Raw genomic sequence first — 57,671 nt, forward strand, 5'->3', positions numbered from 1 at the left:
ACGAAGGAATTCCACACGGTCTTCACGATACGTTACAGCCAAAATGGACCGCTAGTGATGTAAGACGCTATGGATACTGGTCCGTTTTTGCAGGCGGAGCAGGTTACACTTACGGACACAATGCCGTAATGCAAATGTTCAGAAAAGGCGACAATCCAGCCTACGGCAACAAAGAATTATGGAATGATGCTATTAATGCGCCGGGAGCCGGACAGATGGTACACATTAAAAATTTGATGTTAAAGCATGATTATTTAGATCGTATTCCGGATCAAACCTTAATTGCAAATCAAGGTAAAAAATATGATTATTTGGTTGGAACAAGAGGGGTTAGTTATGCGTTGATTTATACATACAATGGTAGAAAAATGGCTATTAATATGGGGAAAATTTTAGGAGATAATGTTATCGCAAGCTGGTATAATCCAAGAAATGGTGAAGAGAAATATATTGGGAAATTCAAAAACAAAGGTGTTCAGGAATTTCAACCAACAGGTAAAAAAGAAGATGGCAATGATTGGGTACTTATTTTAGAATCTGAGGAATAAAAAAATCTGCTAAATCCGCAAAATCTGCGTGCTAAAAAATATCAATATGAAAATCAAAAACATCATAATAATACTCTTCTTCATAACCGGATTCAACACCGCTTTCGCAAATGACGGCTGGTTAAACATCCTTAACGAAGGCGGAAACAACAAAGGGATAAAATGCACTGAAGCCATTCAAGGCGCCATCGAAAAAGCATCTAAAAACGGAGGCGGAACCATCTTTTTCCCAGCCGGAGAATATTTAACCGGAGCTTTAAAACTAAAAAGCAACATCACCATCCATTTAGATTCAGGTGCGCTTTTAAAATTTTCAGAGAATTTCGATGATTACCTTCCGTATGTAGAAATGCGTTACGAAGGAATCGTGATGCAGTCATTCTCCCCATTATTTTATGCCAAAGACGTCGAAAACATCACCATCAAAGGAAGAGGCGTAATCGACGGACAAGGCAAAGCGTGGTGGAATGAAGTGTACCGAATCGAAACCGCCAAAGGTCCAATTCCCGAAACCAAATACCAAAAAATGTGGACCGAACAAAACAAAGGAATCGTCTATGAGCCTTACTATAAAAGAACGATAGACAAACACTTTTTCAGGCCATCTTTTTTTCAGGCCTACAATTGCAAGAATATTTTAATCGAAGGCGTAACCTTCAAAAATTCCCCTTTTTGGACTATAAATCCTGAATTCTGCGACAATGTAACCATAACGGGAATTACAATTAATAACCCACATTCCCCAAACACAGACGGAATCAACCCTTCGTCCTGCACCAACGTTCACATTTCTAACTGCCACATCAGCGTGGGCGACGACTGTATTACCATCAAATCGGGTCGCGATGCAGACGGCCGTAAATACGGAAAAGCAACCGAAAATGTGACGATCACCAACTGTACCATGTTAAGCGGTCACGGTGGTGTCGTAATCGGAAGCGAAATGTCAGGCGGAATCAAAAAAATCACGATATCCAACTGTGTTTTTGACGGAACCGATCGCGGAATCCGTATCAAAGCCGCTCGTGGTCGTGGCGGAGTTGTAGAAGACATTCGCGTCGACAATATCGTGATGAAAAACATCAAGGAAGAAGCCATTATTCTGGACCTTTTCTACGACAAAGACAATCCCGTTGAGCCCGTTAGCGAACGCACGCCGATTTTCAGAAACATCCACATAAGCAATGTGACGGGCGGAAACGTAAATAAAGCCGGATTCGTTCGCGGAATCGTTGAAATGCCAATTCAGAACATCACCTTCTCTAACATCAATATGGATGGCAAGGAAGGCTTCACCATAAACACGGCGACCGATGTAGAATTTCACGATGTAAAAGTCAATGCAACCGTAGGTTCTTCTTTCAAAATCAGCGATTCCAAAAACCTGATTATGGACAACGTAGGTTCATCGACACCGATAAAAGGAGTTCCGGTTATCAAAATCGACAACGCCTCGAACATAATGATCAACAACAATTTTCCATTCAACGCCACCGATATTTTCATCGAAGCAAACGGAAAAGATACCAAAAATATCTTCCTTAAAAACAATGTGTTCAACAATGTGACTACAGTTGTGAAAAAAGGAAAAGACCTGAATAAAAAAGCAATTACAGAATAACGTAATTATTTTCAGGAGCAGAAACATTGGGCATTTTAGGAAACATCGTCCCGCTTTCCGTTACAAACGAAGTTCACTGAACTCCGATGAAAATAAAAGTATAGTGAAGTAATCTTTTGCGCAGAACCCCGGCACAAAAGGATTTTCACTTCGATCGGGGCTAAAGAGAAACATTTTGCTTTTTAGAAATCATCCAAAAAGGAAAATATAATAAAGATTCGTGTTTAAACATCTTTGTCAAAGTTCAAAACTTTGACAAAGATTAAACCAATAACAATGAAAAAAATATTCATCATACTAACGCTTTCACTTTTCGCTGTCAGCTATTCCCAAAAGAAGAAAGAAATTTTCCTTTTCACTTCTTTTAGGGAACCCGCTACCGAAGGTTTGTATCTGGCCTACAGCGAAGACGGCTACAACTGGAAAGGTTTGGAAGGATCATTCCTGAAACCCGAAATCGGTGCGAGCAAAATCATGCGTGACCCATCAATTACTAGAGGCGCAGACGGAACCTATCATATGGTCTGGACAACCGACTGGAAAGGCGGAAATGGTTTCGGATACGCCAGTTCCAAAGATTTAATTCATTGGTCAAAACAGGAATACATTCCCGTAATGAAACACGAACCTGAAGTCGTAAACGTGTGGGCGCCCGAGATTTTTTATGATGATGTCAAAAAAGAATACATCATTATCTGGGCTTCGACAATTCCATTCCGATTCGAAAAAGGAGTAGAAAACGAGAAAAACAACCACCGTATGTATTACGTAACGACAAAAGATTTCAAAATCTTTTCCGATACCAAATTATATTACGACCCAGGTTTCAGCGTGATTGATTGTGTAATTGTAAAAAAAGGCAAAAAGGATTATGTGTTAGTTCTAAAAGACAACACCAGACCAATGCGAAACATAGAAGTAGCTTTCGGAAAATCACCATTAGGGCCATTCGAAAAAAGATCAAAACCCTTGACAGAATACTTATCAGAAGGACCAACGGTGGTGAAAGTCGGCAAAAACTGGTTGCTGTATTATGACAACTATGGATCCAAAAATTACAAAGCCTTAAGAACTTCCGATTTTGTAAAATTCGAAGATGTTTCCTCAAAAATAAAATTACCAGAAGGACACAAACACGGAACAATAACAACAATTTCCGAAGCCGTTCTAAAAGGATTGATTGAAAAGAAATAAAAAATAATCTGCTAAATCTGTTAAATCTGCGAGAGTAAATTTTTTCACGCAGATTTAGCAGATCAAGCAGATAAAAAGTTGAAAATAATGATTGCATTTCAAAACATAAAAACCAATATCGTATCAGCAACAGCCATTTTGTTAAGCTGTGTCGCAGTCAATTCGGCGCAGGCACAACAAGACACAATACGATATACAGGCAAAACACTTTCTAATATCGATTACCATCACGGGCAATTGAGTCCAGCGGTTGGTGTCCACGCAACGCAGATTATGCGTGCCAGCCGTGAACATCCGGAAAAAGCAGACGGATTTGGCTGGACGTACAACCACCAGTCGATGATGGCGTATTGGAACAATACATTTTACCTACATTATTTAAGCGACCCATCCGGAGAACACATTCCGCCGAGCCAGACTTTTATGATGACCTCAAAAGACGGTGTAAACTGGACAAAGCCAGCCGTGCTTTTTCCTATTTATCACGTTCCCGACGGCTTCAAAAAAGAAGGAGTTGAAGGCTTTGCCAAAAACATCGATGCCATTATGCACCAGCGAATGGGATTCTATGTTTCCTCCGACAACAGATTACTGGCAACCGGTTATTACGGAGTTGCCTTGGACAAAAAAGATGACCCGAATGACGGAAAAGGAATTGGTCGTGTAATTAGAGAAATTTATAAAGACGGAACGTATGGTCCAATTTATTTTATCCGATACAATAAAACCGGAAACCCGTTGCCAACCACATTTCCATTTTATACCAAAAGCAAAGACAAAAAATTCATCAAAGCCTGTGATGAGTTAATGTCAAAACCTTTACTGATGCAACAATGGGTCGAAGAAGCCGACAGAGATGACGCTTTGATTCCATTAAAAAAACAATATAAAGCCTTCAATTATTACCATTTGCCAAACGGAAACGTAGTCGGTTTATGGAAATTTGCTTTGACATCTCTAAGTAAAGACGAAGGCAAAACTTGGGAATACACGCCGTTAAGAGCACCGGGATTTGTAAACAGCAATGCGAAAATCTGGGGACAAAAAACCTCCGATAATCGTTATGCAACCGTTTACAATCCATCAGAATACCGTTGGCCATTGGCAATATCCACCAGCGATGACGGACTGAATTACAAGGATTTATTATTGGTGCATGGCGAGGTAAGTCCGATGCGATACGGCGGAAACTACAAATCGGCCGGACCGCAATACGTTCGCGGAATTCTCGAAGGCAACGGAACTCCACCTGACGGAAAACTTTGGGTAAGTTACAGCGTCAACAAAGAAGATATTTGGGTGGCTTCTGTTCCGGTTCCCGTGACTAGCGAAGTGAAAGAAAACGCCAATGATGTTTTCAATGATATGCCAAACGGAGAAGAATTAAAATTATGGAACACCTACGATTTATCCTGGGCATCCACAAAAATCGAAAAGAAAACAGACGGTAAAAAATGGCTAGCTTTAAGAGATCAGGATTATTTTGACTACTCCCGTGCCGAACGTGTGATTCCGTTTGCACAAAAAATGGAAGCCACTTTCACCGTAAAACCGGAACAAAATAATCACGGATTATTGCAAGTTGAATTCCAAAACAAACAAGGACTTCCTGCAATCCGTATCGTTTTCGATTCGGATGGGGAAATAAAAGTGAAGCATGGCGCCCGTCACGGTGGAATTGGCAAATATGAGGCCGGAAAAGAATATACTGTTGCCGTAAAACTGGATGTCACTTCCCGTTCTTATACTATAAAAGTGAATGACAGTAAGGAAACTTTCAAGATATTTTATGCTCCAGTTGATGGTATTTCAAGAATAATGTTTCGCACAGGCGATCAGCGTTACACACCAAATGCCGACACAGAACCAGACACACCGGATTTTGTTGATTTACCGGATACAGGAAAATTGATCCCGGAGGCGGTTTTTAATATAAAATCATTGGTTACGACGAAATTGTAGAAAAAATATCGCCACGAATTCACGAATATAAAAAAGAATAATTTGTGAATTCGTGGCTAAAAAAAATATATAACGTGAAGCTTTGTAAAAATATATTATTCTCGATTTGTCTTTTAGTAACTTTCATTTCCAACGGACAAATTTCTGCCGAGCAATTAAAGTGCGAAATGGGTATAAATCCATTGGCGGTAAACACCAATCAACCAAGATTGAGCTGGCAATTGGTTTCAAAAGAATCAAATGTATCCCAATCTGCTTATCAGATTTTAGTAGCTTCTTCCGAAGAGAAACTAAAAAAAGACCAAGGCAATATTTGGAACAGCGGAAAAGTAGTTTCCAATAAAAATCTTCAAATTACCTACAGCGGAACTCCATTAAAAAACGAAACCAAATATTTCTGGAAAGTAAAAGTTTGGAATCAAAAAGACAAAGCTTCTGCTTGGAGTAAAACAGCTTCTTTCCGAATCGCACCTTCCACATCAGCATTAAATCCTATTTGGATTGGAGCGATTACCAAAGCTGACAGTCATTTGCCGGAAGGCCGAAATTACCACACCGCCACTTTTAACAGAGAAAAAAAGAATGCTTTAATCAATGCTTCGGATTCGTTGTCCCGCAGAAGCATTATGCTTCGCAAACCGTTTTCGGTAACTAAAGAAATCAAAGAAGCCATAGTTTATATTTCCGGTTTGGGACATTATGAATTAACCATCAACGGAAAGAAAATTGGCATCAGCGAGTTTGCGCCTTTGTGGACGGACTACGACAAAACCGTCAATTACAACACCTATGAATTATCGGCGAATCAATTGCAGAAAGGCGAAAATGTAATTGGTGTTTTGTTAGGAAACGGAATGTACAATACACTTTCCGAGCGCTATTCTAAATTCTATGTGAGTTTTGGGCCACCGACTTTATTTTTCAAAATGAAAGTGATTTATAAAGACGGCTCGGAGTCAATCATAAAATCGGATGAAAGTTGGAAATACACCAAAAGTCCGATTACTTATAACAGTATTTTCGGGGGCGAGGATTACAATGCCAATTTGGAACAAAAAGGTTGGAACGCAAAAGGATTTAATGATTCGACCTGGAAAAAAGTAGTTGTTCAGGAAGCGCCGAAAGGAACTTTGAGGCCACAGACCACAACACCAATTACAATCCAAAAACAATACGAGGTTAAGGAAGCAAAAGAGCTGAAACCTAATTTCTACGTTTTCAATATGGGGCAGAATCTTTCGGGATTCACGACCATAAAAGTCAAAGGAAAAAAAGGACAAACCGTTCGTGTTTGGGTAGGCGAAAGTTTAAATGAAGACGGAACGGTTGGACAGGGAAAAACAGGAAAACCGTATTATTATGACTATACGTTGAAAGGAGAAGGCGTTGAAGAATGGACGCCAAAATTCAGTTATTATGGTTTTCAATATGTACAGATTGAGAACATCAATTATAAAGAAGATAAGAACAAAAATCTGCCGACATTGGTGGATTTAAAATCGAATTTCATTTATAATTCGGCTGGCGAAGCGGGAACTTTTGAATGTTCCAATGATATTTTCAATAAAGCCCATGTACTGATTAATAATGCTATAAAAAGTAATTTCCAAAGCGTTTTCACCGATTGTCCGCAACGTGAAAAATTGGGCTGGATTGAGGAAATTCATTTGAATGGGCCGGGATTAATGTTCAATTACAATCTGGAAAGTTTTATTCCGGCGACGATGCAAAACATTTCGGATTCACAACGTGACAGTGGATTAATTCCGACCATCGTTCCCGAATATGTGGTTTTCGGTGGTGATTTTACCGATTCACCGGAATGGGGTGTGACTGGCGTGATTCTGCCTTGGATGTATTACGAATATTACGGCGATGCTTCGTTAATCGAAAAATATTATCCCGTAATGAAAAAATATGTGGATTATTTAGGAACCAAAGCCACTGATCATATCGTTTCTCACGGATTGGGTGATTGGTACGATTATGGAACGCATCCGGCAGGTTATTCCAAGAACAGTCCGATTGCACTTTCGGCCACTTCGCATTATTTTTATGGAGCGAGTTTATTGGCAAAAGCCTCCAAATTATTAAACAAAACGGATGATATTGCTAAATACGAAACTTTGGCTTCGGACATTAAAAAGGCTTTTAATGACAAATTTTTTAATGCAGAAACCAAACAATACGGAACCAACAGCCAGTTCAGCAATGCGGTTCCCGTTTTTATGGATATCGTAGAACCGCAATACAAACAGGCGGTGATGCAAAATTTATTGGCTGACATCAAAGCCAAAGGCGACCGATTGACAACGGGCGATGTTGGAAACCGTTATTTGTTCCAAGCTTTGGCTCAAAACGGCGAAAATGAAACGATGTACAAAATGAACAATCATTACGATGCGCCGGGTTATGGTTTTCAGATAAAATTTGGTTTGACGACTTTGACCGAGCAATGGGATCCGCGCAAAGGAAATTCGTGGAATCACTTTATGATGGGACAAATTGAGGAATGGTTTTACCAAAGTTTAGCCGGAATTCGTCCTGACGAAAATAATCCGGGTTTCAAACATTTCTTTATCCAACCCGAAATTGTGGGCGATATGACTTTTGCGAAAGCGACATACCAATCGATTTACGGAAAAATAGCTTCGGCTTGGGAGAAAAAAGAGGGGAAATTAATTCTGAAAGTGGAGATTCCTGCCAATACATCGGCGACCATAAAATTTCCTGTTTCAAAAGATACAGCGATTACGGTAAACGCGAAATCGGCAGAGAAATCCAATCTGGGTTTTGATGAAAATCAAAAGAAATCCACTTTGAAATTGGGTTCAGGAATTTATACAATAGAATGTAAATTATAAAAAAGTATTAAGTTTTAAGAATTAAGTATTAAGCTGATTTTGATTATTTTTTTAGTCAGTTTGTCATTACGTAGGAATCTCAGCAACGTGAACAACTAACGTGAGATACCTCTGGAATGACAAGACAGACTAAGCAAGGCAAAATACTTGTCGAACTCTTCCGAACACTTATGTTTTTAAAAATATTAGGTCAGAAAAGAAATTACAATAATTAACAAATGAAAAATTTAAAAAACCTACCACTTACTTTACTAGTCACAATCTTTAGTTTGGCGTTTTCGAACGCGCAAAGCACATCGGATACTAATTTTAGAAAACCGGTGACCGAAACTATGAAAAAAATTGAAACCATTTTTCATATAACCGTTATCGATGACAGAGGTTTGTTGAAAGGAAAAGAATTGGACTATGCCGATTGGCGAATTGAGCAAGGCAATCTGGAAGTTTCTTTGGCCAATATTTTAGTGCCATTTGAGCTGACTTATTTCAAACAGCCGGATGGAAAATACCAAATCCGAAAATATGAAAACCACAAAGTTTCAGTCGATAAAGGCAAAGAGCGTTTGGATTATTTGACCACTTTATATTCGAATGTTTCCGATTGGGAAGCCCGAAAAAAAGAAATCAAAGCCTGTATGATTGCGTCTTTTGGTTTGGACAAAGCACCTGCGATGCCAAAGTCAAAACCTATTTTGAACCCTAAAAGAATTTACAAAGATTATAGCGTGGAGAATATCGCGTTGGAAATTCTTCCGGGCGTTTATACAACAGGGTCTATCTACAAACCGTATCCTTTAAACAAAAAATCAGCGGTTATCTTAACTCCCGACGGGCATTTTGGTGATGGTAGATACCGAAAAGACGAACAATACCGTTGTGCGATAATGGCCAAAATGGGCGCCATCGTGGTGAGTTACGATTTGTTCGCTTGGGGCGAATCCTTATTGCAATTTCCAACCGAAACACATCGAAACAGCATTGCCTCGACCGTTCAGGTGTTGAGCGGAATGCGATTGTTGGACTATTTAGCGACCCAAAAAAATGTTGATATGTCACGTGTTGGCGTTACAGGCGGTTCGGGCGGAGGTTCGCATACGATGTTTTTGGGCGCTTTAGACGACAGGATTACGGTTACGGCTCCGGTGGTAATGGTTTCCTGCCATTTTTCCGGTGGTTGTCCGTGCGAGAGCGGTCGTGGACTTCACCTCTGCGGAAACGGAACTAATAATGCGGAGATTTCGGCCATGATGGCACCAAAACGACAATTGATTGTTTCTGACGGAAAAGATTGGACATTGGCCGTTCCTGAATTGGAATTCCCTTTTATCCAAAGAACTTACGGATTGTACGGAAAAAAAGAGTTGGTGGAGAATGTTCATCTAGCCAGCGAAGGACATGATTTCGGAGTTTCAAAACGTATGGCTTTGTATCCGTTCATGGCTAAGTATTTAGGTTTGGATTTGAATAAAGTGAAAAATGCCAAAGGCGAAATCGACGAGTCAACTTGTGTGATTGAACCTTATGAAAAGTTATATGTTTTTGGCAACAAAGCCGAAAATTTGCCTAAAAATGCATTGAAAGACATCAACAAATTATATGAAATGTTCGGAGAAAAAAATCTGAAGGTTTATGAGGTTAAGAAGTAAAAAAGAATAGCCAGGAATTCACGAATTGATTTTTTACACAATCTTGTCATTCCGGAGGAATCTCAGCAAGGTGAGTAACTAACGTGAGATTCCTACGGAATGACAAACAGAGCGATAGAAATTTGAACGGATTAGGAACAGGTCGCTCCTACGGAGCTAATTTTTCGAATCTATTGTTGCTACAGTCCCGGAGGGACGCACTGTTTGTAGAAAAAAAGTAAATACATACAAAAGTTCCGTAGGAACGACCTAAATAATTTGAAAAAACATGAAGTTAAAAAGTAAAATTACAGCAATCTGTTTCGGTCTTGTTTCTTTTGCCGTAACGGCGCAAAACAACAGCGAACTAAAACTTAGGTATAACAAACCCGCTGCCATTTGGAACGAAGCTTTGCCTTTGGGTAATGGCCGATTGGGGGCAATGGTTTTTGGTGATCCGTCAATCGAGCGTTTACAATTGAACGAAGAAACCATTTGGGCAGGTTCGCCAAACAGCAACGCCCACACCAAATCAATTGAGGCTTTGCCAAAAGTAAGACAACTTGTTTTTGAAGGGAAATTCAAAGAAGCACAGGATTTGGCAACCCGTGATATCATGTCGCAAACCAATGACGGAATGCCGTATCAGACGTTTGGAAGCGTGTACATTTCGTTCAACGGACACAACGATTATAAAAATTATTACCGTGACTTGGATATTGCCAATGCTACGGCTTCGGTGCAATATGAAGTGGATGGCGTAATCTATAAAAGAGAAGTTTTGACTGCCTTTTCCGATCAGGTTATTGCTGTGAAATTATCGGCCAGCAAGGCCGGAAAAATCACTTGTAATGTGATGATGAACAGTCCGATTGATAAAACAACTTCTTTTTCGGAAAACAGCGAAATTGTAATGACCGGAACCGGAACCAATTTTGAAGGGGTTAAGGGGAAAGTGAAATTTGAAGGCCGTTTAGCCGTTCAAACCCAAGGCGGGAAAGTCACTTCCAAAAATGGTGTTTTGAGCATCAATGGCGCCGATGAAGCGACTTTATACATTTCGATTGCGACCAATTTTGTGGATTATAAAACTTTGGACGAAAACCAAACGCCAAAATGCAAATCGTATTTGGAGAAAGCTTTGCCAAAATCCTTCGAAACGATAAAAAAGGATCATGTTGCTTTTTACCAAAAATATTTTAACCGTGTAAGTTTGGATTTAGGGTCAAATGATAATATCAAAAAACCAACAGACGAGCGTATTCGTGATTTCAAAAAAGAATTCGACCCACAATTGGCAGCGATGTATTTTCAGTTTGGACGTTATTTGTTGATTTCAAGTTCACAACCGGGAGGTCAGCCAGCCAATTTGCAAGGAATTTGGAACGATATGGTTTCGCCTCCTTGGGACAGTAAATACACGACCAACATCAATGCCGAGATGAATTATTGGCCAGCTGAGGTAACCAATTTATCCGAAATGCACGAGCCTTTTATTCAGATGGCAAAAGAGTTGAGTGTTACCGGTGCTGAAACTGCGAAGATGATGTACAATGCCAGCGGTTGGGTGTTGCACCACAACACTGATATTTGGCGCGTGACTGCTCCGGTTGATTCGGCTGCTTCGGGAATGTGGCCTACGGGTGGCGCCTGGGTTTGTCAGGATTTGTGGGAGCGTTATTTGTATTCTGGCGATAAAAAATATTTGACAGAAATTTATCCGATAATGAAAGGAGCAGCCGACTTCTTCCTAGATTTTATGATTATGGATCCGAATACGGGTTATTTGGTGGTGGTTCCATCGAGTTCGCCTGAAAATACTCATGCAGGAGAAGATGGAAAATCGACTATTGCTTCTGGAACCACGATGGACAATCAGTTGGTTTTTGATTTGTTTTCGAATGTGATTAAAGCATCAAAACTGGTTGCTCCGGATGAAAATTACACTAAAAAATTAAGTGAAGCATTGGCCAAAATGCCTCCGATGAAAGTGGGTAAACACAGTCAGTTGCAGGAATGGCAGGACGATTGGGACAACCCGAAAGACAATCACCGTCATGTTTCGCATTTGTACGGATTGTTTCCAAGCAACCAGATTTCGCCCATCAAAACACCTGAATTATTCGAGGCGGCCAAACAATCTCTGATTTACAGAACCGACGAATCTACGGGCTGGTCAATGGGCTGGAAAGTAAATTTATGGGCACGATTATTGGATGGAAATCACGCCTACAAATTGATTCAGGATCAATTGCATTTGGTAACTGCTGACCAAAGAAAAGGCGGAGGGACTTACCCAAATATGCTCGATGCACACCAGCCGTTTCAGATTGACGGAAACTTTGGCTGTACCGCCGGAATCGCCGAAATGCTGATGCAGAGTCAGGAAGATGCCATTCATTTATTGCCGGCTTTGCCAACGGTTTGGAAAGACGGAAGCATCAAAGGTTTGGTAACCCGAGGTGGTTTTGTGATCAATATGATTTGGAAAAACAATAAAGTTTATATGGTGCAAATCCATTCAAAAATAGGAGGGAATTGTAGATTGCGTTTAGAAAACACACTTACTACCGAACATTTTACATATGTTTCAAATGATGGAAGGCAGGCTTCAAGTCCTCAATTGTTGGGAGTACTACCTTATCATGTATATAAGTCTAGACCTGAAAAAGGTATAAATATTAAAAAAGCAAAAGGGAAAAACCCGAATCCGTTGTTTTATGATGTGAAAGTGAAAAAGCCAATTGTCTCTAAAGAAGCAAAATTGCCTAAAGTACAATTGCCGAAGTACAATGAATATGATGTGGAGATGAAAGCCGGGGAGACTTTTACTTTTTATGGGAATTAGAATTTAGATCTTAAAAACGAATATTGTGTCCGCGTGAGTGATGGCAGTGGAGCTCTCCCGATTTTTCATCGGGAAGCGGGAACGTACAGCACGACCCGTAGTTTTTCACGAAGGGTCACGCCCAAAAAATTAAAATAATTTGAATATGAATTTTAAATACAAAATAATAGCTTTTATAATCCTGATTTCAGCTTTGAACAGCAGTTGTAAATCAGGAGCGGGGCATTCGCAAAAAAGCAAAGCAGTCGTTTTAAAAGCGGATAATTTTAAGCATTATGTGGAGTATTTCAACACGATGGAAGATGAGAATTTGAAATTTGCGATTCCCAATGACAGTGCGTGGACTTGGATGGAAAAGAACATTCCGTTGTTTGAATGTCCACAGCAGAATTTTGAGGAGATTTATTATTATCGTTGGTGGACGGCTCGAAAACACATCAAAAAAACACCACTTGGTTTCGGAATTACCGAGTTTTTGGTGGATCGTTCCTATGCCGATAAATACAATTTGATTGCCTGTGCCGTGGGACATCACATCAACGAATTCCGTTGGGTGCACGATCCGCAGTACATTGAGCAGGATGTGAAAATTTGGTACCGTGGCAATGAGGGAAAACCGATGAACAAGTTGTATAAATTCAGCAGTTGGACTGCTGATGCCTTGTACAATCGTTATTTGGTGAATAAGGATGAAAAATTCTTGTTGGATATGTACCCGGATATGGTTACGGATTATGCGGTTTGGGAAAAAGACCGTCAGCGCAAAGATGGTTTGTTTTGGCAACATGACGTGAAAGACGGAATGGAAGAATCATTGAGTGGCGGGCGTAAAGTTCAAAATGCAAGACCAACGATCAATAGTTATATGTACGGAAATGCCATGGCTATTTCGAAAATGGCATCGATGAAAGCCGACAAAGAAGCGGAGGCTAAATTTAAAGCCAAAGCCGATGTATTGCAACAATTAGTAGAAACCAAATTATGGAATCCGAAAAGTGAATTCTTTGAAACCTTTACGGAGAAAGATACTTTGGCTCAGGTGAGAGAGGCAATCGGATTTATTCCGTGGTATTTTAATTTGCCGGAAAAAGGCAAAGGTTTTGAAAAAGCCTGGGAGCAGATTAAGGATGAAAAAGGGTTTTCGGCGCCTTTTGGTTTGACAACGGCGGAGAGAAGAAGTCCGCGTTTTAGAACCCACGGAACCGGAACTTGTGAGTGGGACGGAGCGATTTGGCCTTTTGCGACAGCGCAAACCTTAACCGCTTTGGCAAATGTTCTGAACAATTACGACCAGAATTTTGTTGCGAAACCGGATTATTTCAAGCAAATGAATTTGTATGTCGAATCACAATACTATCGTGGCAGACCTTATATTGGAGAATATCTGGATGAAAAGACAGGTTATTGGCTGATGGGCGACAGAGAGCGAAGCCGTTATTACAACCATTCGACTTTTAACGATTTAATGATTACGGGATTGGTTGGTTTACGCCCAAGAGCAGATGAAAAAATTGAGGTAAATCCGTTGATTCCACAGGAAAAATGGGATTGGTTTTGTTTGGATAATGTGTTGTATCACGGGAATATTATTACGATTCTTTGGGATAAAACTGGTGAGAAATATGGTAAAGGAAAAGGGTTTAGGATTTATAAAAAAGGGAAGGAAATTGCGGTTTCGGAAAAATTGGAGAAATTAGTATCGGAATAGAATATTTAGAGTTTACATCTAGTTGTCATTCCGAGGAACGAGGAATCTCCATTAGTGGCTCTACAAAGATTGGCGATTTTGATTGTGGAGTTTCTTGCGAAGATTCTTCCTTCGTCAGAATGACAAAAATGAGAAAAAATATCTGCTCGATCTGCAACCCGAGCGATAGCGAACAGGCGAAGCAAATCTGCGAGAGCAAAAAAATAAAAATAAAATGAAAAAGTTTTTTTTACATCTTACATTCATCATTATAACCTTGATTTCACTTTCGGCGAAAGCCCAAACAAAAATCAACGTAACTAACCTGCAATGCGAAATGCTGAACAATCCGGAAGGAATTGATGTCGTTCAGCCCCGTTTGAGCTGGCAAATAAAAGCAGATGTAAACGATGTAAAACAAACGGCGTATCAAATATTGGTTGCTTCAACTTTGGAAAATTTGAATGCGAACAAAGCCGATTTATGGGATAGCGGAAAAGTAACAAGTAACGAATCTGTCAATATTACCTACAACGGAAAAAAGCTGGGAGACCGACAAAATGCGTTTTGGAAAGTAACTGTTTTTACCAATAAAGGAGAAATTAAATCTAATGAAAATGCTCATTTTAGTATTGGGATTTTAACTTATGCCGACTGGAAATCGACACGTTGGATTGGGTATGAAAAATTATCAAAAGACGATAGTGTTTCGCAGTATTCGAGATTATCTGCGCGTTATTTGCGAAAAGAAATTGATCTGAAAAAGCAAGTCAAAAGTGCTAAGGTTTATATCATGGGAATGGGCTTGTATGAGCTATACATTAACGGAAATAAAATTGGCGATCAGGTTTTGGCACCCGTTCCGACGGATTATACCAAAAACGTCAAATACAATGTTTTTGATGTGACTTCTCAATTGAAAGAAGGCAAAAATATGCTGGGAACGATTTTAGGAAACGGACGTTTTTTTGCGATGCGCCAGGATTATAAACCTTATAAAATCAAATCTTTTGGTTTGCCAAAAATGGCTTTACAGTTGTTTGTCGAATATACCGATGGAACCAAAGACATCATCCGAACCGACGACACCTGGAAATTAACCACCGACGGGCCGATTTTGTCGAACAACGAATACGACGGTGAAGAATACGACGCCCGCAAGGAAATGAAAGGCTGGAATACGACCAATTTTGATGATACAACCTGGGTAAATGCCAGATACGTTCAGGAACCGGGCGGTTTTTATGAAGCGCAGATGATGCCGAATATGAAAGTAATGAGCGAGGTAAAACCAATTTCGATCAAAGCGACTGCGAAAGGAACATATATTTTGGATATGGGGCAGAATATGGTGGGCTGGTTACAACTGAAAGTAAAAGGGAAAAGCGGTGACAAGATCACGATGAAATTTGCCGAGTCTTTACAGGCTGATGGTTCATTGTACATTGCCAATTTGCGTGATGCCAAAACAACCGATGTTTATACTTTAAAAGGCGAAGGCGAAGAAATTTGGGAACCACGATTCATTTTTCACGGTTTTAGATTTGTAGAAATTTCAGGTTTTCCGACTAAACCAACTTTGGATAGTTTCGTTGGAAAAGTGGTTTACGATGATATGAAAACAACAGGAACGTTTGAATCTTCGAATGCCACGATGAACCAGATTTTCAAAAATGCCTGGTGGGGAATCAGCGGGAATTACAAAGGAATGCCAATCGACTGTCCGCAACGCAACGAGCGTCAGCCGTGGTTAGGAGATAGAACGACGGGTGCTTATGGAGAAAGTTTTTTATTCGACAACCATACTTTGTATGCCAAATGGCTGGATGATATTAAATATTCTCAAACCCAAGATGGTGGATTGCCAGATGTAGCACCAGCGTTTTGGCGTTATTATGGCGATAACGTAACCTGGCCGGGGACGTATATCACGGTAGGTGATATGCTGTATCAACAATTTGGTGATACCGAAGTGATTAAAAAACAGTATCCGTCTATGAAAAAATGGATGGTGTATATGGAAGAAAATTATCTGAAAGATGATTTAATGGACAAGGACAAATACGGTGATTGGTGCGTTCCGCCGGAATCATTAGAGTTGATTCGTTCCAAAGATCCTGCACGATTAACCGATGGACAATTGTTATCGAGTGCGTTTTATTATCAGCTTCTGGGCATTATGAAAAAGTTTGCCAAAATCGCAAATGCCGATGCCGATATTGCTCATTATGATGATTTGACAACAAGAATCAAAAAAGCATTCAACGCCAAATTTTTAAATACGGATAAAAACTACTACGCGAATAATACGGTAACGGCAAACGTATTGCCTTTGGCTTTCGGGATGGTTCCTGAAAATTTAATCGACAAAGTTTTTCAAAATATGGTGCATGAAGTTGAGGTCACCAAAAACGGTCATATCAGCACGGGCGTAATCGGGACACAATTTTTGATGCGAACGCTGACGAATTTTGGAAGAGGTGATTTGGCTTTCAAATTAGCTTCTAACAAAACCTATCCAAGCTGGGGTTTTATGGTTGAAAACGGTGCCACGACCATTTGGGAATTATGGAACGGAAACACCGCAGACCCGTCAATGAATTCGCAAAATCACGTAATGCTTTTGGGCGATTTATTGATTTGGTATTACGAAAATATGGCGGGAATCAAAAGTAATCCTGAAACTCCGGGCTTCAAACAAATCATTATGAAACCGGATTTCAATGCCGGACTGACTTTTGTAAAGGCTTCTTACGAATCCATTTACGGGTTAATCAAAAGTGAGTGGAAGAAAAACAAAAACACTGTGGAATGGAAAATTACCATTCCGGCCAATTCGTCGGCGATAGTCTATCTTCCAGCAAAAGATGCCACTTCGGTAAGAGTTAACAATCAGAAGCTGGATAAATCATCTTCTTATAAAACAGAAAATAACAACATTGTCCTGACTTTAGAATCGGGTTCGTATGTTTTGAATGTGAAGTAAAATGCCCATTAAAACAGGACGGTACAGGTTACTTGGATATTTTTTTAGTGTTATTTTTACACTTAATAAGTTTTTGCATTCGGATATTTGTATAATGCATTGAAAATAAACGACATAATATTTTAAAATATAAATAATGAAATTGAAACATATAACAATTGCTTTTTTTGGACTGCTGCTTTTAGGAAGCTGTAAATCTGCTTTGGAAAAAAAGACATGGAAAGAAGGAATTTTGGTAGATGAATTCATCTACGACAAAGCACCATATCCTTCCTGCCACGCCGTCACTATTGTGGAAGCAACCAACGGAGATTTAGTGTCATCCTGGTTTGGAGGATCACACGAAAGGCACCCTGATGTTTGTATTTATGTAGCGATCAAACCAAAAGGAAGCGATAAATGGGGCGAACCAACTAAGGTAGCAGATGGTGTGATGAAAGATGGAACAAGATTTCCAACGTGGAATCCTGTTTTGTACCAAATTCCGGGAGGCAATTTAATGCTATTTTATAAAATCGGACCAAAGCCTTCAGAATGGTGGGGCGTTTACAGAACGTCTTCTGACGGAGGAAAAACCTGGTCTGATAAAATGGATATGCCGAGTAAAGATTTTCTGGGACCAATCAAAAACAAGCCGGTTTTATTGAGCAATGGAACCTTATTGCTTCCTTCAAGTACCGAAGGAAATGGCTGGCATTTGCGTATGGAATCCACTCCTGACTTTGGAAAAACATGGGTTTTGGGCGATACCATTTCAAGAGGAAAACAAAAAATAAATGCCATTCAGCCGAGTATTTTGTTCCATAAAGACGGACGCATTCAGGCAATCGGGAGAACCAAAAACAGAGCTATTTTTAGTACTTTTTCTAAAGACAATGGAAAAACCTGGTCAGATTTAGAATTAATCGGGTTACCAAATAACAACTCAGGAACTGATGCCGTAACATTGAAAAACGGAAAACATTTATTGGTTTACAATCACGTTCTGCCTCCCGGAAAAGAAGCCAAAGGGCCAAGAACGCCTTTGAATCTTTCTATTTCTGATGACGGAATCAATTGGAAAGCAACATTAGTTTTGGAAGATTCAAAAATCAGTCAATATTCTTATCCGTCAATCATTCAGAGTTCAGATGGAATGGTACATATCGTGTACACCTGGAGAAGAGAAAAACTGAAATATGTAAAAATTGATCCTAAAAAACTGGTAGCACTTCCAATCAAAAACGGAATATGGCCGGGACAAGAAGGAGTTGAAGTGAAAGCAGTAAAAGCGGAAGAAGAATAAAAATTTACAACAGATTAGTGATAAGAAATTTTTAATCTTTAAAATCTGCCAAATCTGCGAGAGTAAATTTTTTCACGCAGATTTAGCAGATCTGGCAGATTTTTTTACTCTATTGAAATCCTTTAATCTTTCAAAAAAACTCAATAAAATGAAATTTAATAATAGAAAAAACTTAATTATTGTAATTCTCCTTGTTTTGGCAGTAACATTCAACAGTGAAGTTTCAGCTCAATCATCCAAAAAGCAAAAATACAAAGTAGCCGTTTGCGACTGGATGATTTTAAAAAGACAAAAACTCGGTGCCTTCGGTCTGGCAAGCGACATAAAAGCAGATGGAATCGAGCTGGATATGGGTGGTTTGGGCAAAAGACCCACTTTCGACAGTAAACTGGGCGACCCGATTGAAAGACAAAAGTTTCTGGATAAGTCTAAAGAAACGGGTGTTGGAATTAGTTCTATTGCGATGTCCGGATTTTACGCACAGTCATTTGCCAAAAGAGATTCAATTAATCTGATGATCAACGATTGTGTGGCAACCATGAAAAATATGAAAGTGAAAGTTGCTTATCTGCCTTTGGGTACAGAAAGCGATTTGACAAAAAATCCGGAATTACGCCCGATAATTATCGAAAGATTAAAATGGGCAGGAAAGCAAGTCGGTAAAATTGGTGGAGTAATCGCAATCGAAACTTCACTAAACGCTACTGATGAAAAAAGACTATTGGAAGAAATTGGCTGTAAACACATCAAAAGCTCTTTCAATTTTGCGAATGCCGTAGATAACGGAAGAGACATCGCAACCGAATTAAAGATTCTAGGTAAAAAATACCTAGCGCAGATTCACGCTTCGACAACCGATACTGTCTGGTTGGAAAATGACAAAAATGTTGATATGCCAAAAATCAAAAAAACGCTGGACGAAATGAAATGGAGTGGCTGGTTAATCGTAGAACGTTCCCGCGATGTAACGCAGGTGCATAATGTAAAAGCCAATTATGGTGCAAACGTAGCCTATTTGAAGAAAATTTTTCAAGAACAATAAATTATCTGCAATGAGCTATCGGCTATGAACTTTGAGCAAAACTTAAATAAAATTAAGTTAATTGTTGTCAAGCCGAACCAAAATTAGAATAAAAAATAGTAGTAAAATTATTATAGCTGAAAGCCCATCGCCGACAGCCCAATGCCATTTAAAATGAAATACTTAAGCTTACTTTTTTTAGGATTATACGCCACTTTTGCATCAGCGCAAAACATCACCATCGTTTGTGATGCGAAAGCGCCAAGAGCACAATATGGAGCCGAAAAACTATCAGAAACCGCAACCGCAAAAGGAATCAAAGTAACTTTTGCAGAGAAAACGCCTAAAAAATCAAAAGATAAAGTAATCGTTATTGGTGAAAAAGGAACCGATTTCTGGAAACAAAATGCCAAAACGGCTAAAATCGACGACAGCCAACTAAGCAAGAAAGAAGGCTTTCAAATCCGCACACAAAAAAACATCATTTTCATTGAAGGAACCGACGCAACCGGAGCTTTATACGGCGCTTTGGAATTGGCAGACCGAATCAAAACTTCAGGTGAAATTCCATCCGAAATCAATATCGAGGACAGTCCCGAAATGGTCTTGAGAGGTTCTTGTATCGGAGTGCAAAAACCGGTTTATCTTCCGGGAAGGGACGTTTACGAATATCCATACACACCCGAATCGTTCCCTTGGTTTTACGATAAAAAACTGTGGACAAAATACCTGGATATGATGGTCGACAACCGACTAAATTCCCTGTATTTATGGAACGGACATCCATTTGCCTCTTTGGTAAAACTCAAAGACTATCCGTTTGCCTTGGAAGTAAGCGAAGAAGATTTCAAAAAGAACGAAGAAATTTATAACTACCTAACCGTAGAAGCCAATAAAAGAGGAATATGGGTAATTCAGATGTTCTACAACATCATTGTTTCCAAGCCTTTTGCGGAGCATTACAACATCAAAACACAAGATCGTTCACGCCCAATCACGCCTGAAATTGCAGATTATACTAAAAAATCAATCACCGCTTTTATCGAAAAATATCCAAACGTAGGATTATTGGTTTGTTTGGGTGAAGCCATCAACACCATCGATGACGACGTAGAATGGTTTACCAAAACCATTATTCCGGGAGTTCAGGACGGACTGAAAGCTTTAGGAAAAACGGACGAACCGCCAATTATCCTTCGAGCGCACGATACCGATGCACCTTTGGTAATGGAAAAATCGCTTCCGTTGTATAAAAATTTATACACGATGCACAAATACAATGGCGAGTCTCTGACGACATACACGCCACGCGGACCTTGGGGAGAAATCCACAAAAAGTTAAGTTCACTGAATTCGGTTCACATTTCAAACGTACACATTTTGGCAAATCTGGAGCCTTTCCGTTACGGATCTCCTGAATTTATCCAGAAAACCGTTCAGGCAATGCACACCGTACACGGAGCCAATGCGCTTCATTTGTACCCGCAGGCTTCCTATTGGGATTGGCCTTACACCGCTGATAAAACAAAAACTGGCGAACGATTGCTCGAAATGGATCGCGACTGGATTTGGTACAAGGCCTGGGCGAGATATGCCTGGAATAGTAAAAGAGACAGAAACGAAGAAATTAAATATTGGAGTGAAGATTTAGCTGCTAAATACGGAACTGATTTAGAAGGCGCAAATAATATCCAAAAAGCCTACGATGAGTCGGGAGAAATTGCTCCAAAAACATTAAGACGTTTCGGAATCACCGAAGGAAATCGTCAGACTTTATTATTGGGAATGTTCGAAAGTCAGTTAGTAAATCCAGCCAAATGGAGAGTGTATCCGGGATTCCACGAATCTTGCGGACCGGTCGGCGAATTGCTTTTAGAATACGCCAAAAAAGAGTGGAACAAAGAACCGCACGTTGGGGAATTGCCAACGCAAATCATCACCGAAATCACGCAACACGGAAAATTAGCCGTTGAAGCCATCGACAAAGCCGAGTCAAAAGTAACCAAAGACAAGGAAGAATTCCTGCGTCTTAAAAACGATATGCACGCTTACAAAGCCTTCGCCGATTTCTTTTCTGAGAAAGTAAAAGCCGCGATTTTGGTCTTGCGTTACAGCTATTCTAACGAGATTTCGGACTTGGATAAAGCCCTTCCGCATCTTGAAGAGAGCATCAAACATTACGAATTATTGGTGAATCTAACCAAAGATCATTATTTGTATGCCAACAGTATGCAGACCGCACAACGCCGAATCCCGATTGGAGGAGACGACGGAAACAATAAAACCTGGGCTGAATTATTGCCTCATTACGAAAGAGAACTGGCTAATTTCAAACGAAATCTGGATCTTTTAAAATCATCCAAAGACGGTAAAATTGTAACCAAAGAAGGCAAACCTTGGAAAACCGCTGAGGTAACTTTACTAAGTGAAAGTAAAGGAACTTACGCAGTCAAAAACGGAACAAAAGTGTACGGAACGCCAATCTCGGAACTGACAAAAATAGCACCGGAACTACAAAACCTAAAAGGAATTACGTTCGATGAAACCGCACAAAACGAAAACGGAACTCATCTGAAATTCAAAAACACCAAAGCCGTAAAATTGGTGGTAGGTTATTTCAATTCCGATCAGAAAAGATTTTTATTCCCGCCAAGTTTAGAAACTGATGCAGCCGGAAATGCACATGGACAAGCTGAGGTTATTTTGGCAAGTGCCATGAATTTAAAAGAATTGCCAAGAATAAACATTCACACCTACACCTTCCAGCCGGGCGAAAACAAACTCGATTTGGGCAAAGGAAGAGTCCTGATTTTAGGCTTCATCGACGCCGATCAAACCATCACAACCCGTGATGTTGGTTATATCGATGCAGGCGAAAAAGGTGCGGTAGATTGGTTGTTTTATTAAAGAAAAAATCTCCCGCAGATTTAACAGATATTGCAGATTTTATTTTTAATCTGCTCAATCAGCCAAATCTGCGGGAGAAATAAAAAATTTAATGATATTTTGGGCGTGTCCCTCCGTGAAAAACTCCGGGTCGGGCTATCCGCTATATCTTTTGGGGCGAACCCCGCCCCAAAAGGATGTCGCTACTATCCCTCACGCGAGAACACTAGACATGATAGGTCTCAGGAATGTAAACACAATCTTGTCATTTCGACCAGAGGGAGAAATCTCACACGTAACTCGACAAAGATTGACGATTTTGATTACTGAGTTTCTAGTGTGATTTACTTCATCTGTTCGCTATCGCTCGAGTCTCCTTCGTCGAAATGACAACAAGGAGTATAAAGAATCCAACTTAAATGACCTTATATAACTTATATGGTTTAAAAAAGGTTTAAAAAAGATATGAAGAAAATAGTTTTTTTTATTTTTTGTTTTTTTGTAGGTGCTTGCTTTGTATGGAGTCAAAGCAGCAAGGGGCAGGCGGAGTTTCGTAAAGAAGTTTCGCTGAATTCCTCCTGGGAAACCATTGTTTTAAATCAGCTTCCGGAAAAGGAAGAAATCTTTGTGCAAAATCCCAAAGTCGATGCACAATGGCAAAAAGTAAACGTACCTCACAATTGGGATCAGTATTACGGATTCCGAAGAACCAAACACGGTAATTTACACGGGATCGCTTGGTATCACAAAACTTTAAAATTTGACAAACAAGACACATCAAAAAGACTTTTCCTCTTTTTCGAAGGCGTAAGTTCGTATGCAACAGTTTGGGTAAATGGCAAAAAAGTAGGCGAACACAAAGGCGGAAGGACCACCTTCACAGTCGATATTACAAAAGCCGTTTCTTTCGAAAAAGAAAATAACATAATAGTTAAAGCATCACATCCATCATTCATTGCCGATTTGCCTTGGGTTTGTGGCGGTTGTTCCGGAGAATGGGGATTCTCCGAAGGCTCACAACCAATGGGTATTTTTAGACCTGTAACCTTAGTCATTACCAATGAAGTCCGAATAGAACCTTTTGGCGTTCACATTTGGAATGACAAAACAACTTCCAAAGAAAAAGCAATTCTGAACGTTACTACCGAAGTCAAAAACTACGGAACTTCAAACCGAAACATAAGTATCGAAAACACCCTTTTTGATAAAAACGGAAAGAAAGTGGTTAGTGTAAAAACTGATGTTAAAAACCTTTCAGGTGAAACAAAACAAATAGCACAAACACTTCCTGAAATTACAAATCCAAAATTATGGTCGCCATCCAATCCGTATTTATATGAATTGGTCACTACAATTTATGAAAACGGAAAAAAAATAGACGAACTAAAAACACCTTACGGAATCCGTTGGGTAAGCTGGCCGGTAAGCCGTGACGGAAAAGACAATCGTTTTTACATCAATGACGAACCTTTATTCATTAACGGAACCTGCGAATACGAACATTTAATCGGAAACAGTCATTCGTTTTCTGACCAGCAAATCCATTCGAGAATTGAACAAATTAAAGCAGGAGGTTTTAATGCTTTTCGCGAAGCGCATCAGCCTCACAATTTAAAATATCAGGAAGAACTGGACCAAAACGGAATCCTGTTTTGGAGTCAGTTTTCGGCACATATTTGGTACGACACACCCGAATTCAAAGAAAATTTCAAAACCTTATTACGCGAATGGATTAAAGAACGCCGTAACAATGCATCAGTAGTAATGTGGGGACTGCAAAACGAAAGTACGATTCCAAAAGAGTTTGCTGAAGAATGCACTCAAATCATCCGCGAAATGGATCCAATGTCGGCTTCACAACGCATCGTAACTACTTGCAACGGAGGCGAAGGAACCGACTGGAATGTCGTGCAAAACTGGTCGGGAACTTATGGTGGTGATCCGTTCAATTACGATGTTGAAATGAGTACGCAATTATTAAACGGAGAATACGGCGCCTGGCGTTCACACGATTTGCATACCGAAGGCGAATTTGACCAAAAAGGAGTTTTAAGCGAAAACCGTTTCTCTCAATTAATGGAAATCAAAGTCCGTGAAGCCGAATCGGTAAAAGATAAAATTGCAGGACAATTCAACTGGCTTTTCGCCTCTCACGAAAATCCGGGGCGTTCGCAAAACGGCGAAGGATTTAGGGACATCGACAAAGTTGGACCAGTAAATTACAAAGGACTTTTAAGCATTTGGGGAGAACCTCTGGATGCGTATTATATGTACCGCGCCAATTATGTTTCGAACAAAACCAACCCAATGGTGTATATCGTTTCGCACACGTGGCCGAATCGTTGGGATGCTCCGGGAATCAAAAACGGAATCGATGTTTATTCGAATTGTGATGAAGTAGAATTGTTCAATGATATCAATAAAACATCACTCGGAAAACTAAAAAATTCGGGATTGGGACAGCACTTTCAGTTTAATAATGTCAATATTCAATACAATGTTTTGTATGCCGTAGGATATGTAAACGGAAAAGCCGTTGCAAAAGATTATATCGTTTTGAACAGTTTGCCAAAAGCACCTAATTTCAGCGTATTAGAAACTGAAAAAGAAACGATTTTACAACCTCAGAAAGGTTACAACTATATTTACAGAGTAAATAGTGGCGGAAGCGAAATCACTGATTCTTTCGGCAATTTATGGCAGGCAGATGTTCATAAAAGCGGAGAAAATACTTGGGGATCTTTGTCGTGGACGGATAATTTCAAGCAATTACCTGATTTTTATGCCAGTCAAAGAAGCACTTTCGACCCAATTTCGGGAACAAAAGACTGGAAACTGTTTCAGAGTTTCAGATATGGGATAGATAAATTACGTTACGAATTCCCGGCAACCGATGGAGAATATCTGGTAGAATTGTATTTCACAGAACCCTGGTACGGAACCGGTGGCGGACTCGACTGCAAAGGCTGGCGTTTGTTTGACGTTGCCATCAATGACAATGTAGTACTGAAAGATTTGGATATCTGGAGCGAAGTCGGACACGATACCGCTTTAAAGAAAGCATTTACTGTAAAAAGCAAAAACGGAAAAATCACGATTTCATTCCCGAATGTAAAAGCGAGTCAGGCTATTATTTCAGCAATAGCGATTGCCACCAAAGATAAATCGGTAAAAGGAGCTTCGGCTTCGCCAGGAAATATTCAGAACGTTGCAAGTAATTCGGAGACTAAAATAGGTTCCTGGCTGGATATCAATTCCAAGCAATATTCAGATTCGGATCTTGTTTTTACACAATTGCCTGCTGAAGTTTTTGGTGCCGATTATTTACAGATTTCATCAAAATCAAAATCTTCAGGTTCATTTATAACCAAAGAAGATTCGGAAATTTATCTGTTTAGCACATTAAAAGATTCTATTTCGGGTTATAAAAGATTGGCGGAAACTGCTAAAAATTCAGATAAAGTGGAATTTTCGGTTTTCCATAAAAAAGTAAAAAAAGGAGAAAAAGTGCTTTTTGAAAACTCAATCGCAGTTGTTCCCACCTACGATATGGGCGAAAAAGACGATTCAAGACCCGTTGTACTTTTGGAAGCAGAAACGTCGAAAACCACCGGAACCGGAATCGAAAAAGGAAAATTTAAAAAAGCGGATTACATTGAATTTAAGGAGAAAACAAAAAACAGTATTCAGTTTGAAGTAAAACCCGGAGTTGCCGGAATTTATTTGATGCGCTTCCGATTTATGAACCGAAATGAGACACCATTAAAAGTTAAATTCAAAATGGAAGATGCCTACGGAATCCTGATGCGAAACGACACGATTGAATTTCCTTCGGCAACAGAAAAATGGAAAATTTTGAATACGACTTCAGGCGGTTATATCAACGCAGGAACGTATAAAATCACGATAGAATCTGATGATATGAAAGGATTGTTATTGGATAATTTCGAGTTTCAGTAGAGAGAAAATAGAGGAAAGAATAAAGAGGAAAGATTTCAAAAACTTATATGTCTTATATGGTTTTAAAAATATTTACAATGGCAAAAAAACATAAAAACATTTTTCAAAAAATTGCAATAGCTTTAACAATACTACTTTCAACAGCAAGTTTCGCGCAAGCTAAAAAAAACAGAATTGTCGAAGATTTCAATAAAAACTGGAACTTTAAATTAGGGGATTATCCACAGGCAATCAATGCGAATTTCAGTACTGCCGATTGGAGAACTTTGCAATTGCCACACGATTGGAGTATTGAAGGTGCTTTCGATAAAGACAGTAAAACAAAACAGGCACAGGGATTTTTGCCGGCTGGAAAAGGCTGGTATCGCAAAACATTTACTGTTCCTGCGAATTGGAAAAACAAAGCCGTTTCGGTTGAATTTGATGGCGTTTTCAAAAACAGCGAAGTATTCATCAACGGCCATTCTTTGGGAATGAGACCTAACGGATATATTTCTTTTGCTTATGAATTATCACGATTTTTGAATTTCGGAAAGCAGAATATCATCGCTGTAAAAGTTGATAACGATGCACAGCCCAATTCAAGATGGTACACCGGATCCGGAATTTATAGAAACGTGCGATTGGTAGCCAGCGAAAAACTGCATGTGGCGAAATGGGGAACTTATGTAACCACACCTGAAGTTTCCAAAGACAAAGCAACCATTCATTTGGAAGTCGATATCGATAACCAAAATGCTTCCGCGAAAGAATTCAGACTCGTGACTTCTATCGTCAATGCAGACAATGTTGAAGTTGCGAATACTACTTCCATAGAAAAAATCGGAGCCAAAACATCGGAAAAAAAGATTCACAATCTGGCTTTGAATCAGCCAAAATTATGGAATACCGAAAATCCGTATTTGTACAAAGTCGTGACCAAAATTTATGAGAAATCGAAATTAATCGACAATTATGAAACCCCACTTGGTTTCCGCTATTTTGATTTCGATGCTGAAAAAGGATTTTCGTTAAACGGCGTTCCAACCAAAATTTTGGGTGTTTGCCTGCATCACGACAACGGTGCTTTGGGAGCTGTAGAAAACATTCACGCCCTTCGAAGAAAACTGACCTTGCTGAAAGAAATGGGGACTAACGCTATCCGAATGGCGCACAATCCGCACTCATTGGAAATGATGAAGCTGTGTGACGAAATGGGTTTTATCGTTCAGGACGAGTTTACCGATGTCTGGAAAAAGAAAAAAGTAACCAACGATTATCACAAAGACTGGGATGCGTGGCACAAACAGGATCTGGAAGATTTCATCAAACGCGACCGCAATTATCCATCGGTAATGATGTGGAGTATCGGAAACGAAATCCGTGAACAATTTGACAGCACCGGAATTGCAATTACCAGAGAACTGGCTCAAATCGTAAAATCGCTGGACAAGACCCGTCCTGTGACTTCGGCTTTGACCGAAAATGTGATAGAGAAGAATTTTATTTATCAGTCGGGTGCTTTGGATTTGCTGGGATTCAATTACAAACACGAAGATTATAAAGATTTTCCGGTCAAATTTAAAGGGCAGAAAATATTGGCTTCTGAAAGTGTTTCGGCATTGCAAACCCGCGGGCATTATGATTTTCCTGACGGAATTAAAGCGTGGCCGACCAAACACGGCGCTCCATTTGACGGAAATGCAGACTGGACGGTTTCGGCTTACGATCAGGTAAAGTCTTATTGGGGTGCAACGCATGAAGAAAACTGGAAAACCATCAAAAAACAGGATTTCATGGCGGGAACTTTTATCTGGACAGGAGTCGATTATATCGGCGAACCCGACCCATATCCGTATCCGGCGAGAAGTTCGTATTTCGGAATCATCGATTTGGCAGGACTTCCAAAAGATGTGTATTATATGTACCAAAGTGAATGGGCAAAGAAACCCGTTTTGCACATTTTTCCGCACTGGAATTGGCAAAAAGATCAGGAAGTCGATGTTTGGGCGTATTACAACAATGCAGATGAAGTCGAATTGTTCCTGAACGGAAAATCGTTAGGCAAAAAATCCAAACAAAATGACGATCTGCATATCTCTTGGCGTGTAAAATACGAACCGGGAACGCTGAAAGCTATTTCCAGAAAAGACGGAAAAGTAGTTTTGGAAAAGGAAATTCACACCGCTGGCGCAGCTTCCAAAATTGATTTGAAAGTAAATAAATCAGTCATAAAAAATGACACTTACGATTTGGTTTATGTAACGGTTTCAATCGTTGATAAAGACGGGAATCTGGTTCCGAATTCCGATCATAAAATAGATTTTGAAGTTACAGGCGGAGGAAAATTAGTGGGTGTTGATAACGGCTATCAGGCGAACCTGGATTCTTTTAAAGCGAATTCTTGTAAATTGTTTAATGGTAAATGTATTGCGATTATTCAATCCAACGGGAAGAAAGAAAATATTCAGTTAACAGCTTCAGCCGTACATGGAATGTCAAGTACAGTAATTGTAAAAGTAGAATAAGCACTTCAGAAAATAATTGTACTCAAAACTTCATTAGTGATAATGGAGTTTTTTTTGTGGAATAATATTTACCATTTGGGCATATGCTTGTCCCGATGGCTATCGGGAGGCTGTCCATTATATCTTTTCTTTTCCTAAAGAAGGAAAAGAAAAGGATGCCATTTCCATCACTTATGCGGTGTCTTTTTTCAGGAGATGATTTAGTTTAAATTGTAGTAAAAATAATATTATATTTACTTGTGCTATTCTCATTTTCAATTTTTAGTTTTAGAATTATACTAGACAGCAATGAGATTACAAAAGTTTATTAAATACATTATGAGATCAAAATTCATTTACTTATTAATTTTATTGTTCGTAGTTCTAATATTGGTTCCAATATTATTTTTTGGATTTAATTTTTCAGGCCAAGCAGTTTCGGATGATATAGATGATTGGTCTGCTTTTGCAGGCTATTTAAACGGAACAATAAGTGTTATAATTAGTACATTTACTTTAGTTGTAACAATTATTATTGCTGTTGAAATTAGTAAAATTGATGACCGTAGAAATGAAAAAAATCAAAAATTTGAGAAACTGAAATTGTTACGAGAATTCCGTGAACAGGAATATAAAGATATAAGAAATAATCTTCAAAGTATTTTTCCGGCACTAATGTCCGATGATCCAAGAGAAGTTAATTTGATAATTCATCAAGTCGTAATAAAATATAGATATTTCATGACATCAACATATCATTTATTTCCGTTTTTAGAAGAACAACTATTTCTAGATTTAAAATCAACTTTAGAAAAATTTAGTGAATTTCTTGAAAAAGACCAAGAATTTGTGGATAACAATAAGATGAAATTATTTGAGGAATATGTAGATAATTTTGATAAATTCAATATTAGAATCCAGACTTTTTTGCTTAAAAATTAGTATCTAGCATTTTTATAAATTATAAAGTTTTTTTTAATATTAAAAAATCAAAATTAATTTAAGTTTCACTTTAGAACAACTTTTGTATCTTTGTATAATAATGAAAAAGAAACGAACAATAATTTTTTATAAAGATTACTTTGAAGAATTCTTTATCCAGCAACGCGAAAAAGTCAAAGCAAAAATTATCTGGACTTTAGAATTAATAGAAGAGTTAGAAAGAATTCCGGAAACATATCTTAAACATATTGAAAATACGGATGGACTTTTTGAGATACGGATTCAACAAGGAAGTGACATTTTCAGAATATTTTGTTTTTTTGATGAAGGTCAATTAATAATTCTGGCGAACGGGTTTCAGAAGAAAACGCAAAAGACACCAAAAAGTGAAATAGAAAAAGCAATTAAAATTAAAAAGGAGTATGAAAGCGAAAAATAATATCAAAACACTCGACCAGTTTAAAACCAAACATTACGGAGAAATCGGAACAGAAAAACGTGACAAACTTGATGCAGGTTTTGAAAACTTTAAAATTGGTGCGATGATTCACGATGCAAGAATTCAGAAAGGCTTGACTCAGGAAGAACTTGCAGTGAAAGTAGGAACTACAAAATCATATATTTCAAAAATCGAGAATAATGTAAAAGAAGCTAGATTTTCAACATTACAAAAAATAGTTGAATTAGGTTTGGGCGGACATTTGGAACTGTCTATTAAACTTTAGAATTACCATCCAATATGTTCTTTGGAAAAGATACTATAAATATCGAACTTACAGAAAATACAAAACTATGAATGCTTTAGATAATATAAAAAAAAACATCTTGATAGACAGTATTTTAGAATCGAAAAATGAAAGATTATTGGAAGCCATAAATAGCATTTTTGATTCAACACAATCTGAAGAAATTGTTTCCTTATCATCAGAGCAAATCGAAATGTTGTTAATGAGCGAGGAAGATATTCAAATGGAAAATTCATTTCTGAATCTGAGCTGAATAAACGTGATTCGGAATGGCTCAGTTAAGTATATTTTGGACTGAAACTGCAATTCGTTAAAAATCACTGAGCAGTTACTTTTGTGCCTACACCCTCAAACCTCATCTCCCTCAGTCATATCAATAGTTTTTGGATGCAGGCTAACCAGTTGTAAAACAATGGCACTCACAACTACAAATAACAGCAATACAAAAACGTGTCTCATTCCCCCATTATCAGCGGCTTTTCCTAAGAACTCGGTGATAACAGCCCCGGCTGAAATACCGACAAAATTCATAATTCCATATCCCGTAGCCCTGTAACGAGGCGCAACAAACTGACAAAGAATAGGCATATTGTTGGTGTCGTATATTCCAAATCCAAGTCCAAAAAGGATAGCGCCAAAAACAATTGCTGCTGTGTCACAGCAGTAGCCAAATAAAAACAAGGCCGGAATGGTAAGAAACAATCCAATAGCGCTGGTGTAAATTCTTCCTTTAAGATGTTTCATCACCCATCTGTCTGAAATGGCACCACCAATTAAAACGCCAAAAAAGGAAGACATCGAAATGGTTACCGTTGCAATTGGTCCCGCCAGAGACATGTCTAAATGTAAAGTTTCAGTAAATAAGGTGGGTAACCAGTTTTTGGCCGCCCAACCCGGTAAACTTGGTGAAGCGAAATAAAAGAGTAAAACCCAAAAGGAGATGTTGCCAAATAATATTCCCAATCCTTTGAACATTTGCCTGAATTCGTAGCGGATAGATGACTTTTTTGTAGTGTCAAAAAAGTATGTTTTCTTTTCTTGTAAAAAAAAGATCAGTACCAAACTGTAAAGTACACCAAGTAAACCTACGGAGTGAAAGCTGAAATGCCAGGAAAAATGCTTAGAAACAGTGGCTCCAAAACCACCCAGAGCTTGCCCTAAATAAATTCCGGTGGTATGAATGGCAATAGCAAAAGAGCGTGTTTTTTCCTGATGGTAATCTGCAATTAAGGATAATGCTGCTGGAATATAAAAAGCTTCACTAAAACCCATAATACCGCGCAAAATATAAATCTGATTGAAAGTTGTGGCATAACCCATCGCCATCGTAACCCCGGACCAGATAAAAAGACTTGCTATGATGATTCTTTTTCGGTTAAACCGATCCGCTATAATTCCGGAAACAGGGCTCATTAGTGCGTATATCCAAAGGAAAATAGCCATTAAAAGACCGAAATTTTCGGCTTTGGCCAATTCAGGAATGTCATCCATCATCGCCGACTTCATAGTAGAAAGCATTTGTCGGTCTAAATAATTCAATAACGCTACAAACCACAATAAGCCAACAACAATCCATGGATAGGATTTTTTTTCATTCAATTTTGCAATCATTCTTCTTTTTCAAAATAATGGGCGAATATACGAATTCAAACGCACAGCAAAGAATTGTTTTTCCATCAGAAAAAGTATACTACTAAATGAACATTCACATGGAAACCCTATATTCGTGTTGGTAATCAGATTAATTCGTAATTCAAAAAGCTTATGACACCTAACGACAAACAAAATGAACGCATAGCCCAAATGGCATTTGCATCGGTTTATCCACATTATGTAACTAAAGTGGAGAAAAAAGGGAGAACCATAGGTGAATTGCATGAGGTAATCGAATGGCTGACCGGATATGACGAAAAGAAATTACAAGAATTGATTGATGAAAAAACAACCTTTAAAGATTTTTTTGAAAAAGCCAGTCTCAATCCTAATGTTTCTTTAATTACGGGCGTAATTTGCGGGTACCGCATTGAGGAAATCGAGAATCCGTTGATGCGTCAGGTACGTTACTTAGATAAATTGGTAGATGAACTGGCAAAAGGCAAAAAAAAGGAAAAGATTTTACGAGTTTAATATTTTTTGTCATAAAAGAAAAGAAAATTAATTTTTATTTCGTTAAAATAACTTCTTCCATACAGCACACAGCAGGACACTTACTCCCTATAAATTCATTTATTTAGAATTTCTTAAAAAAATGAAGAACAATGGAAAGAGTTTTTGCGGAATATCTTATCGAAACCCCTTATGAGGTAGAACGGGCAGCGGCAGTTTTGGCGGGTGAACAGTCATCAGGAACCTTTGTGTCTGTTCCGGGAGAAACCGAAGAATTGAAAAAACGTTTTGCTGCGCGTGTCGAAGATATTCAGTTATTGGATTTGGCAGACGAGCCATCCATTCCGGGAGGAAGTATTCCGGGAAAAAAATACCAGAAAGCAAGAGTAAAAGTAAGCTGGTCAATAGAGAATTTCGGTTATAATCTGCCGGTTCTAATTAGTACTTTACAAGGAAATCTATACGAAATCACACAATTTACCGGTTTAAAACTAATGGATTTTGAAGTGCCGGATTCTTTCGCAACTCATTTCAAAGGCCCAAAATTTGGAATCAAAGGTTCTAAATTATCCTGTGGCGTTACAGACAGGCCTATGATTGGAACGATCATAAAACCAAGTATCGGAATGAGTGTTGATGAAACCGCTGTTTTAGTTAAATCACTGATCGACGCCGGAATCGATTTTATCAAAGATGATGAATTGATGGGGTCCGCTGCTAATTCGTTTTTTGATGACCGTGTAAAAGCGATTATGAAAGTCATTCGTGACAACGAACAAAAGACAGGTAAAAAAGTAATGTATGCCTTCAATATCAGTGATGAAATTGACGAAATGCAGCGAAAATACGATTTAATTAAAAAGGAAGAAGGAAGTTGTGCGATGATCAGTATCAACAGTGTAGGGCTTTCAGGAACAAAGAAAATCTGCGATCAGGGCGAACTTGTCATTCACGGTCACAGAAACGGCTGGGGAATGCTGAACAGGCATCCGCTGTTGGGAATTGAATTTCCGGCTTATCAAAAAATTCAACGTTTGGCAGGAGTTGATCAACTGCACGTAAACGGAATCCAGAATAAATTTTGGGAATCGGATGATTCAGTTGTGACTTCGATAAAATCCTGTTTAAAGCCATTTTTAGGCGGATATGAAATATTACCAGTAGTGTCATCAGGACAATGGGGAGGACAAGCCGTAGAAACCTACCGAAGAACCCAGACTACCGATTTGCTGTATATGGCCGGTGGCGGAATTTTGGCGCATCCAATGGGGCCAAAAGCCGGAGTAAATGCGTTGCAGCAAGCCTGGCAGGGAGCTGTTGACGGTCTGTCTGTCAAAGAATCAGCCCAAAAATATCCTGAATTTGCCGAATCGGTTAAAAAATTCTCAAAGTAATGAATTTAAAAAATAAATTACTTTTGGCTTATTACGGCGACGATTTCACGGGCTCTACGGATGCCCTTGAATTCCTAACGCTGGCCGGAGTGAAAACCGTTCTCTTTCTTCGAAAACCAGAACAAAAAGACTTAGATCGTTTTCCGGGAATTCAGGCCATTGGTCTGGCCGGAAAAAGCAGGTCGATGTCACCTTCGGAAATGGAAACAGAACTTTGTAATGCCTTTGAAAATCTGAAAAGTTTTGCCCCAAATCATTTTCATTATAAAGTCTGTTCCACTTTCGATTCTGCACCACACGTTGGCAACATCGGAAAAGCAATCGAAATTGGAAGCCAAGTTTTCAATCAAAAGACTGTTTTGGTTTCGCCATCAGCACCGCATTTGGGGCGTTTTTGTGTGTTCGGAAACCTTTTTGCCAGAATGGGAACTATTGGCAATGGAGAGATTTATCGTATCGACCGACATCCTTCGATGAGTAAACATCCGGTTACTCCAGCATTGGAAGGCGATTTGACTTTGCATCTGGCAAAACAAACAGACAAATCAATCAGTCTTGTCAATTTAACCACAATCGAAAAAGGAACTTCAGAAGTTCTTGAAGCGGTTGAAAATAACCAGGCCGAAATTCTGTTTTTTGACGGTTTCAATCAGAAGCATCTCAAAACAATAGGAAGTGTTTTCAATCAACTGGCAAACGAAAAAACATTGTTTTCTGTAGGTTCATCAGGAATCGAAATGGCATTAGGGCTGACTTGGGAAGACGAAAAAGTCATTGGAGAAAAAATCACATTTGAATCTCCCGGAGAAGTTTCGCCTTTACTAGTTTTATCTGGAAGCTGTTCGCCGGTAACTTCTAAACAAATCGAATATGCACTTGAAAACGGATTTAAGGAAATTGCATTAGAAAGCAAAGCAGTTGACAGCGAGTATCAAAATGAAATTATCAAGAATGCTGTTTCTGAAATTATCAGGAATTTCAATAACGGAAAAAGCACAATTTTACATACCAGTACAGGTTCAAACGATCCGCGTATTGGGGAAACCGAAGCGTATTTTAAGGCAAAAGGTTTTTCGGCAGACGAAATTCAGAAACAATGCAGTAGTATTTATGGAAGTGTTTTGGGGCAAATAACGAATGAGGTGTTAAAAGCCGTTCCGCTGAAAAGAATCCTTTTTGCAGGTGGTGATACTTCAAGTTATTCTGCTTCTGAATTGGGTATTCTGGCGCTGGAAATGATAGCTCCAATTGCCCCTGGAGCACCGCTTTGCAAGGCTGTTTCGGACAATGAATGGGTAAACGGAATAGAAATGAATTTTAAAGGCGGACAAGTTGGTACCGCCGATTATTTTATAAAAGTTTTAAAAGGAGAAAAATTATGAGCGCAAAAGTTTTAGGTTTTGTACATACATCGGCAACATTGGTTCCGTTATTTCAGCAGTTAAGCAGTGAATTTTTAGAAGGTGCAGAAACGTTCAACATCGTCGATGACAGTCTGATAAAAGATGTAATAAAAAAAGGGAAATTAATGCCGAATACGGCAGCGAGAGTCGTGAGCCACGTTCAGGCTGCCGAAGCTGCAGGAGCCGATGTAGTTTTGGTAACCTGTTCGTCTATTGGCAGAGCTATCGAAACGGCTGCAACATTAGCAACAGTTCCGGTGATTCGTGTAGATCAGGCGATGGCGGATGAAGCAGTTCAAATTGGAAATAAAATTGGTGTTATCGCCACTTTGCCAACAACTTTGGAACCAACCAGCGATTTGGTGCAGCGTAGAGCTGAATTGGCGGGTAAAAATGTAACGATTTCATCTAAATTGTGCGAAGGCGCTTTTGAAGCTTTAATGAGCGGAGATGCTCCAAAACATGATGTAATGGTAGCCAAAGCCCTGAAAGAATTAATGAAAGAAGTAGATGTAATTGTCTTGGCACAGGCTTCAATGGCAAGAGTAGTTGACGGTTTAAGCGCAGATGAAAAACTGGTTCCAATTTTGGCGAGCCCTGCCATTGCCATGAAAAAACTGGCGGAACTTTATTTCTAACAAAAAAAATCACCATATAAGTTATATAAGTTCATTAAGCTATACGCAAAAGGCAACAACTTATATTGACTTATATAACTTATATGGTTTAAAATAAAAGATTTAAAAAATAACATGTTTTAATACTCATTTGTATGCGTAAATATTTTCTTTGGGCTGTTCCGGTATTTTTTATTGCTGCCGGTTTAGGCTGGTTACAGCAAACGGAAATCATCTGGAAATTAGGATTAATTCTTGGGTTTTCGAGTATTGCCATTGGTGCAGGACATGTGAGAATATTAAGTGGTTATCAATATACCTTTTGGATTATTACCGCAGTCTGCGCCGGATTGATTTATCCAGATTTTTTCCTGCACGTAGGTAGTTTCGATATGCGTAACAAATGGCTTATTCTGATTATCATTCAGCTGGTGATGTTTGGAATGGGAACTCAAATGAGTATTGAAGATTTTACAGGTATTCGAAAGTCAGGTAAAGGCGTTCTGATTGGCTTACTCGGACATTTTACCATCATGCCGATTATGGGTTTTTTAATCGCCAAAACATTTGACTTCGAACCTGAAATCGCCGCCGGAATTATCCTTATAGGTTCCTGCAGTAGCGGACTGGCTTCTAACGTAATGACTTATATTGCCAAAGGAAACTTGGTTTTGTCCGTAACCGTAACGGCTATGTCTACTTTGGTAGCACCTATTATGACACCATTTTTGATGAAAATATTTGCCGGAACTTTGGTTGAGGTGCATTTTTTCAACATGATGATGGAAATTATTAAGATTGTTCTTGTGCCTTTAGCAGCAGCTATGATTCATGATATTCTGAAAAATTATGGTTCTTTAGCTAAAAAGAGGATTTATATTCTGACCCTTATCTCAATGATTTGGCTGGCAATTGTCGTGTTCGGAAATGTTTTTGCATTTGCAGATGATACTACAGCTGCTCATGTTTTAGAAATCGTAAATTTCAGCTGTGGCGCTTTTATCGTGGGAACATTGTATCATTTATTGTATAAAGTATATCCGAAAATTGATGCGATTATGCCTTATTTCTCCATGTTCGGAATCATTTATTTTACTTTGGTGACCACTGCAGCAGGAAGAGATAATTTAATTCAAATAGGTTTCTTATTATTCCTGGCTTCAGTATTGCACAACGGAGCAGGCTATTTCTTTGGTTATTGGCTCAGCAGATTAAGTGGTCTCGACAAAAAGAGCAGTCAGACCATCGCTTTCGAAGTCGGGCTTCAAAACGGCGGTATGGCTTCCGGATTAGCAGGTGCTATGGGCAAGCTGGCGACAGTTGGTCTGGCCTCAGCGGTATTTAGCCCGTGGATGAATGTTTCGGGTTCTTTGCTGGCTAATTACTGGCGAAAAATAGGGAATACCGAAGAGGAAATCGCTCCTGATACACATTAAAAAAATTACAACTGCATTTCATCGATTGAGTTTTTTTATAAAATTCAGTTTTATAATTTGGGCATAAGCTTGATGGCTATCGGGAGGCTGTACATTATATTTTCATCCCTTGTGCAAATTAGTTTTCAGGAGAAAATTTGGGTTAAATTAAGATACTGAATTTGTAATAAAAATAGTATTATATTCGCAGCGAAATATATTGATCCATTTGGTTTGTAGGCTTTAGGAAGATAAGTTTGCTAATGCATACGCAACTAAATGCTTTGATTTTCATCTATATAATGAAATATAAAATCAAAAAATTATGAAAACCAAAATTTACTTTATTGCCCTAATACTAATTACCAGTTTAATGTCTTCGTGTTCGGCAGACGATGAATTAAACTATGAGAATGATTTCGGAAAAAGCCAGAAAGCCTGGCTGCATTTCAAACAATCTTCAGCCAATTCATATCAGTATGTTGTCCCGGCGGGGTCTGTTTTTCTGGCATACGGTTGGGAAACAACAATAACAGTTTCAAAAGGAAAAATAATTCAGAGGTATTTTAAATATACCGGAAATACCGAAAGCATTCCTGATAATGTACCATTAGAATGGACTGAAGGAGAAAATGAAATAAATACCCATCAAAGTGGTGCAGCAGCACTGACATTAGATGAAATCTATAATAAAGCAGAAAAAGAATGGCTGATTAAAAGGGAAGGTGCAACAGTCTATTTTGAAGCAAAAAACAATGGATTAATTTCGTCATGTGGCTATCTGCCTGAGGGATGTATGGACGATTGTTTTTTTGGAATCAGAATAAAAAGTATACAATCTTATAATCCTAAATAATAAAACAAATAAAAATGAAAAAAATCAGTGTTGCCCTGCTTGGGATTTTAGCAGTAATTTTAGTTGGATGCAGTGGTTCGGATACCTATCGCGGTTCTTGGAAAGCTACAGATTCTAATGGTGCAAAATTTGAATTGTTTTTTAATGCCAAAGATTTCACTGTTAGAAACAGTACTGGTAAAAAAGAAAAATTTGAATACAGTCAAAATTCTGTGCAAATTGAAAATTCTGTCTCGACTTACGGAATCCAACTGGCTGACGGAAGAAATTATCAAATAAACTTTCCTAAATCAGATGATGAAAGTATAGGATTGATTAAAGATGGAAACGGAACTCCATTATATGTAATCAGTAGGAAAGATTATATTAAATACGAAGATGTTTTTAAGCTGAACTAAACATGCTCATTATGAGAAAGATAGTGTGAAAAGGTTTTTTCAAAGTTCATAAAAGTCTCAAACTGCCAGTAAATGCAAGGGAAAACTGTAATTTGATTATTATTTTGTAAATAATTGATTTTAAGTATTTTGGATTTGATTTTTTTGTAACTTGTTTCGTGTTTAACCTATAATCAAAAAATCATGAAAAAATCTAACTTATTTATCTATGGGATTTTATTATTTGCCGTATTAATAGTTTCATGTCATAAAAAACGTGACAAATTGGTTAATTCCTGGAAAATTACGGCTGTTGAACCAAAACTGCCTCTTTCGGATTCTGCAAAAACTGCAATTCTGACCAACGGAATGTTGACGTTTACAGAGGATGGACACGTAACAGGTTTTTTACAGAGAGAAATAACAGATGGGACTTATGCTTTAACAAAAGGAGGAAAAAGCCTGATTATTAAAGATGAAACGGGAACGCCTTATCCTTGCGAAAGTACAATAACAGAAGATAAATTGATACTCGAAAGCAAAGAGATGAAAATTACACTCGACAAAATATAATATTAAAATAAATTTTAAACAGCAGACTCCATTATTTTTAATGGAGTTTTTTATGGCTTTTTCTTTTGAAAAATGAAGTGTAAAATGTATTGAGAACCGTTTTAGTAAATAGACTTTGTTGTCGATATGTTTTATAACGAAAATCACTCAAACTGATGAAAATTTGCAATAAAAAAATTTTGCTAATGGCGAAAATATTTAGAAGATTCACTGCTAAGTTTTAAAAAAATATAAGTCTGATGTATAGTTATAAAACGTATTGGTTTATTTATTCTTAATGTTTGTTAAGATGGACAGAAATGCGATCTACTTGATTCATTGTTTTATTAATTCATTAACAACTTCCCCTTAACTTTGGTTGAATTAGATATGTTTTAAATGGTAATTTATTGTTTGTCAGTATTTTATTTTATTTTTTTGTTAAAATTATTAAAAAAATTATTACTTTTAATGTATTGAAATAAAAATATACGCCTTTACATTTTTGTTTTTAAGTCAAAGCTTAAGTAAATATTGTGAATTATTAGTGTTTAAAAATTTCACATTATGCTTACAGCTATGCTTTCTGAAAATCCAAATACTGTTGTTTTTTGGATACTGTCTCCGATATTTTATTAGAATACATTAAGATTAGTGCCATAACAATAAATCTTATATGCTGTAAATGTTTTGATTTAGCAGCAATATGCCCTTTATAAATTTAAAGAACAAGTTTTAGATTAATTATATACTGTTTTTAAAATTATATAGTGAAATGTTAACAAAAACTATTCATTTATTCAATTTCCGCAATAGCCAGCAAGAGCTCATGATTTTCATGGGTGGTTTAAGTTGTTGTTTTTCAGTAAATAACGAACTGTAATATTGTGTTTTAGCTGTTTGTAAGGGATGATCTATACTAATTAATTTAATTAAAAAACTACATATATGGGGAAAAGTAGAATAATATAAAAGCCGGACAAGTGTAATAATTTCAATCTGACATCAAATCTTTTAGATTGAACCAAAAATGAATTTAGATAGAATGCCAAAATTGTTTAATAAAAAAATGTAACCATGAAAAAAATTATTTCAATATTGTTTCTGTCTGCATTGACATTAACAGTGAATGCTCAAACTTCTAAAGGCTCCAAACGAATTATCATCCTTGCAACAGGAGGTACGATTGCCGGTTCTGGGGATTCTTCTACTAAAGCTGCTTATACGGCAGGAAAAGTGCCTATTGATGACTTGCTGAATGCTGTTCCGCAAATTCATGATTATGGAAAAATCACAGGAGAACAGATTGCTTCAATAGGAAGTCAGGATATGAATGTGGTGACCTGGTTGAAGTTATCTAAAAGAATAAATGAAATTTTCGCCAAAAATCAGGCTGATGCCGTTGTAGTGACTCACGGGACAGATACTCAGGAAGAAACAGCATATTTTTTAGACTTAACTGTGAATTCCAGTAAACCGGTTGTGATTGTCGGAGCTATGCGTCCTTCCACAGCAATGAGTCAGGATGGAAACAGAAACTTACTTGACGCTGTAATGGTTGCCGGTAATTCTGCAAGTGAATCAAGAGGTGTAATCGTTGCTATGGACGAAAAGATTTTTGATGCCAGAGATGTAACCAAAACCAGTACGACTAATCTCGAAACTTTTCAATCCCGTAATTTTGGACCTATTGGTTTAATTTATGACGGAAAAGTAAAATACTACTATCAGTCTTTACGGAACCCTTCGAAAAAATTTGATGTTACTAAATTAAATGCGCTTCCACAGGTAGAAATTGTGTACGGATACGCTGATGCAAGTCCAACAAGTGTTACAGGTGTAATTACTCCTAACACAAAAGGAATTGTTTATGCGGGAATGGGGAACGGAAACTTTGGGGAACCAGTTGGAAAAGCCCTTGCAGATGCAGCTAAAAAAGGAATTGTAGTTTGTCGTTCTGCCCGAGCCGGATCAGGAAGAATTACACTTGATAATGAAGTAAAGGATGCCGAACTGGGTTTTGTGGTTTCAGATGATTTAAATCCGCAAAAAGCAAGGGTTTTATTGATGCTTTCTTTAACAGAGACCTCTGACAGAGCTAAAATTCAACAAAATTTCTTTGACTATTAATGGTCTGAAAGACTTTTAAAAATCCTGACTATGAAAAAATATTATATCTATTTGATAATTGCGCTTTTTCCAGCAATAGTATTAGGACAAGCTAAAAAGGAAAAGCAGACAACGGAGGGAAATCATCTTATTGATAGTATCACGCCAATAATTCCGGTTTCAAAACAATCTTTGTTAAGAGATGTTGATGTTATTTTTAATTCCAGAATGGCTTATAATAGCTATTTTACAGATGGCAATCACGATCTTTCTCATTTTAATGTAGATCAGCTTCGATTTGAAGTTAAAGGGAAAATTCATGATAAAGTATATTTCAGATTCCGTAACAGATATACAAGAGAGCCGGTGCCTGGAAATCTTGACAATATAAGCAGGGCGGTTGATCTTGCATTTGTCAGGGTAGATTTATCCAAAAGAACAAATATATCTTTTGGAAAACTTTGTGCCGATTGGGGAGGATACGAATTTGATTTTAACCCAATAGATATCTTAACTTATAATGATATCATAGAATATGCAGATAACTTTTTAGTGGGAGCCGGAGTATCTCATACTTTGGAAAACGGAAATCATACGTTTACATTTCAGGCGCTGAATTCACGTACCAAAACCTACCAAGAGCAATATGGGGCAACAGCTCCACCTAATATTACTCCTTCAGAATACCCATTGGCTCTGGTAGGAAACTGGAGAGGTAAATTTTTTGGAGGAAAATTTGAAACGACTTACAGTTATAGTTTCTTTAATGAAGCACAGGGAGCCCACATGAACTATATTGCGCTTGGGAATAAATTCACTTCGAATAAATTGGTTATTTATTATGATTTTCAATACAGTAATGAAGGTCTTGACCGTTTAGGAATCGTTTCAAACATCATCAGCAGTCAATATCCTTATGCAGCTCAAAAGGCAGTGTATCTGGAGAATTGGGTTAGAGCCGAATATTTGGTAAATCCTAAAATTAATTTGCTTTTAACGGTAATGAACAGTAATCATTCCTGGAAAGACAATCCGGATCCAAATGCGAAGGATAAACTGTCTACCAGTTACGGATTAATTCCAACGATTCAGTATATGCCGTTTAAAGATTTCAATATTAGATTTTATTTGGCTTACACCGCCAGAAAGTACGATTACACCAGCTATGCTGAAAATGCTTTTGGGGTAAAAGATTATACAACCGGTCTTTTAGCATTTGGATTTGTTGCTCCTTTATTGGTGCTTTAAATCAATTAAATTAACAAATAAAATAAAAAGTAGCCGCTTAGATTTATGTTTAGGCGGCTTTGTTTCTATTCAGATTATCTAATCTTTTTGCATAATCTTCAACTTTTGAACCTGATCCTGATCCAATCTAAGAGTGATCAAATAAAAATAGATGTATAAAAAAAAACCTTAATTTCTTAAGGAGTTTTTGGTGGTCCTTAAGAACCTGTTTTCGAACAATTTTCACATGATTTAAAGAAACTTTCGATATAATAGGATTAGGTTTTATGCCATTAAGAAACATTTGATGTTATTTCGGTTATTATTCCTTGTTTTGAATCATTTTGTCAATATTGTCTTTAACCAATTGTTCTAATTGATAGGTAGCTACTCCCAAAGGTTTATCAAGTCCACGCATTGCATACTCCACTTTTATGTTACTTTTTGATGCACAAAGTAGTAAACCTATTGTTGGCTCATCAGTTGGTGTTTTGAGTTTATCATCAATGGCACTAATGTAAAAATTAAGTTTAGAAACATACTCAGGCATAAATTCGCCTGCTTTGAGTTCGACAACAACATAAGCGTGTAAAATGGCATGATAAAAAAGTAAATCAATTTTATAATCAGTATTGTCAATTTCAATAGTATATTGTCTTCCTATAAATGCAAATCCTTTTCCCAGTTCCAACAAAAAATCAGTAATCTTCTGTGTCAAAAGTTTTTCTATTTCGAGTTCCTTTACTTTAGTGGAAAGCATTAAAAAATCAAAATGATAAGGGTCTTTGAATATACTTTTTGCTAAATCCGATTGGTATTCGGGTAAAGTTTGCTTAAAATTATTTAATGCTTTTCCGCTTCGTAAGTATAAATTACTTTGTATCTGCAAAAGCATTACATCTCTACTCCATTCATTTTTGGCTGTTTCAGCTATATAAAATGCTCTTTCTGCCGTGGCTTTTACTTTGGTAAGTAAACTGATATGATGATACCAAGTTATTTGTGCAAGTGCCACTTGCACAAATTCATTTTCCGATTGTGCAAGCGGTACTTGCACGATTGGAAAATGAGGGTACGCTTCAGAAAAAGCTCTCATATACTTTAGATTTCGAACAGAAAAACCTTTGCTATCGGGGAAATTATGAGTCAAATCATTAGCTAAAAGGTCGATGATTTTACTTCCCCAACCATTCTGTTGTTGTTTTTCGATGATGGAATTTCCAATTTCCCAATACAACGTGAGCATTTCAGTGTTAACCTTTAATGCCGTTTGGGTTTGGGCACGCTTTATTTTGTTTAAAATAAATACTGACCAATCTCTGTAATCGCTGCTCTGGATAATTTCATTACTCATATAAAAAGGTGTAATTTCGTATTGACAAATATAGGAAAAAGTGCTCTGCTGTTTTATTGTAAGGCCTTGATTAATCATTATTCTCTTAGCTTTTCAAAAAAATATTATCACAATTAATTTCAGTAGATTGGTTCATTTTAAACTAACCGTTCTTCCAATTGTCCTTTCCAAGCCGTAAATCCTTTGTTATTGTCTGAATAATCATGAACAATTCTTGAAAAGTTTTTCGGAAAAGTTTCTAAATAAGTTTGTCGTCCTTTTTCTCGAATAATATTCAACTCTTTGTCTATTTGTTTGATTGCGTCAAGCAGTAACGATTTCCTTTTTTCTATATGCCAAATATAAGTAGCTTCTTCAGTATCTAAAGTTTCTAAAATGATGTGATAATTTTTTTCTCCAGCAATCAAAAAGACGAATGAAAAAGGCTGTAGAACAAATCTTAACTTCATTAAATTCCTTTCGTGTATTTTAACTAAAAAATGAATATGTTGTGAATGTTTGTATTGTTTCCCTTTTAGTAAATCATTCAAAATACCTTCTACATTCACATAAATATTTTGGCCTTTGGGCAATTCGTTTGTTGTAAGAATATTTTGTTTTGATGTCAGAATTTGATTAATGAAATTTTTATTCAAAAATTGGAATTTCACGCTTTCAACTATTTCTTTATTGATTTTTTCAATGTCGTTAGAAGTTGCCAATTGCGATAAAATCACTCCATTTTCTAATTCAGCATAAATATCTATTGTGATAGATTTTGAATTTAAAATTTTGATAAAATAAGGTTTCAAAACTTCAAATTCAGGTCTGAATTCTTCGTTTTCTATTTCAAAAACAAATCGTTGGTTACTTTCTTTATCTGTATATTCTAAACCGACATTGCCATATCTGAAATCCAAATCATCTATAGCGATTTTGATTTGTTTTTCAATTACCAAACTTTGCTTTTCAGATATTGATTCTGATGGCTCATCAAGCAAATCTGCTTGCTTGGTTATTTGGCGGTAATATGTGTTTCGTTTCAAAAATTGTTTATTTAGATAATCAATTTTGATATCCCGATAATCATATATTGTTGGACTTATTTCCGAACGTTGTATGCGACCTATGTATTGAATCAACTTACCTTTAAAAGAAAATGGATACACCAAAAACAAGGAATTAATATTCGACAAATCCGAGCCCTCACCAAAATATTGTCCCGTAGTTATTAATACCTGAAAATTGCCTTGTTGTAAAGTTTGCCATTTTGATTTTCTGTTGTTTGCGGAATCTTCTCCACTTAACGTAACGACTTCATAAGACTGCTTTAGAAAAAGATAAAGTGAATCAATATGCTCTTTTCTTTCGGTTATAATGGCAATTCGCTTTCCTTTTGAGAGTTCATTTTTAATGTCATTTACGATTAGTTTATTTCTTCCAGAATCATGCACTAAAATCTTTGAAAGTGTTTCAAAATTGTCTGTTTTTGAATTGAAAGGAATATCTAAATCAGTATTTCTGACAATAATCTGAGCGTGTTTGAAGTTCTCAATGTCAGAAGTTTTAATCTCCGAAATTATTTCTCCAATAAAAATAAAAATTAGTTTGTCATCATTGTGTTTTCTAAATGGCGTTGCAGTCAATCCATAGAGATAAAATGTTTCTAATTTTTCAATAGTGTTTCGAAATGTTTCGGCGGGAATATGATGACATTCATCGATCAAGATAGTCCCGAACTGATCGTGTATTTGTTCAATCTGTTTAGGTAAACTTTGAATTGTTGCAATAGTGATTTGCTTACCAATTTTCGTTTTGCCTTGTCCAATGATACCGATTTCATGTTTTGGAATCCCAAGAAATGCCTGAATTCGCTCTTGCCATTGTTCCAATAATTGTTTGCGATGAACAATGATTAAAGCAGGTTGTTTTTTCTCTGCGATAATCTTCAATCCCATAATAGTTTTTCCCGAACTTGGAGGTGCCACGATAACTCCAAAATCTTTTTTTGATGAAGCTTCAACAACTTTATTTTGATGCTTTCTCAATGTTGCATTGAATGAGAAAGATATTTCGTCCTTTCGTTTTCTACTGTCCTTAAAATCAAATTCGAGATTTTGATTTATACAGAAACGAAGTAATTTTCCAATAAAACCTCTTGGAATGATGACTTTAGTCTCTGTCTCTTCAACATGTTTAAAATAGCGCTCTGTTCCAAAAGTATTTTTTTTCGATTTTTTCTTGATAAAGAATTCCGAATTGGCAAAATTCAATTCTTCTTTAAGATAATTAATTAGCAGAGTAGTTAATCCATCTCTTTGAATACAGATGTTTTGCTGAAGTATGATAGATAATCTGCCATTGTTTCTTTTAGGAATTGATAGATTTTGTGTTGTTGTAATTTCTTGGTACAAATTTTCTAATATTTCAACTGGAACTCTTTCTATTTTATTCAAAAATTGCCATTGATTAGCTATCGGTTCAAATGTTTCGGGGTTTATAAAACAGCTATTTCCATTTTTCATTGCGGGTTTAAAAAATGGCAGGGCTATCAAATTGCCTAAGCCTTTCCCTGAAAGAAAATCTTGGTTAGGAAATAATCGATCGAAACTGGAACTTTTGTCTAACAGAGAAAAAGCTCCCGATTGTTCCAAAATAGAAATAAAAATCTTTCTACTTCTAATTGCCGGATAAGATTGGTTGAAAAATATCCAAACGTGTCCGCCATTTCCAGAACGAGAACGCTCCAAGTAGGCAGGAATATTTTTCTTCATGCAAGCTTTTAGAAAAGCAACGGCTTCTTCTTTCCAGTTTTGTTTGTCAAAATCAGCTACTAGAAACCAAGACGTATTATCCTGTAGTAATGGATAGATTCCAATTTGTTGAATACCATTTAAATGTTTATCGATTTCGGTCTCAGTAAGTGATAGATATGTTTTGTGAGGATAGTTCTGAAAAGTACCTCCATTCATTTTATGTACCCGATAATGATATAGGTCATATTGATAAGCTGGCATATAGCCAGACTTTCCAAATTTTTCCCAACGAACTGCAAATACATCATCCCTCCCTATAAAAATAGACTTGAATAGTTGGATTGTATCCGATGGTTCTGCAGAAGACATTGTTTCGATTTTTGAATAAATTTAGTCAAATATAGTAAACAAAGGCATGAACTAAGTTTTTCGAGGTGTATGGAAAATGAGCTGTTTTTTCGAACCATAAAAAAACCTCCAAAACTAAATGCTTTTGGAGGTTTCTAAATTATTGTGGGCGATGAGGGGTTCGAACCCCCGACCCCCTCGGTGTAAACGAGGTGCTCTGAACCAGCTGAGCTAATCGCCCTATTTTATTAGGTTGCTATCATTTCGTGATTGCGAGTGCAAATATACGCTAGTTTTTGAGTTCTGCAAAGAAAATGAATTAAAAAATAAAACTTTTTTTAAAATAATTTTTATCTCCTTGTTTATGAATTTGTTATTAAAACTATTTTCTCAAACTTTTGCACAAAAAAGAACTGTTTTTAACCCAAAGGCAATTCGGCTACTACAAAAGTGCTTCCGCCTACATAAATAAAATCATTTTTTGCAGCATTTTTCTTTGCTTCCGCAAAAGCGATTTCAACCGAATCGTATTTTTCTCCTTCTAAACCGAATTTTTTCGCTGCGTTTTTTAAGGTTTCGGCAGGTAAACCTCTCAATGAATCCGGACTGCAGAAATAATACTGCGCCTCATTTGGAAATAAAGGCAGAATAGCATCTAAATCTTTATCGTTAACAACTCCTAAAACAATATGCAGTTTCTCATACTTTTCGTTTTGAAGCTGCTTCATTACAACTGTCAATCCGTGTTTGTTGTGTGCCGTATCGCAGATAATTTTTGGATTTTCGCCCAGTTGCTGCCATCTTCCTTGCAAACCGGTATTTTTTACCACACGCAATAAACCTTCTTTTAATTGTTCAGTCGAAATTTTAAAATCAGTCTGATGGTTTAAAATTGCAATTGTCTGCTGAACCGTTTTTTTATTGTGAAATTGATAATCGCCAATTAAGTCAGACAAATAAATCTGATCAATCAAATCGGATGCGAAAGAAATAGGCGCGTTGTTTTCTTCGGCTTTAGCTAAAAAAACAGGCTGAGTTTCCGGAGTATATTCGCCAATAACCACAGGAACATTCGGTTTGATAATTCCGGCTTTTTCTCCTGCAATAGCTTCAAGTGTATTTCCTAAAAACTGGGTATGATCTAAGCCAATATTAGTAATTACCGAAACCAGGGGCGTAATGATATTGGTAGCGTCCAGTCTTCCGCCAAGTCCAACTTCGATAATGGCAATATCAACTTTTTCAGAGGCAAAATAATCAAAAGCAAGACCAACCGACATTTCGAAAAAACTCATATCGTTTGCTTCAAAGAAATCTTTGTGCTTTGCAATAAATTTAATAACAAAATCTTCCGAAATTTCCTTACCGTTTATTTTGATCCTTTCCCTGAAATCCTTCAAATGTGGCGAAGTGTATAAGCCAACCGAATATCCTGCTTCCTGCAACACCGAAGCCAGCATGTGTGATGTGGATCCTTTACCGTTGGTTCCCGCAACATGAATACATTTTAAACTGTTCTGCGGATTGCCCAAATGTACCGCCAGTAGTCTGATGTTTGTTAAGTCTTCTTTGTATGCCGAAGCCCCCTGAAGCTGATACATGGGCAATTGATTAAACATCCAGTGGGTAGTTTCCTGATAGTTCATTTTCGAATAAAATAGCGGTTAATTGAAATAATTTTAGATTTTATTAGTTTAATAATAGAGCGAAAATTATCTTTATTGCAAATTTCAAATATTTTTTAGAATTAATTATAATAAACCAGAATTAATATATGTTTAGCTTCATTCAATTACAGACAGATACCATCACAAACGCTGCATCTAACGTAGTTATCGAGAAAATTGCACCCAACACCGAAATTTCAGTTTTAGGATTTATTTTAAAAGGAGGGGTGTTTCTTATTCCAATTGCAATCTTATTATTTTATACCATTTATGTTATCATAGAACGTTATTTATATATAACAAGAGCATCTAAAATAGACAACCGTTTGATGCAGGATGTGGGAGATAAACTACATTCCGGAAATATCGAACTGGCCAGATCAATTGTAGAAAGAAGCAATACGTCTGCAGGGAATGTTTTAAAAGAAGGTGTTTTGGTTATCGGACGCCCAATTGCCGAAATCGAATCCAACATGGATCGTGCTGCCGATATTGAAATTGGCGAAATGGAAAGCCGTTTAGGACATCTTGGACTTATTGCCGGTATCGCACCAACGCTTGGATTTGTTGGAACTATTTCGGGGGTAATTAAAATTTTCTACAGCATTTCGGTAACAGAGAATATCAGTATCGGAAACATTTCCGGTGGATTGTACGAAAAAATGATCAGTAGTGGAGCAGGACTTATTGTGGGGATTATTGCCTACAGTGCGTATCATATTCTGAATGGTAAAATTGACGATTTCGCCTTGAAAATTCAGAAACAAATATTAGAATTTGTCAATATAATTCAAAGAGCATAAGCCATGTCAATCAAGAGAAAAAGAAGATTTCATGCTGAGGTGGCGACATCGTCGTTAAGTGATATTATGTTTTTCCTGCTGTTGTTTTTCCTTATTATATCAACGCTTGCAAATCCGAATGTGATCAAAATGACATTGCCAAAAGCCAAAGCAAACGAAAAAACCAATAAACAACTCATCAGTTTATCGGTTACCGAAGATAAAAAATTCTACATCGACAAACAGCCTGTAGCTTTTGAAGAATTAGAAACGAGTCTGATGTCTAAAATTGGAGACAACAAAGAGCAAACCGTTGTAGTTCGTATTCCGTTTAATCTTCAGGTTCAGGATCTGGTAGATGTATTACAGATAGGGGTAAAGAACAATCTAAAGTTTGTAATTGCCACGAGTCCGAAGTAAAAGAATCATTTGGGCGTGACCACAATAAAAAAATGGGCTAATCAGCATGCTGTTGATACGCCCATTTTTTTATTGCGGTCGGGCTATTCGCGCTACTTCGGTAGCTTGCTGCTATCCCTCATGCAAGAAAAAGAGAGTATGAGTAAAGAAAAAAGAGCATAGAGGAAAGAATATAGATTAAAGAAATAGTAACCATAAAGTATGTCATTTCGACGTAAGGAGAAATCACACGTGCAACTCCGCAAAGTAATGTCGATAATCTTTGGCGATCAGCTGGTGTGATTTCTCCCTTCGATCGAAATGATAATTCACATAAAAAAGACTTTCTGATTATTCAGAAAGCCTTTTTTATGTGAATTAATTAATCCGTGAAATTCGTGTTTTAATTCAAACTGAAATTATAAATAATCTTTCCAACCTGTTTTGCCGGAGCATTACTATCAGCATCCCATTTGGTGTTCATTGCAGCAATTTTTGCCTGATCTAATAAACATCTTGCTAAGTTGGTTGTTCCTTTTATTCCTGGTGTAGCACTGATTGTTCTTCCGCTTTGATCTACTGTGACTTCAACGACTACTTTTCCTGCCTCATCACAAGTATATTTTGGTGCGGGTTTAGATAATGCTTTTCGGTTTCCTAAAGAATATCCTGATCCGCCGCCAGAACCTCCGCCGCTTCCTGCTCCGTAACCGCTTCCGGTTCCAATACCGTTTCCGGTTCCGTTACCGCCGCCCGTTCCTCCACCTGAACCTCCGGAACCATAATATCCGTTTGAACTTAGGCTTCCGTTTGCTTTCCCTTTATTTCCTGCCACTTTATCATCGCCGTCTCCGCCTTTGTTTGAACCTTTCATTATGCTGGCTAATGCATCATTGGTTGAGTTTGAAACTTTTGGTTTTTCAGGTACAGGTTTTGCCTCCGGTTTTACTACAGGAGTATTTTTTTTAGGTTTTTCTTTTGTCGGAATCACTACATCTGTTTCATCAGTAGCTGAATTTTCCTGTGTAATAACGGATTCATCCGGAGCTGCTTTTGCCGGAGCCGCTTTAGCATTATTTTTTACATCCAGAATTTCACTTTTATAATTGGCTCCAGAACCCAAATCGCTGTCTCCAAAGTTTACTGTGACACCACCACCGCCACCGCCTTCGGCAAGTGCTACATTGTTTTCAGGATTATAAGGAGGCCAGAAACGTATAAAAAATAACAGCAATAACAGGACACTATAAATTGCGGTTGATATTAATAGTGATTTCTTTTTATCTGAAGAATCCGTAGAGGTCATTTTGATTCTGAATTTTGTAATTGTATTTAATAAAAACGTCTAAAAGTACTAAAAATTGTTTATAATTAAAGGGAGGAATTTAATCACAAAGTTTTTTAGAGATATAAAATTTATTTTGTCTCGCAGATTTGCTTCGCCAGTTCGCTATCGCTCGGGTGGCAGATTCAGGAGATTTATATTTGTCGAATCAGAAGATTGAATCTGCTCAATCTGCCAAATCTGCGGGAAACAAAAAAACGAGCCAAACTATTTTGACCCGTTTAAAATTATAGTATAAAGAAATTACACTAATTGTTTCAATGCAATCTCAAAAGCAGTTGCACTGATATTTGTTTTTGACGGATTTAAAGCATGCGCTTTTACAATCGCATTTTTTATAATCTCTGAAGTATCATTAAAAATAGCCTCATCGGTCATCTGAACTTTTTTCTCCATGAAGTAGGCAAAAACCCTCGCCATTCCACAATTCGAAATAAAATCAGGAATCAAACTTACTTTATGATCTACTTCTTCCATGATCGAACCAAAGAAAATTTCCTTATCGGCAAAAGGAACATTCGCTCCACAAGAAATGACTTCCAAACCATTTGCGATTAAGCTGTCTATTTGAGCCTGAGTAACCAATCTCGAAGCAGCACAAGGTGTAAAAATTTCTGCTCCAATGATCCAGATTTTAGAATTGATTTCCTCAAACGGAATCATATTATCCGCTACTAATTTGTTTCCGTCTTTATTTAAAAACAAAGTTCTGATTTCTTCAAAAGAAAAACCTTCTTCTTTGATTAAACCTCCGTCACGGTCAATAATACCAATGACTTTTGCGCCCATTTCGGCTAAATAAAAAGCAGCGGCCGAACCCACGTTCCCAAAACCCTGTACAATTGCTTTTTTACCTTTTATATCTCCGCCATACGTAGCGTAAAAATGACGTACAGCCTCAGCAACTCCAAAGCCGGTAATCATATCTGCTACAGTATATTTTCTGGTTACATCAGGAGAAAATTTAGGATTTTCTATTACTTTTATAACTCCCTGGCGTAATTGACCAATTCGGTTGATTTTATCAGCTTCGGTTGGTTTAAAGTGTCCATTGAAAACACCTTCCTGCGGATGCCACACACCACACTCTTCGGTCATTGGAATCACTTCATGGATTTCATCTACATTTAAATCGCCACCTGTTCCGTAATAACTTTTCAATAAAGGAGAAACGGCTTTATACCAGCGTTGCAAAACGCCTTTTTTGCGGGGGTCATTCGGGTCAAAATTAATTCCGGATTTAGCGCCTCCAATTGCAGGACCTGAAACTGAGAATTTTACTTCCATTGTTTTTGCCAATGATAAAACCTCATTCATGTCAAGACCTTTTCTCATTCTGGTGCCTCCTCCGGCCGCTCCTCCACGAAGCGAATTGATTACAGTCCATCCTTCAGCTTCTGTCTCAGAATCTTTCCAGTTAAAAACAATTTCAGGTTCTTTGTTTTCAAATTGTTGCAATAAATCTTTCATTTTGTTAAAGTATGTTTAGTTTTTGTAAAAGTATAAAATAGAATAATGCGAATAATGTATTTTGTGTCAATTTTATTAAACAAAAAAGAAAGCCGAAAACTATTTGTTTTCGGCTTTAAATTTTTTAAAATCAGACTAATTATTGTCCTAATAAGTTTTTCTTTAAGGTTTCGTCTACCGGTTTGTCAGAAAGCCAGATACCGAATAATGCTTTTTTGAAATCGAATCCCGAAATTTTCCCCTTTAGTGCTTCATTTTTGAAGATATTAATGGTTTGATCCAAAGGATTGTAAGCTAATATAAACACATCTTTTTCTGTTATTTTGTCACTCAGGAATGTTTTTAACTGGTCAATCCTTGGTCTTAATGCCTGAAGTTTATCTCCTGCTGATTTTTCAAAACCTGTATCCATGGCTTTTCCCAATTTGTTGGCAGAAACCATAGATGAGGTAATTTCAATTCGGATAGCCATTTCCGTATCGCTGTCAATAATAAATTGAGCATCCTGAGTCAATTGGGATAAATACAAAGCCTGAACATAAACTTCTGTCCACATTTTTGATCTTCCTCCGGCACCGTTAACTTGTAAAGTTTTATTGAAAACCTCAATTTTTCGAGGAACCGTGACACCATTTACTTCAAATTGTGATTGCGCAGATGCCGAGAATTGCAGGGTTAAAAGGAGTGTAAGCAACAGTAAAATCTTTTTCATAGTCTTTCTTGATAAATTGTTTTTTTTTGTTTTTAGTGTTTTTTGTTTTTTGCAAAAATACTGTTAATTTCTAAAATTCAGACTTTTAAACGCCATGTTTTTTGTGATATTGTCTTCGTTTTTTAATTCTATTAAATTAAAAATCAAATTAGTAAGAGTAATTTTATTGTTGTTTTGCCTTTGTTTCTGCTTTTATGATACTGTTATTGCGAAATATATAAACTACCTTATTTTAATTTTTATAATCAATGCTATTCTTCTTAAATTCTGAGTAATATATTGTGAAATCAAAGTTTTTATGATTTTTATTTAATGCATCAGCGAAAACGTTATCGTATTTTTGGATTAAAACCTAAAATACTATGCATGCATTGTTATTTGGTATTTAAAATTTATATTTGAAAAGCTTTTTTTAGGAAAATACAGAAAGCATTTTAACAACTAAAGAACCACTATTATGGATTTTAATCTAACAGAAGAGCATTTAATGATTCAGCAGGCGGCAAGAGATTTTGCTCAAAACGAATTGTTGCCAGGTGTAATTGAGAGAGACGAAAAACAAATTTTTCCAACTGAGCAGGTAAAAAAGATGGGAGAATTAGGGTTCATGGGGATGATGGTTGATCCTAAATATGGCGGAAGTGGCCTCGATACAGTTTCGTACGTAATTGCAATGGAAGAAATTTCTAAAGTTGATGCGTCGGCTTCGGTAGTGATGTCTGTAAATAATTCTTTGGTTTGCTGGGGACTGCAGGAATTTGGTACTGAAGAGCAGAAACAAAAATATTTACCACGTCTGGCTTCCGGAGAAATTCATGGGGCATTTTGCTTAAGCGAGCCTGAAGCAGGCAGTGACGCCACTTCGCAAAAAACAACTGCTATCGATATGGGAGATCACTATCTGGTAAACGGAACAAAAAACTGGATCACGAACGGAAATACCGCATCTGTTTATTTAGTAATCGCTCAAACACATGCAGAATTAAAACATAAAGGAATTAATGTCCTGATTATGACCAAAGACATGCCTGGTTTTTCGGTTGGGCCAAAAGAACAAAAAATGGGAATCCGTGGTTCAGATACGCATTCATTAATGTTTAATGATGTGAAAGTTCCAAAAGAAAACAGAATAGGCGAGGATGGTTTCGGATTTAAATTTGCCATGAAAACACTTGCAGGTGGCCGTATCGGAATTGCTTCTCAGGCTTTGGGAATTGCATCGGGAGCTTATGAACTGGCTTTAAAATATTCAAAAGAGCGTAAAGCCTTTGGGACTGAAATTTGTAATCATCAGGCTATTGCTTTTAAACTGGCGGATATGGCAGTAAATATTGAAGCAGCACGTCATCTGTGCATGAAAGCAGCCTGGGATAAAGATCAGCATAAAAATTATGATGTAAGTGGGGCAATGGCAAAATTGTTTGCGTCACAAGTTGCTATGGATACCGCTGTAGAAGCTGTTCAGATTCATGGAGGAAACGGATATGTAAAAGAGTACCATGTAGAACGTATGATGCGTGATGCTAAAATCACCCAGATTTACGAAGGAACTTCTGAGATTCAGAAAATTGTAATTTCAAGAGCGGTTATTGCAGAATAATTCTTCTTTTTTATATTCTAAAAACCCTTTCTTCTTTTTTAGCTTTGAAAGGGTTTTTTTACGATTATTTTTTTTACTTTTCAGAAGTTTATCTTTTAAAACCTCATTCTTCAAAATTATTTTCATGAAAAAACTATATTTTATTCTGCCATTTGTTTTATTAGGCTGTAAATCTAAAAATGTTACAGTAAGCGGGAATGACGCTGCTTCAGTTTCTCAACCAGTTGAAATCGCATATACGGTGGAGCAAAATGAGGTGTCTGATTTTTTAAAATACCTTTCTTCAGATGAATTAGAAGGGAGAGAAACCGGGACGCAAGGCATTGAAAAAGCGGCTGTTTTTCTTGAAGATTTTTTTAAGAAGAATGATATAAAACCTTATTTCAGTACGTATCGCGATACACTTACTAATTTTAAATCGCCGGCTTATAATATTGTGGGATATTTGGAGGGAAGCGATCCCGTACTCCAAAAAGAATTTGTGGTTTTGAGTGCACATTATGATCATATCGGTCTGCTAAAAAACAAGCAGGGAGATCTGATTAATAACGGTGCAAACGATGATGCTTCCGGGGTAACTGTCGTGGCAGAAATGGCTAAATATTTCGCAAAGACAAAATCGAATGAAAGAAGTATTCTTTTTGTGTTTTTTGCTGGTGAAGAAAAAGGGTTGTTAGGCTCGAAAAGTCTGGTGCAGAAACTTAAAAAGAAAGATTTTAATTTATACGCACAATTAAATATTGAAATGGTTGGTGTGCCAATGAAACGAGATTATCTGGCTTATATTACGGGCTTTGACAAGTCGAACATGGCGGAGAGAATTAATCAGTATACAGGGAAAAATACGATTGGTTTCCTTCCAAAAGAAGCGGAATATGAACTTTTTTACCGTTCTGATAATTATCCTTTTTATGATGTTTTCAAAAAACCATGCCAGTCGATAAGTACTTTTGATTTTGAGAATTTCGAATTTTATCATCATCCGTCAGATGAATTTCAGTTAATGAATATTCCGCATATCACTAAATTTACACAGGAATTTTTGCCTGCTGTTGTAAAAATTGCAACAACGGCTGATCAGGAAATTACGATGACAAAATAAAGATTCCTTTTTATAAGATTTGATTATTTTTGTCTCATGAAAAATATTATAATTACAGGAACTTCCAGAGGAATTGGTTATGAACTGGCATTACAGTTTGCAAATGCAGGACATAAAGTATTAGCAATCTCCAGGAAAATTCCTCAGGCTCTTTTAGAACACCAAAATATAACCTGCCTTTCAGTTGATCTGGCTGATGAATCCCAACTCGATGCCGTAAGTGATTTTCTTTCTTCAACATGGAAAAAAGTAGATGCTGTAGTGCATAATGCAGGTGCTTTATTGTTAAAACCTTTTGAAGAAACCACTCAGGCTGATTTTGAAAATATTTACAAAGTGAATGTTTTTGCTGTAGCCAATCTTACCCGAATTTGTTTGCCGTATCTTGAAAAAGGCAGCCATGTTGTAACCATCAGTTCGATAGGCGGAGTGAGAGGCAGTCTTAAATTTGCAGGTCTTGCAGCTTACAGTTCAAGCAAAGGAGCAGTTGGTACCCTAACAGAATTATTGGCTGAAGAATACAAAGAAAAAGGGATTTCATTTAATGTTTTGGCTTTAGGTTCTGTTCAGACAGAAATGCTAAATGAAGCTTTTCCGGGTTATCAAGCACCTATTTCTGCAGAAGGAATGGCAACTTATATTTATGATTTTACACTTAACGGAAATAAATATTTTAATGGAAAAGTTTTAGAAGTTTCTTCTACAAATCCGTAGTTAAATCTCATTTTTTAAAATCCAAATACCAAATACATCTAACTTCTAACAAAAAACATCTAACCTAAGTTGAGCGAAACATTAGCCAAATATATTCCTGAGCATGCCGTAAAACCTGTTTTTGATTTAATAGTTGCCAATCAGGTGCATCTTAAAATCGTAAACGAGCGTCAGACTCGTCATGGGGATTATAGGAGAGGACCGAGTGGGAAACATGAGATAACGGTCAATGCGAGTTTAAATAAATATCGTTTTTTGATTACGCTTATTCATGAAATCTCACATTTAGTAGCTTTTGAAAAATTTGGGAGGAATATTAAGCCCCATGGAAATGAATGGAAGTTTACTTTTCAGCGAATGATGGTGCCATTTATAAGGCCTGAAATTTTTCCGGGGCAATTACTGCCTTTATTGGCAAGACATTTTAAAAACCCAACCGCCAGTAGTGATACAGATACAACACTTTCTTTGGCTCTTAAACAATACGACAAAGAAAACGACAAGAATTATGTTTTTGAAATTCCGTATGGAAGCGTTTTCAGAATTAAGAACGGTAAAGTTTTCAAGAAGATTGCAGTCAGGACAAAACGTTTTGAATGCCTCGAAATTAGTTCCGGTAAATTGTATCTTTTTAATCCAAATGCTGAAGTAGAGCTGATAAATATCCAATAAACAAATCCCAAATTCCAATTTAGAACTTCATTGGAATTTGGGATTTTTTGTATT

The 57,671-nt window shown here is 37.3% G+C and carries 41 protein-coding genes and 1 tRNA gene (1 of these 42 only partly in view); 34 read left to right on the forward strand and 8 right to left on the reverse strand.

Annotation, left to right across the window (positions count from 1 at the left end):
• The 18 genes from AAEO57_RS01730 to AAEO57_RS01815 form a co-directional block, all read left to right on the forward strand.
• A protein-coding gene (locus tag AAEO57_RS01730; RefSeq protein WP_341688907.1) for a glycoside hydrolase family 140 protein crosses the window boundary here: on the forward strand, positions 1–548 show its 3' portion. It extends 853 nt beyond the left edge of the window; only the last 548 of its 1,401 coding nucleotides appear in the window; its start codon lies beyond the left edge, outside the window; it ends in the stop codon at positions 546–548.
• A 46-nt stretch (positions 549–594) separates the two neighbouring features.
• Positions 595–2,169, forward strand: coding sequence for a glycoside hydrolase family 28 protein (locus tag AAEO57_RS01735; RefSeq protein ID WP_341688909.1), 1,575 nt, complete (start codon positions 595–597; stop codon positions 2,167–2,169).
• 276 nt (positions 2,170–2,445) lie between these two features.
• A complete protein-coding gene (locus AAEO57_RS01740; protein WP_341688911.1) occupies positions 2,446–3,363 on the forward strand; it encodes a glycoside hydrolase family 43 protein in 918 nt (305 codons plus the stop codon).
• Between the two features lie 87 nt (positions 3,364–3,450).
• Positions 3,451–5,325 carry a six-hairpin glycosidase gene (locus tag AAEO57_RS01745; RefSeq protein WP_341688913.1) on the forward strand — a complete coding sequence of 625 codons (1,875 nt, stop codon included), beginning with the start codon at positions 3,451–3,453 and terminating at the stop codon, positions 5,323–5,325.
• Between the two features lie 74 nt (positions 5,326–5,399).
• Positions 5,400–8,189 (forward strand): glycoside hydrolase family 78 protein, encoded by a 2,790-nt coding sequence (locus AAEO57_RS01750; RefSeq protein ID WP_481129028.1) that lies wholly within the window; start codon positions 5,400–5,402, stop codon positions 8,187–8,189.
• A gap of 332 nt (positions 8,190–8,521) precedes the next feature.
• Positions 8,522–9,835 carry a glucuronyl esterase domain-containing protein gene (locus AAEO57_RS01755; RefSeq protein WP_341688917.1) on the forward strand — a complete coding sequence of 438 codons (1,314 nt, stop codon included), beginning with the start codon at positions 8,522–8,524 and terminating at the stop codon, positions 9,833–9,835.
• Between the two features lie 268 nt (positions 9,836–10,103).
• On the forward strand, positions 10,104–12,662 hold the full coding sequence (locus tag AAEO57_RS01760) for a glycoside hydrolase family 95 protein (protein ID WP_341688919.1): 2,559 nt from the start codon (positions 10,104–10,106) through the stop codon (positions 12,660–12,662).
• Positions 12,663–12,807: 145 nt separating this feature from the next.
• Complete coding sequence (locus AAEO57_RS01765) at positions 12,808–14,370, forward strand: MGH1-like glycoside hydrolase domain-containing protein (RefSeq protein ID WP_341688922.1); 1,563 nt, start codon at positions 12,808–12,810, stop codon at positions 14,368–14,370.
• Positions 14,371–14,584: 214 nt separating this feature from the next.
• Positions 14,585–17,335, forward strand: a complete 2,751-nt coding sequence (locus tag AAEO57_RS01770; protein ID WP_341688924.1) for a glycoside hydrolase family 78 protein — start codon at positions 14,585–14,587, stop codon at positions 17,333–17,335.
• A 136-nt stretch (positions 17,336–17,471) separates the two neighbouring features.
• The gene (locus AAEO57_RS01775; RefSeq protein WP_341688926.1) at positions 17,472–18,620 is read left to right on the forward strand and encodes a sialidase family protein; all 1,149 of its coding nucleotides are present in this window, start codon (positions 17,472–17,474) and stop codon (positions 18,618–18,620) included.
• Between the two features lie 148 nt (positions 18,621–18,768).
• On the forward strand, positions 18,769–19,662 hold the full coding sequence (locus AAEO57_RS01780) for a sugar phosphate isomerase/epimerase family protein (RefSeq protein WP_341688928.1): 894 nt from the start codon (positions 18,769–18,771) through the stop codon (positions 19,660–19,662).
• A gap of 153 nt (positions 19,663–19,815) precedes the next feature.
• Positions 19,816–22,548, forward strand: a complete 2,733-nt coding sequence (locus AAEO57_RS01785; RefSeq protein WP_341688930.1) for an alpha-d-galacturonidase — start codon at positions 19,816–19,818, stop codon at positions 22,546–22,548.
• Positions 22,549–22,992: 444 nt separating this feature from the next.
• Positions 22,993–26,487 (forward strand): malectin domain-containing carbohydrate-binding protein, encoded by a 3,495-nt coding sequence (locus AAEO57_RS01790; protein ID WP_341688932.1) that lies wholly within the window; start codon positions 22,993–22,995, stop codon positions 26,485–26,487.
• A 77-nt stretch (positions 26,488–26,564) separates the two neighbouring features.
• Positions 26,565–28,994, forward strand: coding sequence for a glycoside hydrolase family 2 TIM barrel-domain containing protein (locus AAEO57_RS01795; protein WP_341688934.1), 2,430 nt, complete (start codon positions 26,565–26,567; stop codon positions 28,992–28,994).
• A gap of 318 nt (positions 28,995–29,312) precedes the next feature.
• Positions 29,313–29,915 (forward strand): hypothetical protein, encoded by a 603-nt coding sequence (locus AAEO57_RS01800; RefSeq protein WP_341688937.1) that lies wholly within the window; start codon positions 29,313–29,315, stop codon positions 29,913–29,915.
• A 100-nt stretch (positions 29,916–30,015) separates the two neighbouring features.
• Positions 30,016–30,354: a type II toxin-antitoxin system RelE/ParE family toxin gene (locus tag AAEO57_RS01805; protein WP_341688939.1), complete on the forward strand. Its 339-nt coding sequence runs from the start codon at positions 30,016–30,018 to the stop codon at positions 30,352–30,354.
• The gene (locus AAEO57_RS01810; RefSeq protein WP_341688941.1) at positions 30,338–30,640 is read left to right on the forward strand and encodes a helix-turn-helix domain-containing protein; all 303 of its coding nucleotides are present in this window, start codon (positions 30,338–30,340) and stop codon (positions 30,638–30,640) included. Before AAEO57_RS01805 ends, AAEO57_RS01810 begins: the two co-directional genes overlap by 17 nt.
• A gap of 67 nt (positions 30,641–30,707) precedes the next feature.
• Positions 30,708–30,914 (forward strand): hypothetical protein, encoded by a 207-nt coding sequence (locus tag AAEO57_RS01815; protein WP_341688943.1) that lies wholly within the window; start codon positions 30,708–30,710, stop codon positions 30,912–30,914.
• A 95-nt stretch (positions 30,915–31,009) separates the two neighbouring features.
• Here AAEO57_RS01815 and AAEO57_RS01820 read toward each other — a convergent pair whose 3' ends face one another.
• Positions 31,010–32,272 (reverse strand): MFS transporter, encoded by a 1,263-nt coding sequence (locus tag AAEO57_RS01820; protein WP_341688945.1) that lies wholly within the window; start codon positions 32,270–32,272, stop codon positions 31,010–31,012.
• A gap of 153 nt (positions 32,273–32,425) precedes the next feature.
• Between AAEO57_RS01820 and AAEO57_RS01825 the strand changes: the two genes are divergently transcribed.
• The 10 genes from AAEO57_RS01825 (at position 32,426) to AAEO57_RS01870 (ending at position 42,738) form a co-directional block, all read left to right on the forward strand.
• Entirely contained in the window at positions 32,426–32,788 is a 363-nt protein-coding gene (locus tag AAEO57_RS01825) for a DUF2200 domain-containing protein (protein ID WP_341688948.1), read from the forward strand.
• A gap of 131 nt (positions 32,789–32,919) precedes the next feature.
• Positions 32,920–34,161: a ribulose-bisphosphate carboxylase large subunit family protein gene (locus tag AAEO57_RS01830; protein WP_341688950.1), complete on the forward strand. Its 1,242-nt coding sequence runs from the start codon at positions 32,920–32,922 to the stop codon at positions 34,159–34,161.
• Positions 34,161–35,543, forward strand: a complete 1,383-nt coding sequence (locus tag AAEO57_RS01835; RefSeq protein WP_341688953.1) for a four-carbon acid sugar kinase family protein — start codon at positions 34,161–34,163, stop codon at positions 35,541–35,543. The genes AAEO57_RS01830 and AAEO57_RS01835 overlap by 1 nt, the downstream gene beginning before the upstream one ends.
• Positions 35,540–36,202, forward strand: a complete 663-nt coding sequence (locus AAEO57_RS01840) for an aspartate/glutamate racemase family protein (protein ID WP_341688955.1) — start codon at positions 35,540–35,542, stop codon at positions 36,200–36,202. The genes AAEO57_RS01835 and AAEO57_RS01840 overlap by 4 nt, the downstream gene beginning before the upstream one ends.
• Positions 36,203–36,336: 134 nt before the next feature.
• Positions 36,337–37,617: a bile acid:sodium symporter family protein gene (locus AAEO57_RS01845; protein WP_341688957.1), complete on the forward strand. Its 1,281-nt coding sequence runs from the start codon at positions 36,337–36,339 to the stop codon at positions 37,615–37,617.
• A gap of 304 nt (positions 37,618–37,921) precedes the next feature.
• Positions 37,922–38,452 (forward strand): hypothetical protein, encoded by a 531-nt coding sequence (locus AAEO57_RS01850; RefSeq protein WP_341688959.1) that lies wholly within the window; start codon positions 37,922–37,924, stop codon positions 38,450–38,452.
• Between the two features lie 14 nt (positions 38,453–38,466).
• Positions 38,467–38,850, forward strand: a complete 384-nt coding sequence (locus tag AAEO57_RS01855; RefSeq protein WP_341688961.1) for a hypothetical protein — start codon at positions 38,467–38,469, stop codon at positions 38,848–38,850.
• 183 nt (positions 38,851–39,033) lie between these two features.
• On the forward strand, positions 39,034–39,402 hold the full coding sequence (locus tag AAEO57_RS01860; protein WP_341688963.1) for a hypothetical protein: 369 nt from the start codon (positions 39,034–39,036) through the stop codon (positions 39,400–39,402).
• Between the two features lie 1,056 nt (positions 39,403–40,458).
• Positions 40,459–41,511: a type II asparaginase gene (locus AAEO57_RS01865; protein WP_341688965.1), complete on the forward strand. Its 1,053-nt coding sequence runs from the start codon at positions 40,459–40,461 to the stop codon at positions 41,509–41,511.
• A gap of 30 nt (positions 41,512–41,541) precedes the next feature.
• Positions 41,542–42,738 carry a porin gene (locus AAEO57_RS01870; protein ID WP_341688967.1) on the forward strand — a complete coding sequence of 399 codons (1,197 nt, stop codon included), beginning with the start codon at positions 41,542–41,544 and terminating at the stop codon, positions 42,736–42,738.
• 301 nt (positions 42,739–43,039) lie between these two features.
• Here the strand turns inward: AAEO57_RS01870 and AAEO57_RS01875 are convergent, their stop codons facing one another.
• The 4 genes from AAEO57_RS01875 to AAEO57_RS01890 form a co-directional block, all read right to left on the reverse strand.
• Positions 43,040–44,149: a PDDEXK nuclease domain-containing protein gene (locus tag AAEO57_RS01875; RefSeq protein WP_341688968.1), complete on the reverse strand. Its 1,110-nt coding sequence runs from the start codon at positions 44,147–44,149 to the stop codon at positions 43,040–43,042.
• A gap of 59 nt (positions 44,150–44,208) precedes the next feature.
• Complete coding sequence (locus AAEO57_RS01880) at positions 44,209–47,175, reverse strand: TOTE conflict system archaeo-eukaryotic primase domain-containing protein (protein WP_423972135.1); 2,967 nt, start codon at positions 47,173–47,175, stop codon at positions 44,209–44,211.
• Between the two features lie 145 nt (positions 47,176–47,320).
• Positions 47,321–47,395 (reverse strand) — tRNA-Val (locus tag AAEO57_RS01885).
• Positions 47,396–47,573: 178 nt separating this feature from the next.
• Positions 47,574–48,800 (reverse strand): bifunctional folylpolyglutamate synthase/dihydrofolate synthase, encoded by a 1,227-nt coding sequence (locus tag AAEO57_RS01890; RefSeq protein ID WP_341688972.1) that lies wholly within the window; start codon positions 48,798–48,800, stop codon positions 47,574–47,576.
• Between the two features lie 128 nt (positions 48,801–48,928).
• On the opposite strand from AAEO57_RS01890, the gene AAEO57_RS01895 reads away from it, so the two are divergent.
• Entirely contained in the window at positions 48,929–49,624 is a 696-nt protein-coding gene (locus AAEO57_RS01895; RefSeq protein WP_163407888.1) for a MotA/TolQ/ExbB proton channel family protein, read from the forward strand.
• Between the two features lie 3 nt (positions 49,625–49,627).
• Positions 49,628–50,023 carry an ExbD/TolR family protein gene (locus AAEO57_RS01900; protein ID WP_243230652.1) on the forward strand — a complete coding sequence of 132 codons (396 nt, stop codon included), beginning with the start codon at positions 49,628–49,630 and terminating at the stop codon, positions 50,021–50,023.
• A gap of 382 nt (positions 50,024–50,405) precedes the next feature.
• Here AAEO57_RS01900 and AAEO57_RS01905 read toward each other — a convergent pair whose 3' ends face one another.
• The 3 genes from AAEO57_RS01905 to AAEO57_RS01915 all read right to left on the reverse strand — a co-directional run bounded on the left by AAEO57_RS01905 (position 50,406) and on the right by AAEO57_RS01915 (position 53,529).
• Positions 50,406–51,308, reverse strand: coding sequence for an energy transducer TonB (locus tag AAEO57_RS01905; protein WP_341688978.1), 903 nt, complete (start codon positions 51,306–51,308; stop codon positions 50,406–50,408).
• A 282-nt stretch (positions 51,309–51,590) separates the two neighbouring features.
• Positions 51,591–52,817 carry a Glu/Leu/Phe/Val dehydrogenase dimerization domain-containing protein gene (locus tag AAEO57_RS01910; RefSeq protein ID WP_341688980.1) on the reverse strand — a complete coding sequence of 409 codons (1,227 nt, stop codon included), beginning with the start codon at positions 52,815–52,817 and terminating at the stop codon, positions 51,591–51,593.
• Positions 52,818–52,956: 139 nt separating this feature from the next.
• The gene (locus AAEO57_RS01915) at positions 52,957–53,529 is read right to left on the reverse strand and encodes a chalcone isomerase family protein (protein WP_341688982.1); all 573 of its coding nucleotides are present in this window, start codon (positions 53,527–53,529) and stop codon (positions 52,957–52,959) included.
• Between the two features lie 457 nt (positions 53,530–53,986).
• Between AAEO57_RS01915 and AAEO57_RS01920 the strand changes: the two genes are divergently transcribed.
• From AAEO57_RS01920 to AAEO57_RS01935, 4 genes are all read left to right on the forward strand, one after another.
• Positions 53,987–55,129 carry an acyl-CoA dehydrogenase gene (locus tag AAEO57_RS01920; RefSeq protein WP_341688984.1) on the forward strand — a complete coding sequence of 381 codons (1,143 nt, stop codon included), beginning with the start codon at positions 53,987–53,989 and terminating at the stop codon, positions 55,127–55,129.
• 124 nt (positions 55,130–55,253) lie between these two features.
• Positions 55,254–56,231: a M20/M25/M40 family metallo-hydrolase gene (locus tag AAEO57_RS01925; protein WP_341688987.1), complete on the forward strand. Its 978-nt coding sequence runs from the start codon at positions 55,254–55,256 to the stop codon at positions 56,229–56,231.
• 36 nt (positions 56,232–56,267) lie between these two features.
• A complete protein-coding gene (locus AAEO57_RS01930) occupies positions 56,268–56,945 on the forward strand; it encodes an SDR family NAD(P)-dependent oxidoreductase (RefSeq protein WP_341688989.1) in 678 nt (225 codons plus the stop codon).
• Between the two features lie 69 nt (positions 56,946–57,014).
• The gene (locus tag AAEO57_RS01935; protein ID WP_341688991.1) at positions 57,015–57,617 is read left to right on the forward strand and encodes a SprT-like domain-containing protein; all 603 of its coding nucleotides are present in this window, start codon (positions 57,015–57,017) and stop codon (positions 57,615–57,617) included.
• The last annotated feature ends 54 nt before the right edge of the window (positions 57,618–57,671 follow it).

This window comes from Flavobacterium calami (assembly GCF_038290035.1).
GTDB classification, from domain to species: domain Bacteria; phylum Bacteroidota; class Bacteroidia; order Flavobacteriales; family Flavobacteriaceae; genus Flavobacterium; species Flavobacterium calami.

What these genes read in the sequence shown, in the direction of transcription:
- AAEO57_RS01735 (WP_341688909.1), top strand. Translation starts at nt 595, where the DNA reads ATGAAAATCAAAAACATCATAATAATACTCTTCTTCATAACCGGATTC.
- AAEO57_RS01740 (WP_341688911.1), top strand. Translation starts at nt 2,446, where the DNA reads ATGAAAAAAATATTCATCATACTAACGCTTTCACTTTTCGCTGTCAGC.
- AAEO57_RS01745 (WP_341688913.1), top strand. Translation starts at nt 3,451, where the DNA reads ATGATTGCATTTCAAAACATAAAAACCAATATCGTATCAGCAACAGCC.
- AAEO57_RS01755 (WP_341688917.1), top strand. Translation starts at nt 8,522, where the DNA reads ATGAAAAAAATTGAAACCATTTTTCATATAACCGTTATCGATGACAGA.
- AAEO57_RS01760 (WP_341688919.1), top strand. Translation starts at nt 10,104, where the DNA reads ATGAAGTTAAAAAGTAAAATTACAGCAATCTGTTTCGGTCTTGTTTCT.
- AAEO57_RS01765 (WP_341688922.1), top strand. Translation starts at nt 12,808, where the DNA reads ATGAATTTTAAATACAAAATAATAGCTTTTATAATCCTGATTTCAGCT.
- AAEO57_RS01770 (WP_341688924.1), top strand. Translation starts at nt 14,585, where the DNA reads ATGAAAAAGTTTTTTTTACATCTTACATTCATCATTATAACCTTGATT.
- AAEO57_RS01775 (WP_341688926.1), top strand. Translation starts at nt 17,472, where the DNA reads ATGAAATTGAAACATATAACAATTGCTTTTTTTGGACTGCTGCTTTTA.
- AAEO57_RS01780 (WP_341688928.1), top strand. Translation starts at nt 18,769, where the DNA reads ATGAAATTTAATAATAGAAAAAACTTAATTATTGTAATTCTCCTTGTT.
- AAEO57_RS01785 (WP_341688930.1), top strand. Translation starts at nt 19,816, where the DNA reads ATGAAATACTTAAGCTTACTTTTTTTAGGATTATACGCCACTTTTGCA.
- AAEO57_RS01790 (WP_341688932.1), top strand. Translation starts at nt 22,993, where the DNA reads ATGAAGAAAATAGTTTTTTTTATTTTTTGTTTTTTTGTAGGTGCTTGC.
- AAEO57_RS01795 (WP_341688934.1), top strand. Translation starts at nt 26,565, where the DNA reads ATGGCAAAAAAACATAAAAACATTTTTCAAAAAATTGCAATAGCTTTA.
- AAEO57_RS01800 (WP_341688937.1), top strand. Translation starts at nt 29,313, where the DNA reads ATGAGATCAAAATTCATTTACTTATTAATTTTATTGTTCGTAGTTCTA.
- AAEO57_RS01805 (WP_341688939.1), top strand. Translation starts at nt 30,016, where the DNA reads ATGAAAAAGAAACGAACAATAATTTTTTATAAAGATTACTTTGAAGAA.
- AAEO57_RS01810 (WP_341688941.1), top strand. Translation starts at nt 30,338, where the DNA reads ATGAAAGCGAAAAATAATATCAAAACACTCGACCAGTTTAAAACCAAA.
- AAEO57_RS01815 (WP_341688943.1), top strand. Translation starts at nt 30,708, where the DNA reads ATGAATGCTTTAGATAATATAAAAAAAAACATCTTGATAGACAGTATT.
- AAEO57_RS01820 (WP_341688945.1), bottom strand. Translation starts at nt 32,272, where the DNA reads ATGATTGCAAAATTGAATGAAAAAAAATCCTATCCATGGATTGTTGTT.
- AAEO57_RS01825 (WP_341688948.1), top strand. Translation starts at nt 32,426, where the DNA reads ATGACACCTAACGACAAACAAAATGAACGCATAGCCCAAATGGCATTT.
- AAEO57_RS01830 (WP_341688950.1), top strand. Translation starts at nt 32,920, where the DNA reads ATGGAAAGAGTTTTTGCGGAATATCTTATCGAAACCCCTTATGAGGTA.
- AAEO57_RS01835 (WP_341688953.1), top strand. Translation starts at nt 34,161, where the DNA reads ATGAATTTAAAAAATAAATTACTTTTGGCTTATTACGGCGACGATTTC.
- AAEO57_RS01840 (WP_341688955.1), top strand. Translation starts at nt 35,540, where the DNA reads ATGAGCGCAAAAGTTTTAGGTTTTGTACATACATCGGCAACATTGGTT.
- AAEO57_RS01845 (WP_341688957.1), top strand. Translation starts at nt 36,337, where the DNA reads ATGCGTAAATATTTTCTTTGGGCTGTTCCGGTATTTTTTATTGCTGCC.
- AAEO57_RS01850 (WP_341688959.1), top strand. Translation starts at nt 37,922, where the DNA reads ATGAAAACCAAAATTTACTTTATTGCCCTAATACTAATTACCAGTTTA.
- AAEO57_RS01855 (WP_341688961.1), top strand. Translation starts at nt 38,467, where the DNA reads ATGAAAAAAATCAGTGTTGCCCTGCTTGGGATTTTAGCAGTAATTTTA.
- AAEO57_RS01860 (WP_341688963.1), top strand. Translation starts at nt 39,034, where the DNA reads ATGAAAAAATCTAACTTATTTATCTATGGGATTTTATTATTTGCCGTA.
- AAEO57_RS01865 (WP_341688965.1), top strand. Translation starts at nt 40,459, where the DNA reads ATGAAAAAAATTATTTCAATATTGTTTCTGTCTGCATTGACATTAACA.
- AAEO57_RS01870 (WP_341688967.1), top strand. Translation starts at nt 41,542, where the DNA reads ATGAAAAAATATTATATCTATTTGATAATTGCGCTTTTTCCAGCAATA.
- AAEO57_RS01875 (WP_341688968.1), bottom strand. Translation starts at nt 44,149, where the DNA reads ATGATTAATCAAGGCCTTACAATAAAACAGCAGAGCACTTTTTCCTAT.
- AAEO57_RS01880 (WP_423972135.1), bottom strand. Translation starts at nt 47,175, where the DNA reads ATGTCTTCTGCAGAACCATCGGATACAATCCAACTATTCAAGTCTATT.
- AAEO57_RS01890 (WP_341688972.1), bottom strand. Translation starts at nt 48,800, where the DNA reads ATGAACTATCAGGAAACTACCCACTGGATGTTTAATCAATTGCCCATG.
- AAEO57_RS01895 (WP_163407888.1), top strand. Translation starts at nt 48,929, where the DNA reads ATGTTTAGCTTCATTCAATTACAGACAGATACCATCACAAACGCTGCA.
- AAEO57_RS01900 (WP_243230652.1), top strand. Translation starts at nt 49,628, where the DNA reads ATGTCAATCAAGAGAAAAAGAAGATTTCATGCTGAGGTGGCGACATCG.
- AAEO57_RS01905 (WP_341688978.1), bottom strand. Translation starts at nt 51,308, where the DNA reads ATGACCTCTACGGATTCTTCAGATAAAAAGAAATCACTATTAATATCA.
- AAEO57_RS01910 (WP_341688980.1), bottom strand. Translation starts at nt 52,817, where the DNA reads ATGAAAGATTTATTGCAACAATTTGAAAACAAAGAACCTGAAATTGTT.
- AAEO57_RS01915 (WP_341688982.1), bottom strand. Translation starts at nt 53,529, where the DNA reads ATGAAAAAGATTTTACTGTTGCTTACACTCCTTTTAACCCTGCAATTC.
- AAEO57_RS01920 (WP_341688984.1), top strand. Translation starts at nt 53,987, where the DNA reads ATGGATTTTAATCTAACAGAAGAGCATTTAATGATTCAGCAGGCGGCA.
- AAEO57_RS01925 (WP_341688987.1), top strand. Translation starts at nt 55,254, where the DNA reads ATGAAAAAACTATATTTTATTCTGCCATTTGTTTTATTAGGCTGTAAA.
- AAEO57_RS01930 (WP_341688989.1), top strand. Translation starts at nt 56,268, where the DNA reads ATGAAAAATATTATAATTACAGGAACTTCCAGAGGAATTGGTTATGAA.